54 protein-coding genes and 1 pseudogene (1 of these 55 only partly in view) are annotated in these 55,110 nt (G+C 70.2%); 31 read left to right on the top strand and 24 right to left on the bottom strand.

The genetic code is table 11. The features are described from left to right. Together KTR66_RS17390 and KTR66_RS17385 are read right to left on the bottom strand one after the other, a co-directional pair. Positions 1-303: the 5' portion of a glycosyltransferase gene (locus KTR66_RS17390; RefSeq protein WP_213614717.1), read on the bottom strand. It extends 1,368 nt beyond the left edge of the window; only the first 303 of its 1,671 coding nucleotides appear in the window; the start codon lies at positions 301-303; the stop codon falls past the left edge of the window. Continuing rightward, positions 300-1,916, bottom strand: a complete 1,617-nt coding sequence (locus tag KTR66_RS17385; RefSeq protein ID WP_213614715.1) for a hypothetical protein — start codon at positions 1,914-1,916, stop codon at positions 300-302. The genes KTR66_RS17390 and KTR66_RS17385 overlap by 4 nt, the downstream gene beginning before the upstream one ends. A gap of 203 nt (positions 1,917-2,119) precedes the next feature. Here KTR66_RS17385 and KTR66_RS17380 point away from each other — a divergent pair, with 203 nt between their 5' ends. Further along, the gene (locus tag KTR66_RS17380; RefSeq protein WP_213614713.1) at positions 2,120-2,770 is read left to right on the top strand and encodes an OmpW family protein; all 651 of its coding nucleotides are present in this window, start codon (positions 2,120-2,122) and stop codon (positions 2,768-2,770) included. On the opposite strand, the gene KTR66_RS17375 is transcribed toward KTR66_RS17380, so the two are convergent. Together KTR66_RS17375 and KTR66_RS17370 are read right to left on the bottom strand one after the other, a co-directional pair. Then, positions 2,758-3,291: an NAD(P)-dependent oxidoreductase gene (locus KTR66_RS17375; RefSeq protein ID WP_213614711.1), complete on the bottom strand. Its 534-nt coding sequence runs from the start codon at positions 3,289-3,291 to the stop codon at positions 2,758-2,760. The two genes, KTR66_RS17380 and KTR66_RS17375, sit on opposite strands and share 13 nt — an antisense overlap. Next, the gene (locus tag KTR66_RS17370) at positions 3,288-4,898 is read right to left on the bottom strand and encodes an NADPH-dependent assimilatory sulfite reductase hemoprotein subunit (RefSeq protein ID WP_249732224.1); all 1,611 of its coding nucleotides are present in this window, start codon (positions 4,896-4,898) and stop codon (positions 3,288-3,290) included. The genes KTR66_RS17375 and KTR66_RS17370 overlap by 4 nt, the downstream gene beginning before the upstream one ends. Between KTR66_RS17370 and cobA the strand changes: the two genes are divergently transcribed. The 4 genes from cobA to KTR66_RS17350 all read left to right on the top strand — a co-directional run bounded on the left by cobA (position 4,855) and on the right by KTR66_RS17350 (position 9,737). Continuing rightward, positions 4,855-5,850: a uroporphyrinogen-III C-methyltransferase gene (cobA, locus tag KTR66_RS17365; RefSeq protein ID WP_249732223.1), complete on the top strand. Its 996-nt coding sequence runs from the start codon at positions 4,855-4,857 to the stop codon at positions 5,848-5,850. The genes KTR66_RS17370 and cobA overlap by 44 nt on opposite strands. Beyond that, positions 5,837-6,010 (top strand): hypothetical protein, encoded by a 174-nt coding sequence (locus tag KTR66_RS17360; protein ID WP_213614706.1) that lies wholly within the window; start codon positions 5,837-5,839, stop codon positions 6,008-6,010. The genes cobA and KTR66_RS17360 overlap by 14 nt, the downstream gene beginning before the upstream one ends. Next, on the top strand, positions 6,010-6,660 hold the full coding sequence (locus tag KTR66_RS17355) for a peroxiredoxin (RefSeq protein ID WP_213614704.1): 651 nt from the start codon (positions 6,010-6,012) through the stop codon (positions 6,658-6,660). Before KTR66_RS17360 ends, KTR66_RS17355 begins: the two co-directional genes overlap by 1 nt. A gap of 155 nt (positions 6,661-6,815) precedes the next feature. Then, positions 6,816-9,737 carry an Ig-like domain-containing protein gene (locus KTR66_RS17350; RefSeq protein ID WP_213614702.1) on the top strand — a complete coding sequence of 974 codons (2,922 nt, stop codon included), beginning with the start codon at positions 6,816-6,818 and terminating at the stop codon, positions 9,735-9,737. A gap of 100 nt (positions 9,738-9,837) precedes the next feature. On the opposite strand, the gene KTR66_RS17345 is transcribed toward KTR66_RS17350, so the two are convergent. The 3 genes and pseudogenes from KTR66_RS17345 to KTR66_RS17335 all read right to left on the bottom strand — a co-directional run. Next, a complete protein-coding gene (locus KTR66_RS17345) occupies positions 9,838-10,782 on the bottom strand; it encodes an isopenicillin N synthase family oxygenase (protein ID WP_213614700.1) in 945 nt (314 codons plus the stop codon). Between the two features lie 28 nt (positions 10,783-10,810). After that, positions 10,811-12,358, bottom strand: a complete 1,548-nt coding sequence (locus KTR66_RS17340; RefSeq protein ID WP_213614698.1) for an acyl-CoA synthetase — start codon at positions 12,356-12,358, stop codon at positions 10,811-10,813. 97 nt (positions 12,359-12,455) lie between these two features. Next, positions 12,456-13,052 (bottom strand): annotated as a pseudogene (locus KTR66_RS17335) (SDR family NAD(P)-dependent oxidoreductase); the annotation flags it as partial. Between the two features lie 100 nt (positions 13,053-13,152). On the opposite strand from KTR66_RS17335, the gene dctP reads away from it, so the two are divergent. The 5 genes from dctP (at position 13,153) to KTR66_RS17310 (ending at position 19,102) form a co-directional block, all read left to right on the top strand. Further along, on the top strand, positions 13,153-14,193 hold the full coding sequence (dctP, locus tag KTR66_RS17330; protein WP_213614696.1) for a TRAP transporter substrate-binding protein DctP: 1,041 nt from the start codon (positions 13,153-13,155) through the stop codon (positions 14,191-14,193). Between the two features lie 10 nt (positions 14,194-14,203). Further along, positions 14,204-14,713 carry a TRAP transporter small permease gene (locus tag KTR66_RS17325; protein ID WP_213614694.1) on the top strand — a complete coding sequence of 170 codons (510 nt, stop codon included), beginning with the start codon at positions 14,204-14,206 and terminating at the stop codon, positions 14,711-14,713. Next, on the top strand, positions 14,710-15,996 hold the full coding sequence (locus KTR66_RS17320; protein ID WP_213614692.1) for a TRAP transporter large permease: 1,287 nt from the start codon (positions 14,710-14,712) through the stop codon (positions 15,994-15,996). The genes KTR66_RS17325 and KTR66_RS17320 overlap by 4 nt, the downstream gene beginning before the upstream one ends. Before the next feature lie 82 nt (positions 15,997-16,078). Further along, complete coding sequence (locus KTR66_RS17315) at positions 16,079-18,208, top strand: acetate--CoA ligase family protein (RefSeq protein WP_213614690.1); 2,130 nt, start codon at positions 16,079-16,081, stop codon at positions 18,206-18,208. A 60-nt stretch (positions 18,209-18,268) separates the two neighbouring features. Continuing rightward, the gene (locus tag KTR66_RS17310; protein WP_249732222.1) at positions 18,269-19,102 is read left to right on the top strand and encodes an EipB family protein; all 834 of its coding nucleotides are present in this window, start codon (positions 18,269-18,271) and stop codon (positions 19,100-19,102) included. Positions 19,103-19,130: 28 nt separating this feature from the next. Here KTR66_RS17310 and KTR66_RS17305 read toward each other — a convergent pair whose 3' ends face one another. Continuing rightward, the gene (locus KTR66_RS17305) at positions 19,131-19,949 is read right to left on the bottom strand and encodes an NAD(P)-dependent oxidoreductase (RefSeq protein WP_213614686.1); all 819 of its coding nucleotides are present in this window, start codon (positions 19,947-19,949) and stop codon (positions 19,131-19,133) included. A 54-nt stretch (positions 19,950-20,003) separates the two neighbouring features. On the opposite strand from KTR66_RS17305, the gene KTR66_RS17300 reads away from it, so the two are divergent. Continuing rightward, a complete protein-coding gene (locus KTR66_RS17300; protein WP_213614684.1) occupies positions 20,004-21,356 on the top strand; it encodes an amidase in 1,353 nt (450 codons plus the stop codon). Next, the gene (locus tag KTR66_RS17295) at positions 21,353-22,435 is read left to right on the top strand and encodes an LLM class flavin-dependent oxidoreductase (RefSeq protein ID WP_213614682.1); all 1,083 of its coding nucleotides are present in this window, start codon (positions 21,353-21,355) and stop codon (positions 22,433-22,435) included. Before KTR66_RS17300 ends, KTR66_RS17295 begins: the two co-directional genes overlap by 4 nt. On the opposite strand, the gene KTR66_RS17290 is transcribed toward KTR66_RS17295, so the two are convergent. Beyond that, positions 22,432-23,412: a tripartite tricarboxylate transporter substrate binding protein gene (locus KTR66_RS17290; RefSeq protein WP_213614680.1), complete on the bottom strand. Its 981-nt coding sequence runs from the start codon at positions 23,410-23,412 to the stop codon at positions 22,432-22,434. The genes KTR66_RS17295 and KTR66_RS17290 overlap by 4 nt on opposite strands. A gap of 116 nt (positions 23,413-23,528) precedes the next feature. Here KTR66_RS17290 and KTR66_RS17285 point away from each other — a divergent pair, with 116 nt between their 5' ends. Continuing rightward, a complete protein-coding gene (locus KTR66_RS17285; RefSeq protein ID WP_213614678.1) occupies positions 23,529-24,323 on the top strand; it encodes a hypothetical protein in 795 nt (264 codons plus the stop codon). A gap of 3 nt (positions 24,324-24,326) precedes the next feature. Here KTR66_RS17285 and KTR66_RS17280 read toward each other — a convergent pair whose 3' ends face one another. The 6 genes from KTR66_RS17280 to KTR66_RS17255 all read right to left on the bottom strand — a co-directional run bounded on the left by KTR66_RS17280 (position 24,327) and on the right by KTR66_RS17255 (position 29,078). Further along, entirely contained in the window at positions 24,327-25,094 is a 768-nt protein-coding gene (locus KTR66_RS17280; RefSeq protein WP_249732221.1) for an NAD kinase, read from the bottom strand. A gap of 81 nt (positions 25,095-25,175) precedes the next feature. Beyond that, a complete protein-coding gene (locus tag KTR66_RS17275; RefSeq protein WP_213614676.1) occupies positions 25,176-26,003 on the bottom strand; it encodes a carbon-nitrogen hydrolase family protein in 828 nt (275 codons plus the stop codon). Between the two features lie 9 nt (positions 26,004-26,012). Beyond that, positions 26,013-26,495, bottom strand: a complete 483-nt coding sequence (locus KTR66_RS17270) for a hypothetical protein (protein WP_213614674.1) — start codon at positions 26,493-26,495, stop codon at positions 26,013-26,015. Continuing rightward, positions 26,492-26,809 (bottom strand): hypothetical protein, encoded by a 318-nt coding sequence (locus KTR66_RS17265; protein WP_213614672.1) that lies wholly within the window; start codon positions 26,807-26,809, stop codon positions 26,492-26,494. The genes KTR66_RS17270 and KTR66_RS17265 overlap by 4 nt, the downstream gene beginning before the upstream one ends. After that, entirely contained in the window at positions 26,809-27,798 is a 990-nt protein-coding gene (gene moaA, locus KTR66_RS17260) for a GTP 3',8-cyclase MoaA (RefSeq protein ID WP_213614670.1), read from the bottom strand. Before moaA ends, KTR66_RS17265 begins: the two co-directional genes overlap by 1 nt. A 50-nt stretch (positions 27,799-27,848) precedes the next feature. Then, a complete protein-coding gene (locus tag KTR66_RS17255) occupies positions 27,849-29,078 on the bottom strand; it encodes an MFS transporter (RefSeq protein WP_213614668.1) in 1,230 nt (409 codons plus the stop codon). A gap of 178 nt (positions 29,079-29,256) precedes the next feature. Here KTR66_RS17255 and KTR66_RS17250 point away from each other — a divergent pair, with 178 nt between their 5' ends. Next, the gene (locus KTR66_RS17250; protein ID WP_213614666.1) at positions 29,257-29,670 is read left to right on the top strand and encodes a Rap1a/Tai family immunity protein; all 414 of its coding nucleotides are present in this window, start codon (positions 29,257-29,259) and stop codon (positions 29,668-29,670) included. Positions 29,671-29,681: 11 nt separating this feature from the next. Beyond that, positions 29,682-29,948, top strand: a complete 267-nt coding sequence (locus KTR66_RS17245) for a glycine zipper domain-containing protein (RefSeq protein ID WP_213614664.1) — start codon at positions 29,682-29,684, stop codon at positions 29,946-29,948. Positions 29,949-30,011: 63 nt separating this feature from the next. Here KTR66_RS17245 and KTR66_RS17240 read toward each other — a convergent pair whose 3' ends face one another. Beyond that, positions 30,012-30,353, bottom strand: a complete 342-nt coding sequence (locus KTR66_RS17240; RefSeq protein ID WP_213614663.1) for a DUF1127 domain-containing protein — start codon at positions 30,351-30,353, stop codon at positions 30,012-30,014. A 153-nt stretch (positions 30,354-30,506) separates the two neighbouring features. Between KTR66_RS17240 and KTR66_RS17235 the strand changes: the two genes are divergently transcribed. Further along, entirely contained in the window at positions 30,507-32,276 is a 1,770-nt protein-coding gene (locus KTR66_RS17235) for an aminopeptidase P family protein (RefSeq protein ID WP_213614661.1), read from the top strand. A gap of 7 nt (positions 32,277-32,283) precedes the next feature. Here KTR66_RS17235 and KTR66_RS17230 read toward each other — a convergent pair whose 3' ends face one another. The 6 genes from KTR66_RS17230 to lpxC all read right to left on the bottom strand — a co-directional run bounded on the left by KTR66_RS17230 (position 32,284) and on the right by lpxC (position 38,973). Continuing rightward, positions 32,284-32,721, bottom strand: coding sequence for an organic hydroperoxide resistance protein (locus KTR66_RS17230; protein ID WP_213614658.1), 438 nt, complete (start codon positions 32,719-32,721; stop codon positions 32,284-32,286). 57 nt (positions 32,722-32,778) lie between these two features. Next, positions 32,779-34,893, bottom strand: coding sequence for an NAD-dependent DNA ligase LigA (gene ligA, locus KTR66_RS17225; RefSeq protein ID WP_213614657.1), 2,115 nt, complete (start codon positions 34,891-34,893; stop codon positions 32,779-32,781). Next, positions 34,890-35,354: a GNAT family N-acetyltransferase gene (locus tag KTR66_RS17220; protein ID WP_213614655.1), complete on the bottom strand. Its 465-nt coding sequence runs from the start codon at positions 35,352-35,354 to the stop codon at positions 34,890-34,892. The genes ligA and KTR66_RS17220 overlap by 4 nt, the downstream gene beginning before the upstream one ends. Next, a complete protein-coding gene (gene recN, locus KTR66_RS17215) occupies positions 35,351-37,027 on the bottom strand; it encodes a DNA repair protein RecN (RefSeq protein WP_213614653.1) in 1,677 nt (558 codons plus the stop codon). The genes KTR66_RS17220 and recN overlap by 4 nt, the downstream gene beginning before the upstream one ends. A gap of 11 nt (positions 37,028-37,038) precedes the next feature. Then, on the bottom strand, positions 37,039-37,890 hold the full coding sequence (locus tag KTR66_RS17210) for an outer membrane protein assembly factor BamD (RefSeq protein WP_213614651.1): 852 nt from the start codon (positions 37,888-37,890) through the stop codon (positions 37,039-37,041). Between the two features lie 111 nt (positions 37,891-38,001). Then, positions 38,002-38,973 (bottom strand): UDP-3-O-acyl-N-acetylglucosamine deacetylase, encoded by a 972-nt coding sequence (gene lpxC / locus KTR66_RS17205; protein WP_213614649.1) that lies wholly within the window; start codon positions 38,971-38,973, stop codon positions 38,002-38,004. 319 nt (positions 38,974-39,292) lie between these two features. Here lpxC and KTR66_RS17200 point away from each other — a divergent pair, with 319 nt between their 5' ends. The 3 genes from KTR66_RS17200 to KTR66_RS17190 all read left to right on the top strand — a co-directional run bounded on the left by KTR66_RS17200 (position 39,293) and on the right by KTR66_RS17190 (position 41,917). Next, positions 39,293-39,937 carry an outer membrane lipoprotein carrier protein LolA gene (locus KTR66_RS17200; RefSeq protein ID WP_213614648.1) on the top strand — a complete coding sequence of 215 codons (645 nt, stop codon included), beginning with the start codon at positions 39,293-39,295 and terminating at the stop codon, positions 39,935-39,937. A 64-nt stretch (positions 39,938-40,001) separates the two neighbouring features. Then, a complete protein-coding gene (locus tag KTR66_RS17195) occupies positions 40,002-40,790 on the top strand; it encodes a gamma-glutamyl-gamma-aminobutyrate hydrolase family protein (RefSeq protein ID WP_213614831.1) in 789 nt (262 codons plus the stop codon). A gap of 440 nt (positions 40,791-41,230) precedes the next feature. Beyond that, positions 41,231-41,917, top strand: a complete 687-nt coding sequence (locus KTR66_RS17190; RefSeq protein WP_213614646.1) for a fumarylacetoacetate hydrolase family protein — start codon at positions 41,231-41,233, stop codon at positions 41,915-41,917. Between the two features lie 15 nt (positions 41,918-41,932). On the opposite strand, the gene KTR66_RS17185 is transcribed toward KTR66_RS17190, so the two are convergent. Continuing rightward, positions 41,933-42,871 (bottom strand): NAD(P)-binding domain-containing protein, encoded by a 939-nt coding sequence (locus KTR66_RS17185; RefSeq protein ID WP_213614644.1) that lies wholly within the window; start codon positions 42,869-42,871, stop codon positions 41,933-41,935. Positions 42,872-43,083: 212 nt separating this feature from the next. Here KTR66_RS17185 and KTR66_RS17180 point away from each other — a divergent pair, with 212 nt between their 5' ends. From KTR66_RS17180 to KTR66_RS17145, 8 genes are all read left to right on the top strand, one after another. Beyond that, positions 43,084-43,938: a 1-acyl-sn-glycerol-3-phosphate acyltransferase gene (locus tag KTR66_RS17180; RefSeq protein ID WP_213614642.1), complete on the top strand. Its 855-nt coding sequence runs from the start codon at positions 43,084-43,086 to the stop codon at positions 43,936-43,938. 167 nt (positions 43,939-44,105) lie between these two features. After that, positions 44,106-45,485, top strand: coding sequence for a tRNA (N6-isopentenyl adenosine(37)-C2)-methylthiotransferase MiaB (gene miaB / locus KTR66_RS17175; RefSeq protein WP_213614640.1), 1,380 nt, complete (start codon positions 44,106-44,108; stop codon positions 45,483-45,485). Next, complete coding sequence (locus KTR66_RS17170; protein WP_213614638.1) at positions 45,482-46,552, top strand: PhoH family protein; 1,071 nt, start codon at positions 45,482-45,484, stop codon at positions 46,550-46,552. The genes miaB and KTR66_RS17170 overlap by 4 nt, the downstream gene beginning before the upstream one ends. Beyond that, a complete protein-coding gene (gene ybeY, locus KTR66_RS17165; RefSeq protein WP_213614636.1) occupies positions 46,536-47,042 on the top strand; it encodes an rRNA maturation RNase YbeY in 507 nt (168 codons plus the stop codon). Before KTR66_RS17170 ends, ybeY begins: the two co-directional genes overlap by 17 nt. A 35-nt stretch (positions 47,043-47,077) precedes the next feature. Then, positions 47,078-47,926 (top strand): hemolysin family protein, encoded by an 849-nt coding sequence (locus KTR66_RS17160; RefSeq protein ID WP_213614634.1) that lies wholly within the window; start codon positions 47,078-47,080, stop codon positions 47,924-47,926. 44 nt (positions 47,927-47,970) lie between these two features. Continuing rightward, on the top strand, positions 47,971-49,491 hold the full coding sequence (gene lnt / locus KTR66_RS17155) for an apolipoprotein N-acyltransferase (protein ID WP_213614632.1): 1,521 nt from the start codon (positions 47,971-47,973) through the stop codon (positions 49,489-49,491). A 237-nt stretch (positions 49,492-49,728) separates the two neighbouring features. After that, a complete protein-coding gene (locus tag KTR66_RS17150) occupies positions 49,729-50,178 on the top strand; it encodes a helix-turn-helix transcriptional regulator (RefSeq protein ID WP_213614630.1) in 450 nt (149 codons plus the stop codon). A gap of 154 nt (positions 50,179-50,332) precedes the next feature. Beyond that, entirely contained in the window at positions 50,333-51,304 is a 972-nt protein-coding gene (locus KTR66_RS17145; RefSeq protein ID WP_213614628.1) for a tripartite tricarboxylate transporter substrate binding protein, read from the top strand. Between the two features lie 5 nt (positions 51,305-51,309). On the opposite strand, the gene KTR66_RS17140 is transcribed toward KTR66_RS17145, so the two are convergent. Further along, positions 51,310-51,831 (bottom strand): hypothetical protein, encoded by a 522-nt coding sequence (locus tag KTR66_RS17140; protein ID WP_213614626.1) that lies wholly within the window; start codon positions 51,829-51,831, stop codon positions 51,310-51,312. A gap of 143 nt (positions 51,832-51,974) precedes the next feature. Between KTR66_RS17140 and KTR66_RS17135 the strand changes: the two genes are divergently transcribed. From KTR66_RS17135 to KTR66_RS17120, 4 genes are all read left to right on the top strand, one after another. Continuing rightward, positions 51,975-53,300: a glutamate-5-semialdehyde dehydrogenase gene (locus KTR66_RS17135; protein ID WP_213614624.1), complete on the top strand. Its 1,326-nt coding sequence runs from the start codon at positions 51,975-51,977 to the stop codon at positions 53,298-53,300. A gap of 61 nt (positions 53,301-53,361) precedes the next feature. Then, the gene (locus KTR66_RS17130; protein ID WP_213614622.1) at positions 53,362-54,225 is read left to right on the top strand and encodes a 2-keto-4-pentenoate hydratase; all 864 of its coding nucleotides are present in this window, start codon (positions 53,362-53,364) and stop codon (positions 54,223-54,225) included. After that, positions 54,222-54,854, top strand: a complete 633-nt coding sequence (locus tag KTR66_RS17125; RefSeq protein WP_213614620.1) for a nicotinate-nucleotide adenylyltransferase — start codon at positions 54,222-54,224, stop codon at positions 54,852-54,854. The genes KTR66_RS17130 and KTR66_RS17125 overlap by 4 nt, the downstream gene beginning before the upstream one ends. Positions 54,855-54,866: 12 nt before the next feature. After that, the coding region (locus KTR66_RS17120; RefSeq protein WP_213614618.1) for a hypothetical protein at positions 54,867-55,110 on the top strand (244 nt) is incomplete at its 3' end.

Raw genomic sequence — 55,110 nt, 5'->3', positions numbered from 1 at the left:
GGTGACGACGACAAAGAGCGCGGGCGGCAGCGGCGCATTTGCGGCCGCAGCGCGCAGGCGTGGAAACACGCGGCGTCGGTAGATCATGGCGCGGACGTAGTGCATCGCCGCCCAGCCCCAGCGCCAGAGGCCGATGAGCCCCACCGTTACCAACGCCTGGGTGGTGCTCGTGATCTCCTCTTCCGGCAGCAGGGCCAGCAGCAGGAGCGTGATGGCGGCCAGCGCCATCCATCCCGCGACCGCCGCCGAGGTGGAGGAGCGCGCCTTGTGACCCGGCAGCAGCGCATCGCCGGGCAGGTTCATCCGCCGAGCCGCGCGATCCAGGCGAAGCCCGGCAGGTTGAGCAGGAGCATGCGCAGCGAGACCGGCGCCTGCAGCAGGGCTGGCGTGCCGATGGCGGTGCCTCCCTCCCTGGGCGGGGCGTCCAGCGCGACGGTGACGAGGCCGTAGATCCGCAGGCTTCGGAGGTTGTCGGGCAGGCCGATTCGGCCCGTATTCTCGGGATTGTGGTTGAGGGCGATGATACGGCCTGTCGTCACGTCCCGCGCGCCGGCAAGGCGCACGCTGACGCGCTGGCCGAGGGCGAGGAACGGCATGCGCGTGCTGGGCACCAGCGCATCGGCCTCCAGCGGGGCGGCGTTGCCTTCGGCCGCCAGGCCCAGCAGCACGTCGCCCGCCAGCACCGCGGTGCCGGAAGGCACGGCGACCTGGGCGATCCGGCAAAGGCAGGGCGAGAGGATCGGCACCGGAGCGGCGAGGCGTGCCAGGGTCTGGCGCATATCGTTCAGCGAGGCCGAAACGGCCGTGATCTCGCGCCGCACCTCCTCGGGCGAGCGCGCCGTCGGCCGGCCATCATGGCGGAAGCGGCCGGCCTGGGCCTCGGCCATCAGGAGGCGCGCCGCATTCTCCGCCGCCCTGGCCTCGGCCAGGCTTCGGCGGTGGTTCATCAGGTTGATCTCTTCCTGGTCGGCCCGCGCGCCGGCGACGATGCCCTGGCGCGTCAGCCCGGCGAGGCGGTTGAACAGGCGCTCCTGCGTCTCGACCTGGCGCTCCATCAGGCGTCGCGTCTCGGTGGCGGCGAGGAGATCGGACTCGGCCTGGGCGCGGAAGGCCTGGAACCCCGCCTCGCCATGCGCCAGCTCGCCCTGCAGCTGGCGCAGCCGCGCTTCGAGGGCGTTGATCTGGTGCGTCGTCTCGGCCAGCACCTGGGTCGGCAGCTCGGGGCGAAGCTCGCCCAGCACCTGGCCCGGCTCTGTCCGCAGGCCCGGGGCGCCGGCCTGGAGCACAAGGAGCCCCGGCTGCGGTGCACGCACCAGCGACATGGGAGCGGCGAGCGCACCGAACTCCGAATAGACGACGAGACGGCTTGAGGCGACGTAGCCTGCGGCAAGCAGCAAGGCGATCGCGGCCGCGCCGAAGGCCAGCAGGCTGCGGCGGTTGCGCCCGGCCGCCTCGGTGGGTTCCGGCGCCTCCAGCGAGGCGCGGGAGAGGGCGGCGGCCAGGCTGTCCGAGCCGCTGAGCCAGATGGCCACCAGGCGGTCCAGTGCCACCGCGCCATCGGGCGAGATCTCGATGATCTGGAAGGAGCGGGCCCGCCCAGCCACCACGCGGCGAACCTTCACCATCGCCTCGATCGCGAGCGAGAGATGTGGCTGGCCGATTCGGAAGACCACCCGGAACGGATCATCCTGCGCGGCCGGCGGGCCATCTTCATCCAGCGCGAAACCGCCCACGCTGAGATCCGCGAGCCGGTACGCAGCGCCGGCCATTTCCACCATGGCTGGCAGGGCGACGCGAGGATGTGCCCGCTTGCCCGAAGGGCTGCGGAAGGAGAGCGGCTGGCTTTCCGCGGCCTGGCCGGGCAGCCGCGCGCCCGGGGACGGCGCGCGGAGATCAGCTTCAGAACTGCCCTCCATGCGCGATCTGTCCCTCCATCCCGGCCAATCCGGCGCCGTTGCAAAGATATAGGCGTGCGCGGAGCGAAAAGCGAATGGCGCGAAGGTGCTTCCCGCCGGCCCCCGCAAACCTTCCCATTGGTGAGTTGAGCCAGCGCAATGCAGCATTCCCGCGCCTCGATAAATTCCGCTTCGGCAGCAGGGGCTGCGAAGAGGAAGAGGCAATGAAATCCTGGGGAAAATGGGCTGCGGCCGCGATGATGCTGGCGGGGGCCGGCGGCGCGATGGCGCAGGAGGCCGAACTGCGCGGCAAGCGCACGGGCGACTTCATGATCGGTTTCGGCGCGGTGGGCGTGCTGCCCACCAATGGCGGCAATGTCAGCCTGATCGGCGGCACGCCCAATGCCAGCAACGCGGCGAGCCCGCTGCTGGACGGCACGTATTTCTTCACGCCGAACATCGCGCTGAACCTGATCGCTGCCACGACGCGGCACAAGCTGACGGTGACGAACTCGGCGCTGGGCACCGTCAACCTCGGCACGGTCTGGGCGCTGCCGCCGACGCTGACGGTCCAGTACCACCTGATGCCGCAATCGCGCATCAGCCCCTATATCGGCGTGGGGCTCAACACGACCTTCTTCTACGGCTATGGCGGCAACCCGACGGCCGGGATCAACCGCGTGCGGGTCGATCCGAGCGTGGGTGTCGCACCGAACATCGGCGTGGACTACGAGATTGCGCCGAACTGGCTGGTGAACCTCGATGCGAAATGGATCCTGATGCAGCCTGATGTGAGTGTGAACAGCGGCTTCGTGCGCGCGCAGGCCAACATCAATCCCTTCGTGATCAGCGCCGCCGTCCGTTACCGCTTCTGAGCGGGCGCGACGCAGGGGCAGTCGAGCCAGGCTGCCTCCCGGATGCGCGCCGAGAGGGCGCGCATCACCTCGGGCGGCGTTGCACCCGCCATCCGCAGCCGCTGGCGCTCTTGTGCCAGCGAGCCCAGATGCGCTTCCCAATCCGGGCCAAATCGCTGCTCCAGCCAGGCGCGCAGCGCTGCGGCCATGGCAGGTGCGCCGCCGCCGGTCGCGACCGTGAGCAGCAGATTTCCGCGCCGGATGAGGGCAGGGACATGCACGTCGCAGAGATGCGGCACGTCCTCGATGTTGACGGGGATGCGACGCGCGCGCGCGGCGGCGGCCAGCGCCTCGCCTTCCGCCGCGTCGAGCCCGGCGCCAAAGACGAGGCGCGCGGTGTCGAGCGCGACGTCATCGGGCAGGGTCGCGTGCAGGGTGAGCGGCATCCCTGCGGCCTCCAGCAGAGCGCGGCGTTTCTCGAAGGCGGGGCCCCGGCCCACCAGCAGAACCGGCGTGGCCTTGGTGAAGACCAGCGGCATCATGCGGCGAGCGCCGCCCCCGTCAGTGCGCGGCAAGCCTCCGGCCCCTGGCGCGTGCAGAAGTCACCGAAGCCCTCGCCCGCCACGCGCCAGGCGGCCCAATGCGCGAGCAGCGGGGCGAGAGTGACGCCCACGGCCTCCATCGGCACCTTGTCGGCGACGGGGAAGCTGAGCCGCGTGCCCGCGAAATCCCCCCCGACGAAGAGGGTGTAGAGCCCGGGGGACCGACCCACCACGCCGATATCGCCCTGGTATGGCCTGGCGCAGCCATTGGGGCAGCCCGTCAGGCGCAGCGAGATGCGCTCGCCCAGCAGATCCAGGCGCTCCAGCTCCCGCTCCACCTGCGCGAGGATGGGCTGGCGTACGCGCTCGCCCTCGGCCAGCGACTGGCCGCAGGTGGGCAGCGCCACGCAGGCCATCATCGCGCGGGCGACGGGGGTGAAGGCCTCGGGCAGGGGCACGGCGTTGGCGCGCAGAAGGGCTTCGAGCGCGTCGCGGTCGGCCTCGAGCACGTCGGAGAGGAGCAGATCCTGCCCCGGCGTTGCGATCGGGTTCACGCCGAAGCGCTCCATCGCCTCGCGCAGGGCGGCGCGCAGCCGGCCGGCGACGCGGCCCGAGGGGATGTGCAGGCCAAGCCACCACCGGCCATCGCCCTGGGCGTGCCAGCCGAGATGATCCGGCACGGTGAGGCGGGGCAGAGGGGGCGCGGGGCGCAGGGGCCGGCCCAGATCTTCCGAGAGGCGTGCGCGGGCCCATTCCACGCCGCGCTCGGCCAGGACGTATTTCAGGCGGGCATGCTTGCGGTCGCTGCGGTCGCCATGGTCGCGCGAGAGGCGGACCGCAGCCTCGGCCACCTCCAGCACCTCGTCGGGCCCGATCAGCGCGACGGGGTCGGCCAGGCGCGGGAAGGTGGCGGGCTTGTTGTGCGTCATGCCCATGCCGCCGCCCAGGGTCACGATCCAGCCCTCGGGATGCATCACGAAGCCGAGGTCGTTGGCCAGCACATCGGCGCTGTTGTCGTCGGGGTGGATGAGGGCGATCTTGAATTTCCGGGGCAGGTAGGTGGGGCCGTAGAGTGGCTCCTCTTCGGGGCCGGTCGCTGCCTCCTCGCCCAGGAAGATCTCGTGATGGGCGCGGCTCTTCGGCAGCAGCGCCTCGGAGAGGCGCCGTGCCGCCGCCTCAAGCCTCGCATGGATCGCATCGCGCCGCGGCGCGGGCGAAGTGATGACGTTGCGCACCACGTCGCCGCAGGCGGCGAGGGTCGTGAGCAGGGTGGCGTCGATCGCGGCGATCGAGGCTCGGAGATTTTCACGTAGAATGCCGTGAAATTGGACGCCCTGCCGCGAGGTGAGGCGGAGCGTGCCATCGGCGAAATCGCCAGCCAGGCGATCCAGGGCCAGCCATTGCGGCGCGGTCAGTCGCCCGGCGGGTGAGCGGACGCGGACCATGAAAGACCAGTCCTTGTCCGTGCCGGCCTGCTTCCGGGCAGTCGCGGTATCGCGATCGAATTGCTCGTAGGTTCCGTGAAATTTCAGCAGTGTATACGCGGCCTCGGAGAGGCCGCCCATGGCGGCCGGCGCGCTCAGTTCCGCATCGAGCGGGCCGCGCAAGCCGAGGCTTGCGGCCTTGATGGTTTCCGCTCCGCTAGGTTTGCCCTGCAACATTTTGCACAATCCTGTCGTAAAAACCATGGACAGGAATTCCGCATTTATCTACGTTGACGTCAAGCAGAATTACCGGAAACAATCACGAATGATCGTGCAATCCATCTCGGCCTTGGCCGGTTCGCAATTCCCGCGGGGCGAGGTTTGGCTCTGCGGCGCCGGCCCGGGCGATCCGGAGCTGCTCACGCTGCGCGCCGTCCAGGCGTTGGGCCAGGCGGATCTGATCCTGCATGATTCGCTCCCTGGCCGCAGCGCGCTGCGCCACGCGCGCCGCTCGGCCGAGGTCGTCGCCGTGGGCAAGCGCAAGGGCGCGGCACCCGTGCCGCAGGTGAAGATCAACGCCCGTCTCATCGCCGGTGCCCGGGCCGGGCTTCGCGTGCTTCGCCTGAAGGGCGGCGACCCCTTCACCTTCGGCCGGGGCGGCGAGGAGGCCCTGGCTTGCACAGCCGCCGGAATCCCCTGGCGCGTCATCCCGGGCATCTCGGCCGGCATGGCCGCCCCTGCCGCGGCAGGCATTCCGATCACGCATCGTGGCATGGCTTCCGCGGTCACCTTCGTCACGGCGCATGACGAAACAGGCGCGCTTCCCGATCTGAACTGGGCCGCATTGGCGCAGACGGGCGGCACCATCGCCGCCTTCATGGCCGTCTCGCGGCTCGACGAACTGGCGCTGCGTCTCCTGGCAGGCGGCCTCGCACCCGCCACGCCCGTTGCATTCATCTCTCAGGCGAGCCTGCCCGGTCAGGCCGTGCTGCGTACGACCCTCGGCCAATGCACCCTGGAGGTGCGGCGAGCCGGCTTGCCCACGCCGGCCATGATCATCATCGGCGCCGTCGCAGATCTCGGGCGTTCGGCCCTGACCCGGACCTTGGAAGGATTGCGCCATGCGCATGGCTGACTGGAGCGAGGCCGAGGATATCGATTTCTTAACCCCTGAACCGCCGCCGCCGGTTCAGGATCTGCCCGAGGAGCCCTGGCTCCCTGCCTGGGATGTAACGCTCATGACTGTCGCGGCCTTCGCCTTCGTCGCGCTGGCCGTTCTCACGGAGATTGGATGATGACACTGCAATACGGTGCCCAGCTCTCGCTCGGCCAGCTCGCCCCCGACTTCGAGGCGGAGACGACCGATGGCCCGATCCGCTTCAGCGATTGGGCGAAGGACAGTTGGGTGGTCTTCTTCTCCCACCCGCGCGACTTCACGCCCGTCTGCACGACGGAGCTGGGCGAGGCGGCGCGCCTCAAGCCCGAATTCGACAAGCGCGGCGTGAAGGTGATCGGCCTCAGCGTGGACCCGCTCGACAAGCACGACGCCTGGGCGGAGGACATCCACCAGACCCAGGGCACGGCCCTGAACTTCCCGATGATCGCGGACCCGTCGAAGCATGTCTCGCAGCTCTACGGCATGATCCATCCGGAGGCGGATCCTTCCATCACCGTTCGCACCGTCTATGTGCTGGACCCGGCGCGGAAGGTGCGCCTCACGCTCACCTATCCGCCGAGCACGGGCCGCAACTTCCACGAGGTGCTGCGCGTGATCGACAGCCTGCAGCTGACCGACCGGCACAAGGTCGCGACCCCGGTGAACTGGCAGCCGGGTGGCCGCGCCATCATCGTGCCCTCGCTCTCGGATGAGGAGGCCGCGAAGCGCTTTCCGCAGGGGTGGCAGGCGGACCGGCCCTATCTGCGCTGGGTTGAACTGAAGGAATAGCGCTCCCCGCCGGAGCGCCCGCCGCGCGATCTTGCAACCGAGGGGTGGGTGTTCCGGCATGCATGCGCGGCAACGTTGTGCGGTTTCGCTTTTCCTCAGGCAGCTGGCGCGTTAATAAGTGAACGCGACATCAAAAAACCTTGAGAGGCTTCGCCATGACCCGCCTTGTCGTGCTTGGAAGCACGAAATCCGACCGACTGGGCGGCCCCGTCGACGACCCCTTCCGCCCGCTCGACATCTGGGGCTTCGGCGGCAATGACACGCTGATCGGTGGCCTCGCCGCCGATATCCTGCGCGGTGGCAGTGGCCATGATGAACTCTTCGGCGATGCCGGTGCGGATCTTCTGCTCGGTGAGGACGGCCAGGACACCCTGCGCGGCGGCGACGGCGACGATACCCTCGACGGTGGCGCGGGCCATGACGTCCTGGTCGGCGGGGCGGGCGATGACCTGCTGCTCGGCGCGGCTGGCCAGGACACACTGACCGGGGGCGAGGGCCATGACACGCTGGATGGCGGCGATGGGCATGACCAGCTCGCGGGTGGCGAGGGCCATGACCAGCTCTCAGGCGGCGTCGGCCAGGACACGCTGACCGGCGATGCCGGCGACGATACGCTGGATGGCGGGGATGGGCATGACCAGCTCACCGGTGGCGCCGGGCAGGACCAACTTTTCGGCGGTGCGGGTCAGGACACGCTGACCGCCGGCGCCGGCGATGACCTCCTGGATGGCGGCGAGGGCCACGACCAGCTCACGGGCGGCGAGGGCCATGATGTCCTGCGCGGCGGCGCGGGGAATGACAGCCTGGATGGCGGCGGTGGCCGCGACACGGCGCGGTTTGACGGAAACCTCGCCGATTATCGCATCACCGATCTCGGCCAGGGCCAGGTCGAGGTGCGCGGCCTGAACGGCGTTGAGGGCCGGGATGTCGTCACGCGCGTCGAACTCCTGAGCTTCGCCGATACCACCATCGAGGTGAGCGGCGTTCCGGCAGCCCCCAGCATCACCGGCTTCTCTGGGGATACCGGCCTCGTCGGTGACGGGCTGACGGCGGACCGTAGCATCACACTGACGGGCAGCGCTGCGGCCCATGCGCTGGTCGAGGTGTTCGGCAATGGCGTGCTGCTGGGCGCGGCCACGGCCGGCGGGGATGGCGCTTGGTCCTTCACCACCGCGCCGCTGGCCGATGGCGTGCAGGATTTTACCGCCCAGGCGACGCGGGGCGGGCTGACCAGCGGGGCCTCCGCGCCGCTCTCGCTGGTGATCGACGGGACAGCGCCCATCGTTTCGGCGCTGGACCTGCTGGCTTCCTCGGATAGCGGCGTGCGCGGGGATGACATCACCGCCTTCCGCTGGGTGGATCTGGTCGGCCAGGGCGAGGCGGGGGCGACGGTCACGCTGCTCGGCACCGACCTCACGACCACGGTCGGGGCCGATGGCCGGTTTCAGTTCGGCAATGTGGCGCTCGATCTCGGCCTGAACAGCTTCACCGTGGAGATCACCGACGCGGCGGGCAACAGCAGCCTCTCCGATTTCGGCATCACCCGCGTGGATGACGGTACGACCGACCCGACCTATGGGTGGAACTGGGTGATGCTGGAGGCCATCCGCGTCGGCGGTCTGGTCACGGCCAATGCCTCGCGTCTGCTGGCCTTGGAGAGCATTGCCACCCTCGACACGCTGGCGGCCATAGACGGAACCAACCCCTTCATGGTCGCGCTCGACGCACCGGAGGGGATTTCGGCGCCCATCGCCGCCGCGGCGGCCGCGCATCGCGTCCTGAGCTACTACTTCACCGGCAACGCGCAGTCGGCCGTGCTGCAGGCCAGCTTCGATGCGCGCCTTGCGCAGGACCTGGCCCAGCTGGCGCCGGGAGCGGATCGCGACGCAGCGGTGGCCTTCGGCCAGGCGGTCGCCGATGCTGTGATCGCAATCCGCGCCGGGGATGGCCACGACGCGGTGGTCAGCTACGTCCCGGGCAGCGATCCGGGCGAGTGGCGACCGACGCCGCGCGTCGGCCCCGGCGGCACTGAGTTGCCTGGCCGCCCGGCGCAGCTGCCGCAATGGGGCGAGATCACGCCCTTCCTGATGGATGATGGCGGGCAGTTCCGCCCCGATGGCCCGACGCCGCTCGACAGCGCGCAGTGGGCTGAGGAATTCAACGCGGTGAAGTCGCTCGGCGCCTTCGATTCCACGACCCGCACGGCCGAGCAGACCGAAATCGCCTTCTACTGGCGTGACCTGACGAACACCTACACGCCGGCCGGCCGCTGGGCGCAGATCGCCGGCGAGGTGCTGGAATCGCTTGGCCATTCCAGCGCCTCCGCGGCGCGCATCATGGCGGGCCTGAATCTGGTTGGTGCCGATGGCGCCATCGCCGCGTGGGATGCGAAGTACGCGTATAATTTCTGGCGCCCTATCACCGCGATCCGTGAGGCGGATACGGACGGCAATCCCGACACCATCGCCGACCCGACCTGGCGCCCGCTCTTCGAGACGCCGCCGCATCCCGACTACACCTCGGGCCATGCGACCTGCAGCCTCGCCGCTGCCTGGGCGCTGACTTATCTGGTGGGCGACAACATTGCCTTCACCAATGCCAGCGTCGGCCTGCCCGGCGTCTTCCGCAGCTTCGACAACTTCGTCCAGGCGGGGATCGAGGCGGGGGATAGCCGCATCTATGGCGGCATCCATTTCACCAGCGCCAACATCGAAGGGCAGCAGCTCGGCAAGGCGGTCGCGGATTGGGGCATCGCGGAGTTCCTGCGCAGCGAGGGCGAGGACATCTATGCGCCGATCATCCTGCTGAACACCGCGACGGGTGGCGCGATCTCGGCCCCGCCCGTGCTGAGCGGCCTGGCCATCGACAATCGTGATGGCCTTGATGTGATCCATGCGCGCCTGGATGGCGGCCCTGCGGCCGAGATCGCGCTGGATGAGCAGGGCCGGTTCACCTTCGACGTGGCCGACGTGTTCGGCCCCATCGCGGACGGCACCTACAGCATCACGCTGGAGGCGGAGGATATGGCCGGCCTGAATGCGGCCCCGGTGACCTTCGCCTTCACGCTGATCGCCTAGAGCCTTTTCCGCTCGCCCCGGCTCGCTGCAAAGACTCTGGACATTTGTTTTTGCGAGCATCCTCACCCGATCAGATGAGTCCATCTGATCGGGATCTGCTCTAGGCCCCCTTGCGGTAGGCGAAGGCCTTGGCGAAGCAGTCGAGGATATGCCCGCCGGCGGTGGTCGGCGGGTAGAGCGGCGCCGTGGCCCCCAAGGCGCGCGGATCAATCGGCGCGCTGAAGTTCGGGTCATGGAAGGTCGCGATGGACATGCGCTCATGGCCCGAGCGGTTCACCACGCGGTGCGGCGTGCTCGCGAAGCGGTCATTGCTCCAGCGGCCCAGCAAATCCCCCACATTGATCACCAGCGTTCCCGCCAGGGGGGGCGCCGGGATCCAGCTGCCGGATTGGCGTTCGCGCACCTCGAGCCCGCCGCTGTCATCCTGCCAGAGCAGCGTGATGCAGCCGAAATCCGTGTGCGGCGCCACGCCGAAGCCTTCCGTGTCGTCGGGCGGTTGCGGCGGGTAGAAGACGGCCTGGGTGCGCTGCAGCGGCAGGGTGTAGTGGGGGGCGAAGAAATCCTCCGGCAAATCGAGGCTCACGGCGATGGCGCGCATCAGCCCGGCGCCGCAGCGCATCATCTCGGCGTAGTAGGCCTCCATGGCGGTCTGAAGCTCGGGCACTTCCGCTGGCCATTGGTTGGGGCCGCGCAGCTTCTCGCCCGCCAGCACGACGGGATGATCGGCCGGCAGATCGAGGCCGAGCGAGAAGAACTCCTTCAGGTCCGGCTTTGTGGCGCCGGCCATCACGGCGCCGCCGGCCGCATGCCAGCCGCGGTGGGCCAGGTTGGCACGGGTGCGCGCCTTCACCTCGGGCGGCAGATGGAAGAAGCGGCGCGCGGCCGCGACGGCGGCAGCGATGGTCGCCTCCGGCACGCCATGGTTGCGGATGTAGAAGAAGCCGGGGCCGGTGCAGGCGGCGCGGATCTCGGCCGCGATCTCCTTCACGCGGCGGCCGCTTCCAAGTCCCGCGACGTCGATCACCGGCAAGCTGTGTGCAGACATCATCACGTCTCCTGATCGGGGCGGCGCTTCATCCGAAGCTCACGCCTTCTTCCTTGAGGCGCTGCGCGAGCAGCGTCTTCGGCACCTTGCCATAGGCGGATTTCGGCAACGCCTCCCACACCACGAAGCGGCGCGGATGCTTGTAGCGCGCGAGCTTGCCTTCGAGATGCGCGAGCAATTCCTCGGGCGCCGTGGGCGCGCGGAGCACGAGGCAGGCGACGCCCGACTCCCCCCAGCGCGGATCGGGCAGGCCGACCACGGCACATTCCACCACGGCCGGGTGCGTTAGCAGCGCCTCCTCCACCTCGCGCGGGTAGATGTTGGAGCCGCCCGAGATGAACATGTCCGAGGCGCGGCCGGTGATGTGCAGGAAGCCTTGGGCGTCCAGGAAGCCGAGATCGCCTGTGTGGAACCAGCCCTGGCGGAAGGCCTTCTCGTTCGCGGCATCGTTCTGGAAATAGCCGGCGAAGACGCCGGGGCCACGCACGCAGATCTCGCCGCGCTCGGCATGACGGCCCTCCTCGTCGAGGATCGCGATGTCCATGCCGGTGCGCGGCGCGCCGACGCTGAGCGCACCGGGGGAGGCGTCATCCGTGCTGTGCTGGTCGGGGCGCAGGACGGTGATGCAGCCGGTGACCTCGCCCAGGCCGAAATACTGCACGAGGCACGGGCCGAGCCGCTCCATCGCGCGGAGCTGGTCCGCCCGGTACATCGGCGCGCCGGCATAGATGACGTGGCGCAGCCGGTGCGGCGCGGCGGCCGGGTCGGCCACGAGCATGTTCAGGATGGTGGGCACGGTGAACATGTTCGTCACGCCATGCCGCGCGATCAGCTCCCAGGCGATGGCCGTGTCCAGCCGCTCGCCCGGCAGCAGGATGGAGCAGGCGCCGCGCGCCACCTGGCAGAGGGCGTGGATGCCGGCGCCATGGCTGAGCGGTGCCACCACCAGCGAGGCGTCGCGCTCGGTCAGGCCGGGCATCAGGTCGGCCAGGTGGTTGGTGATGATGAAGCCCATCTGGCCATGCGTCAGCACCGCGGCCTTGGGCCGGCCGGTGGTGCCGGAGGTGAAGAAGAACCAGCAGGGGTCGTCGCGGCCGACTTCGGCCTCGTGGTTCGCCGGCGGGACGGGCGCCTCGGTGATCAGGGTTTCGTAGTCCTCCTCGTCGGGGCGGGCGTCGTCCACCGCGATGACCATTTGGCAATCGGGTGCCGCCGCCCGCACCGCATCGGCATGGGCGGCGAAGCCGTGGTCGCGCAGCATGACGCGCGCGCCGCTGGCCTCCGCCAGATAGGCCACCTCGGGCGGGGTCAGCCGCACATTGGTCGGCACCCAGACGCCGCCGATCTTCCACGTCGCCCAGAGGCTCTCGAACATGGCGTTGCCGTTGCGCGCATGCACCAGCACCCGGTCGCCCTTGCCGATCCCATGCGCGCGCAGCACCGCGGCGAGGCGATCCACGCGGGCGTTCAGCTCGGCCCAGGACCATGTCTTCTCGCGCCAGATCAGGGCCGGCGCATCGGGCAGGCGGCGGGCCGTCTGGCTCAGCAGGCGCCCGAGATTTGTCGCGGGGATCATGCGCGCACCCCGGCCCCGGCATAGCCGCCATCCCCGGCAGCGCGTGGCCGGTGATGTAGGAGGAGCGCGCGGGATCGAGCAGGAAGAGGGCCGCTTCGGCCACCTCCTCCACGCGGCCATAGCGCGCGGCCGGAATGCGGCTGAGCCATTGCGCGCGCGTCTCGGCGTCATGCAGGGCGGTGACCATGGGCGTCTCGATCGGCGCGGGGCAGATGGCGTTCACGCGGATGCCATGCGGCGCGAGGTCCATCGCCATCACCTGCGCCATGTTGATGACGGCCGCCTTGGAGGCGCCATAGGCGATGCGCCCCTCCACGCCGCGCAGGCCGGAGACCGAGGCGATGAGCACGATGCTGCCACCCTTGCCAGAGGCCGCCATGGCCCGCGCCGATGCCTGTGCCGCCAGGAAGCAGCCCGTGACGTTCACGTCGAGGATGCGCCGGAAGGTCTCGGGCGCGGTGTCGAGCAGGGGCGTCGCCGCCGAGATTCCGGCCGAGCAGACCAGGCCCTGGAGGTCCGTCAGCCCCGCGATCCAGTCGGCCACGGCGGCGGCATCCGTCACGTCGAGCATGTCGCAACCCTCGGCCGGGTTGCGGTCGGCCAGGGCCGTCTCCCAGCCTGCCGCGCGGGCGGCGGCGCCGATGGCCGCCCCGATGCCCGAGGCCCCGCCCGTGATCGCCAATCGTTTCGCCATGCCTCTCCCTGGGCGGGGCGTCTTGCGCGCCCGCCTCCCTCGGCCGCATTGTGGCATCCGGAACGCGGCATGCAAAAGCCGCCTGGAGGAGATGACCCGCATGAGCCTGATGACCGATCGCCGCGCCCTCCTGGCGGGCGGCGCCGCCATCCTCGCCGCACCCCGCATCGGTGGCGCGCAGCCGGCCTACCGTCCCGAATACAAGCTCTCCGTCGTCGGCAACCGGCCCATCCCCTTCGCCGAGGGCGCCTTCCAATGGGCGGAGCTGGTGACCCAGCGCTCCAACGGCCGAATCAATGTGCGCGTCTATCCGGGCAGCCAGCTCGTCGGCGGCGACCAGACGCGTGAGCTGCTGGCCATGCGCCAGGGCATCATCGATTTCGCCGTCTTCAGCACCATCAACATCGCACCCCAGGTGCGCGAGGCCGGCATCTTCCAGCTGCCCTTCCTGATGCCTGACCACCGCGCCTTCGACGCGCTGATCAATGGCGAGGTGGGGCGCGACCTCGTCGGCATCATGGACCGGCGCGACGTGACGGCGGTGGCCTTCGGCGAGAACGGCTTCCGCGAGATCAGCAATTCCCGCCGCGCCATCAGCGCCCCGGCGGACCTGCGCGGCCTGAAGATCCGCTTCGCGGCCGGCGCCATCTTCAACGACATCTACAATGGCCTCGGCGCCAATCCGCTGCAGATGTCCTTCGCCGACCTGCAGCCGGCACTCAGCACGGGCGCGGTGGATGGGCAGGAGAACCCGGTCAACCTCTTCCTCGCCTTCCGGATGGACACGCTGGCGCAGCGCCACATGACCATCTGGAACTACGTGAATGACGCGCTGATCTTCGGCCTTTCCAAATCCGTCATGGCGAGCTTCACGCCAGCCGACCAGGAGCTGGTGCGCGAATGCGCCCGCGAAGCAGCACGCAACAACATCGCGCTCGCCCGTCGCGGCCTCGGTATCCCCGGCACGGATGACAGCGCGCTGGTGGAACTGCGCAACCGCAATGTGGAAGTGACGACGCTGACGGCGGCGCAGAAGCAGGCTTTCGCGACGGCGCTGCGCCCGGTCTATGATCGCTGGTCCGGCACCATCGGCAACGACCTCGTACGCAAGGCGGAAGCCGCCATCCGCGCCGCTTCGTGACGCCCGCCTGATGGCCGCCGATTTCGACCCGACGGCCACGCCGCCTGATCCCAAGACGCGCGTGCCCCTGACGCTGGAGCGCGTGCTGCTCGCCGCCGCGATGGGCGCCATGGCGCTGATCACGGCGGCGAATGTCGTGACACGCTACCTCTCCAACATCTCGCTCGCCTTCACCGAGGAATACTCGGTGGCGCTGATGGTGGTGGTGGCCCTCGTCGGCACGGCGCTCGCCACGGCCTGCGGGCGGCACATCCGCATCGGCTTCTTCGTGGACAAGATGAACCCGGGCCGCCGCCGCGTGGCGGAAATCATGGGCTTGGGCCTGCTCATCATCTGCTTCGGGCTGATCCTCTGGTATGGCGGCCGCATGGTCTGGGACGAGTATGATTTCGAGGTTCTCTCGCCCGGCCTCGGCCATCCGCAATGGCTCTACACCGTGTGGCTGCCGCTGCTCGCCATCCTGGTGATCGGCCGCGCGCTCGGCCGAATCATCCGCCTCGCCCGTGGAGAGGAAGGATGATCGGCACCATCCTCTTCCTCATGTTCATGATCCTGCTGCTGGGCGGCGTGCCGATTGCCGTGGCGCTGGGCCTCGCCGGCGCGCTGGCCATCGCACTCGCCGACCAGACGCTGATGGCGATGCCGACCAACGTCTATGCCGGCATCGCGAAATACCCGCTGATCGCCATCCCCATGTTCGTGCTGGTGGGCTGCGTCTTCGACCGGACGGGCGTGGCACTCCGCCTGGTGAAATTCGCGACCGCACTGGTCGGCGCCGGGCGCGGCGCACTCGCTTCCGTCGCCGTGCTGGTGGCGATGATCATCGGCGGCATCTCGGGCTCCGGCCCGGCCACCTCGGCGGCCGTGGGTCAGGTGGTCACGCGCGGCATGGTGAAGGATGGCTATCCGCGGCCCTTCATCGCCTCCACCGTGGGTGCCGCGGCCGCGACGGATATCCTGATCCCGCCCTCCATCGCCTTCATCGTCTATGCGGTGATGGTCCCCGGCGTCTCGGTGCCGGCCATCTTCATGGCGGGGATGTTCCCGGGGATTTTGGCCGGTGTGGCCATCATCGTGCCCATCCTCATCATCTCCTGGATCAAGGATTTCGGCGGCAAGAACCCCGACCGCGACGAGAACTCCCTCTGGCACAGCTTCAAGGAGGCGATCTGGGGGTTGATGGCGCCCGTCGTCATCCTGGGCGGCATGCGCATCGGTGCCTTCACGCCGACGGAAGCGGCGGTGATGGCGGTGTTCTACGGCCTCTTCGTCGGCTTCTTCGTCTATCGCAGCATGACGATGCGCGACCTTTACGAGATGCTGGTGGAGGCGGGCGAGATCTCGGCCGTCATCCTCATCATCATCGCGCTGGCCAGCGTCTTCGCCTGGTCCACCTCCACGCTGGGCATCGTGCAGCCCATCGCGGGCTGGATCGTGGGGCTCGGGCTGGGTGAATACGGCACCATCGCGCTGCTGATGGTGGCGCTGGTCTTCATCGGGATGTTCCTGGACGGTGTTTCCACCTTCCTCATCCTGCTGCCGGTGCTGATCCCCATCGCCCGCGCCTTCGAATGGGACCTGACCTGGTTCGGCGTGATCCTCACCATGAAGATCGCGATCGGCCAGTTCACGCCGCCCATGGCGGTGAACCTGATGGTGTCCTGCCGCATCGCGGGCGTCACGATGGAAAGCACCATCCCCTGGGTGGTCTGGATGATCCTGGCGATGTTCGTGGCCCTCGCGCTCGTCGTCGTCTTCCCCGGCATCGCCCTTTGGCTGCCGCGCGTGACCGGCATGATGTGAACGAAGCCGGGCCGGGGGCTTGCCGAAACGCCCGGCCTGCTTCCGAATGGCGCCCAACGAAATCAAAGGGAGCGAAGAACCGATGTCCAGCGTGGAAGCCCTGCGCGACCCCAAGAGCCTCACGCGTCTTCTGGCGCCGCGCAGCTTCGCCGTGGTGGGCGTATCGGCCGAGCCCACGGGCTTTGGCGCGCGCACCGTGCAGAACATGCGGGACTTTGACGGCCCGGTCTGGTGCGTGAATCCGAAATATGCGGGTCAGGAGCTGCATGGCCGCCCCTGCTTCGCCTCCGTCGCAGACCTGCCGGGCGCGCCGGATTCCACCGTCATCGCGCTGCCCCGCACGGGCGTGAGTGATGCGGTGCAGGCACTCGCCAAGAAGGGCGGCGGTGGCGCGGTGATCTACGCCTCCGGCTATGGCGAGACGGACCTGCCCGAGCGCGCCGTGGAGGAGGAGGAACTGCGCCAGATGGCGCGGCGCATGGGCTTCCCTTTGCTCGGCGCCAATTGCCTGGGCTTCGTGGACCATCGCCAGCGCGTCGGCGCCACCTTCATGCCGGACTATGTGAAGATGACGGCACCGGCTGGCGGTGTGGGCGTCGTCAGCCAGTCGGGCGCGCTGGGCTATGCGCTGATGCAGGCGGCCGAGCGCGGCTTCGCCATGTGCCACATGACCACAGCCGGCAATGCGACGGACCTCGACGTCTGTGACCTGGCCGCCTTCCAGCTCACCATCCCCGAATGCCGCAGCATCGCGCTGGCGGTCGAGGGCCTGCGCGATGCGCGGCGCCTTTTCCTGCTGGGCGAGATGGCGGCGAGCCTGGGCAAGACCATCGTGGTGCTGAAGCTTGGCCGTGGTGAAGTCGGCGCCAAGGCCGCCGCCTCGCACACCGGCTCGCTGGCCGGCAGCAGCGCGGCCTGGTCGGCCGGCTTCAAGCGCGCGGGCATGCTCGAGGTGGGTGATTTCGACGCGCTGCTGGAAACGGCGGGCTTCTTCGCCAAGGCCGGCCCGCCCAAGGGCCGCGGCGTGGGCATCGTCACCCCCTCGGGTGGCGCGGGCATCATGGCGGCGGATCACGCGGAATTCGCGGGCCTGCCGCTGCCGCAGCCCGCGCCGGAGACGGAGCGCGTGCTGCGCTCGGCGATCCCGGATTTCGGCAGCCCGCGCAACCCCTGCGACCTCACGGCGCAAGTGGCGACCAACCCGAAATCCTTCGAGGAATGCATGCTCGCGATGCTCAATGATGAGCAATACGCGACCGTGGTCTTCCCCGTGGTCTATCACAACCCCGCCCCCGCCGCGACGCCGGCCCGCATGAAGACGCTGGAGCCGATGGCGGCGGCCAGCGGCAAGCCGATATGCATCGCCTGGATTCCCGAGAGCCTGGAAGGGCCGGGGGCCGAGGCGGTGGATGTCAGCTCCAACCTCGTGCTGTTCCGCAGCATGCGGCGGATGATGAATGCGCTGCGGCTGTGGTTCCAGCGCTATGACCCGATGCCCGCGGCGGGCCAGGTCGATGCGCGCGCCCAGGCCGCCGCTGCCGCCATCCCTGCGGGCGCTGCCACGCTGATGGAGGCGGCGGCCAAATCCGCCTTCGCCTCGGCCGGCTTGCCCGTCGTCGCGGAACATCGCGCGAAGGATGCGGCCGCCGCCGTGGCGGCGGCCGAGACGCTCGGTTTCCCCGTCGTGCTCAAGCTCGACAGCCCCGATGTCGCGCACAAGACCGAGGTGGGCGGCGTGGAGCTGAACCTGGCGGATGCCGCCGCCGTCACCGCCGCCTTCGGGCGCATCATGGCGGGTGTGGCGAAGCATGCGCCGGCGGCCCGCGTGGATGGCGTGCTGGTGCAGCGGATGGAGGCGCGCGGCGTCGAGCTCATCCTCGGCGCGCGGCGCGATCCGCAATTCGGCGTGATGGTGCTGGTGGGCCTGGGCGGCGTGCAGGCCGAGCTCTGGAAGGATGTGGCGCTCGATGTCGCGCCCGTCTCCCAGGAAGGTGCGATGGCCATGCTGCGCAGCCTCAAGGCCTTCCCGCTGCTCGATGGCTTCCGCGGCAGCCCGAAGCTGCCGGTGGAGCAGATCGCCGCCGCCATCGCGCAATTCTCGGGCTTTGCCGCCGCCATGGGTGATCGGCTGGAGGAGGCGGAGATCAACCCGCTGGTCTGCCGGCCCGATGGCTGCGTGGCCGTGGATGGGCTGATGATCCTTTCGGCCTGACAGGAATCGTTACCAAGAGCGCGATTCCAGGCGGAATCATTCTGGTCTATGTTGCGACGCATGATCCTCCGCCGCCGCCTTGCCTGGCTTCCGCTCGCCGCCTTCCTGGCGGGGTTCCTCCCCGCCGCCCCGAGCCAGGCCGCCGAGCCGGGCTCGGAGAACATGCTGGCGCATCGCGCCGCCTATCGCCTCAAGCTCGACAGCGTGCGGGACAATGCGAGCATCGAGCAGGCGGAGGGCATCATGCTCTTCGAGGTGATCGACGCCTGTGACGCCTGGGCCTCGCGCCAGCGCTTCACCCTGCTGGTGGGCGACCGCGACGGCAACATCGTCGAGACCACCTCCGACTACGCGACGCTGGAGGCGAAGGACGGTTCCTCGCTGCGCTTCTCGTTGACGCAGATGACGGGTGGCGCCGTCACCTCCCGCGTGGCGGGGGATGCGACCATCACGCCCGAGGGAGGCCGCATCCGCTATCAGGAGCCGGCCGCGACAGAGGAGGAACTGCCGCCCGGCACCATCCTGCCGATGATCCACACCATCCGCAGCCTGGCGGCCGCGCGCGCGGGGCAGCGGATCTTCGTGGCGCCGCTCTTCGACGGCACCTCGGCCGACGGCGCGCAGGACACGACGACCATCATCTCGGGCGGCTGGCTCGCGCCGCAGCCCAATGCGAATTTCCCGCTGCTCGGCACCCTCTCCAGCGCGCGCATGCGCATCGCCTTCTTCGAGCGCAACACCACGGGCCAGGGCGGCGGCGCCGCCACGCCCGACTACGAGGTCAGCATGCGCTACTACGAGAATGGCGTGGCCGATGAGCTGAAGATGGATTTCGGCGAGTTCGTGGTGGATGGGCGGCTCGGTGAGCTGCAGCCCATCCCGTCGCCCTGCTGAGCCATCGGGGCTGACCCCTTGGGGCTGATCACTCCAGGCTGAAGGCGTCCTTCGGCGGCGGCGTGGGGCGCGTGTAGTCCATCACGCAGAAGGCGCCGCCCTGGTGGCGGCGGCCCACCTCATGGGGATGCAGCACGCCCTCGAGCTGCGTGCGATACGCCTCGGCGCTGTCCTGCGGCGCCCAGCCGATGCGGTCGCGATGATCCTTGGCCCACCAGCTCGCCGGATTGGCCGAGGCGCCCCAGATGACGGCATGCCCCACGCGCGCCGCCGCGACACTTGCCTGCACCAGCCGCGCGAGGTCGGGGTAGGAGAGCCAGGTGGAGAGCGCGCGCGCGTCGCGCGGCTCGGGCAGGCAGGTGCCGATGCGGAGATTCACGTTCTCCACGCCGTGCTTGTCCCAGTAGAGCCGGCCCATGAGCTCGCCATAGGCCTTGGAGAGGCCATAGAACCCATCCGGGCGGAATTGGCAGTCGAGATCGAGGCTCTGGCCCTGCTCGTGGAAGCCGATCGTGTGGTTGGAACTGGCGAAGACGACACGCGCGCCCTCGCGCCGCGCCGCCTCGTAGATGTGATAGAGGCCGCGCAGATTGGGGCCGAGGATCTCCTCGAAGGGCTGCTCGACGCTGATGCCGCCGAAATGGAGGATCACGCCGCAGCCCTCGGCGAGGCGTGAGATGGTGACGCCATCGTTAAGGTCTGCCCGCGTGAAGCTGGCGCCCGGTGGCACCGCATCCGCGAAGGGCGCGATATCGGTCAGGAGCAGCGTCATCCCGGCCGCGCTCAATTCGCGCGCCAGCATACGGCCGAGGGCGCCCGAGGCGCCGGTGAGGAGGATGGGTTTCATGATCGGCGTTGTCCTTCCATAGTCAGCCTGTCGCAAATCCATCAGGACGGCCAGATGCCTCGTCACGCCCATCCCATCATCGCCCATGCCGTGCTTGCCCTTGAAAGCGGCCGCACCAGCGCGACCGCGCTCATCGAGGAGGCGCTGGCGCGCGCGGCGGAAGGCGAGGGGCCGCGCGTCTTCACCGCGCTGCATGCCAAGGAGGCGCGCGAGCAGGCGCGCGCGATGGACGCTCTGCGCCAGGCAGGCCGCGCGCCGAGCCGCTTCGCCGGCATTCCCATCACCGTGAAGGACCTGTTCGATGAGGCGGGGCATGTGACCCGCGCGGGCTCGGTCGCTCGGGATGGCGCGAAGCCCGCGACCGCGCCCGCCCCCGTGATCGAGCGGCTGAACCGCCAGGGCTTCATCGTCATCGGCCGGACGAACATGACGGAATTCGCCTTCTCCGGCCTGGGCGTGAATCCGCATTACGGCACGCCCTCGAGCCCCTGGGACCGCGCGACGGGGCGGTTGCCGGGCGGCTCCTCTTCCGGCGCTGGCGTCGCCGCGGCCGATGGCATGGGCTTCGGCGGACTCGGCACCGATACCGGCGGCTCCTGCCGCATCCCGGCCGCGCTGAACGGCGTGGTGGGCTTCAAGCCGACGGCGCGGCGCGTGCCCATCTCGGGCGTGCTGCCGCTTTCGCCCTCGCTCGACTCCGTGGGACCGCTCGCGCGCTCCGTCGGCTGCTGCCAGGTGCTGGATGCGATCATCGCGGGGGCTGAGACGCCGCCTGCGCTGCCCGAAGTGAACCTCGCGGGGCTGCGCTTCGGCGTGCTGAACAACATCGTCGAGGAGGGCATGCAGGGCGAGGTGGCGCGGGCCTATGCGCGGACGCTCGCGCGGCTGGAGGCAGCCGGCGTGAAGCTCGAGGACGTGACCCTGCCTGAGCTGGACCGCATGCCCACGATCAACGCGAAGGGCGGGCTCACCGCGTCGGAGGCCTATGCCTGGCATCGCCATCTGATCGCCAGCGACGGCCCGCGCTACGATCCGCGCATCCTGAAGCGCATCGCGCGCGGCGAACACATGAGCGCGGCGGATTACCTGGGCGTGGTGCAGGCCCGCGCCGAGGTGATCGCGGCCACCGCCCCGCGCACCGCGCCCTATGACGCGGTGATCTGCCCGACCGTGCCGCTCATTCCTCCCGCCATCGCCGAGGTGGAGGAAGAGAGCGAATACAACCGCATCAACCTGCTGCTGCTGCGGAACACGACCATCGCGAATTTCCTCGACCGCTGCGCGATCAGCCTGCCCTGCCATATCCCGGGCGAGGCGCCGGTCGGCCTCATGCTGATGGGCGAGGCGATGGGCGATCAGCGCCTGCTTGCCATCAGCGCCGCCATCGAAGCGTTGCTCGAAGCATGAGCAAGCTGGAATTCGGCTGGTATCTGCCCAGCAGCGGCGACACGACCAGCTATGCGGCCGGCCCCCATGTGGTGCCCGCCGGCACCGAGATGTTCGACCGCGTCGTCCAGGCGGCCGAGGCGGCGGGTTTCGAATATCTGCTGGTCCCGGTCGCCATCCCCTGCTGGGAGGCCTGGGTGACGACCGCCTTCATGGCGGGGCGGTCAAGTTCCATCCGCATGCTGGTGGCCGCGCGCCCAGGCTACATCAACCCCGTGATGCTGGCGAAGATGGTGACGACCTTCGATCAGCTCACTGGCGGGCGCATCGCGGTGAACCTCATCGCCGGCCAGTCGGAGGCCGAAAACGCGGCGGATGGCATCCGCTACGGCAAGGAGGACCGCTACGCGCTGATGGCGGAGGAGGTCGCCATCATGAAGGCGCTCTGGACCGCCACGGCGCCGCTGGATTGGGAGGGGCGCTTCCACACCTTGCGCGGCGCGCGCGTGGTGCCCGCGCCGCTGCAACAGCCGCATCCGCGCTTCTATCTCGGCGGCGGCTCACGCCAGGCGTGGGAGATCTCGGCCGCGCATGCCGATGTGCACCTCTTCTGGGGCGACCGGCCCGAGACGGTGGCCGAGCAGATGACCGAGATCCGCGCAATGGCGGAAGGGCAGGGGCGGGGCGAGACGATCGGTTTCGGCATGCGGCTGCAGATCATCTGCCGCGAGACGGAGGAGGAAGCCTGGGCCGCCGCGCATGAACTGGTGCGGGATGTGAGCGAGGAGCGGAGTGCGGCCGTGCGCGCCAACATCGCCAATTCCGTTGCCAACCAGCGCGTGCAGGCGCTGCTGGCCGAGACGGGCGGGCTGATCGCCCCCAACCTCTGGGCGGGGCTCGCCAAGGCACGGCAGGGGGCGGGGGTCGCCATCGTCGGCAATCCGACGCAATGCGCCGATGTGATCCAGCGCTTCATCGAGATCGGCTGCCACAGCTTCTGCCTCTCGGGCTATCTGCATGACGAGGAGGCCGAGCGCTTCGGCCGGCTGGTGCGGCCGATCCTGGTGGAGCGGAATCCGGGGCGGATCAGTCCTCTCTAATCCAGCCGCACATTGTTCTCGCGGATGGCGTTGCCCCATTTCACGCCCTCGCTGCGGATGAAGGTCGCGAATTGCTCGGGCGTGCTGGTCAGCACCTGCGCGCCCAGGCCGCCCAGCCGCTCGCGCATTGCGGGCTCGGCCAGGATGCGGTGGATCTCCTGGTTGATGCGCAGGATGATCGGCGTGGGCGTGCCGGCCGGCGCCACCAGGCCAAGCCAGGCGGCGGCATCGAAGCCCGGCATGCCGCTCTGCCCCAGCGTCGGCAGATCGGGCTGGCGGTCGGAGCGGTTGGCGGTCGTCAGCGCGAGCGCGCGCACGCGGCCGGACTGGATATGCGGCAGCGAGAAGACCTCGGTCTCGAACATGAAGTCGAGGCGCCCGGCCAGCAGGTCCGTCAACACCTGCGGCCCGCCGCGATAGGGCACATGCGTCATGTCGAGCCCGCCGGCGGCGCGGGAGAACATCATGGTGATGAGATGCGCGGTGGTGCCGTTGCCCGGCGTGCCGAAGGTCACCTGCCCCGGCCGCGCGCGCGCCATGGCGACGAGTTCCGCCGGGGTGCGCGCGGGGGAACTGGCGTTCACCAGCAGCACGAAGGGCAGGTTGGCGACGAGCGTGATGGGCGCGAAGTCCCGCACCGGATCATAGCCGATATTGGCATAGAGATTGGGGTTGGTGGCCAGCGGCGCGGTGGCCGAGAGCAGCAGCGTATAGCCATCGGGGGCGGCCTGCGCGGCGGCGGCGGCGGCGAGGCTGCCGCCCTGTCCGGGCCGGTTCTCGATCACCATGGACCAGCCGGGATTTTCGCCGAGCTTCTCGGCCAGGAGGCGCGCGATGGTGTCGGTCGCCTGGCCGGGCGGGAAGCCCACCAGGATGCGGATGGGCCGCGCCGGCCAGGCCTGGGCGTGGGCCCGGCCGGCGAGCGCCAGCATGGGGGCGGCCAGCAGAGCGCGCCGGATTTGTCCGTAGCTATTCATGAATCCCCCCAGATGCGGCCCTTGCACTGGGCCATTTTCTCTCGGCAGAGTATGGGAGGGCTGGATTTGTCCTGGCAACCTCGAAGTGGCCAGCGACCGCCTGGGAGGACACTGCCATGATCTATGCCACCTCGGCCGAGGCCGCGGCGCCCACCCGCTTCTCGCGCGTGGCACCCGAGGGCGGTCTGCTCTGGCGCACGGATTATTTCGGCCCGCCGCCTTCGCCGAAAGGTTCGAGCTCGGTGGACCCAAAGGCGATGGGCGCGCTGGCCTATGTGCCGCCCGCGCCGGGCGAGACCCGCCCGCCCCAGGCCTTCCTGGTCGAGCAGGAGTTGAATGCGGTGGTGCATCCGCATTTCCACTTCGTGGACCAGTTCCAGGTGGTGGTGGAGGGCGGCGGCGCCATCGGGCGGCATGCGGTGCAACCCATCATGGCGCATTTCGCCGGGGCGAGCACGGGCTACGGCCCGATCACGCCGGGCGAGGGGGGGCTGAAATACTTCACGCTGCGCGCCAGCGCGGATGGCACCGGCGCGCAATTCCTCCCCGCCGCCAAGGCGCGCATGTCGCGCGGCCCGAAGCGCTACGTGCTGGCTGATCCGGTGCTGCCCAGCACGCAAGAGGCGCTGGCTGCCCGGCGCGAAGCGGTGACGGAGATGGTGCTGGGTGAGCCGGATGGCCTGGCCATCCTCATGTTGCGGATCCCACCGCGGGGGCGGCTCACCGCGCCCGATCCGGCGCGTGGGGCGGGGCAGAGCCTGCTGGTGACCACCGGCTCGATCAGGCATGGAGGCCAGGTGCTGGGCCGCCTCAGCGCGCTCTTCGTCACGCCGGACGAGGCGGCTTTCGTGGCCGAGGCAGGGCCGGAAGGCGCGGAAATCCTGCTGCTGCAATACCCGCGCGCGGCGTGATGCTCAGACCGTGAACTGCTCCGCGATGATCCGCTCCGAGAGGCTGCGGTCCGGGTCGAACAGCATGGTCATGGTGATGCTGCGATCCTCGCGCACCTCGACGCGGCGCACATCGCGCACCTCGGTGTAGTCGGCCGTCGCCGAGACGGGGCGCTTCTCGGGCTCCAGCACCTCGAAGACCACGCGCGCATTGGAGGGCAGCAGCGCGCCGCGCCAGCGCCGTGGCCGGAAGGCGGAGATCGGCGTCAGCGGCAGCAGCTTCGCATCCAGCGGCACGATCGGCCCATGCGCCGAGAGGTTGTAGGCCGTGCTGCCGGCGGGCGTGGAGATCAGGATGCCATCGCAGATCAGTTCCGGCAGACGCTCCTTGCCATCCACCAGGATGCGCAGCTTGGCCGCCTGGCGCTGTTCGCGCAGCAGGGAGACCTCGTTGATGGCCAGCGCCGCATGTGTGCCGCTGGCGGAGTGGGCGCGCATGCGCAAGGGGTGCAGATGGGCCGCCTGGGCGGCGCCGATGCGCGCGGGCAGGTCCTCCTCGCGATAAGAATTCATCAGGAAGCCGACGCTGCCGCGATTCATCCCGTAGATCGGCGGATTGCGGCCGAGGAAGCGGTGCTGCGTCTCCAGCATCAACCCATCGCCGCCGAGCGCCACGATCACGTCGGCCTCCTGCGGCGGGTGGTCGCCATAGAGGGCGACGAGGCGCGCGCGTGCTTCCTGTGCGGGCTCGGTCGTCGAGGCGAGAAACGACATCTTCATGAGGTGTGCCATCGCGTCACGCCGCCCGTTGGGGATGCGTGCTGCGCCACCGCTTCACGCTCCGCGCCTCCGGCGCTCCACGATCGGGCGCGCTCACGCGAGCCGCCGATGTTCGAGCACGGGCATGTCGCGCCGCACCTTCGCCGTCACCGCCGGATCGAGCCGCGCCGTGGTCCAGCCGATCCCGTCGCTCGCCTTGGCCACCACATGGCCCCAGGGGTCGGCGATCAGCGAGTGGCCATAAACCTGGCGCGTCGCGCCGCGCTCCTCATAGGCGCCCCAGGAGGCGGCGGCGATGATCCAGCACTGCGTCTCGATGGCCCGCGCCCGCAGCAGCACCTCCCAATGGTCCTTGCCGGTCATCAGCGTGAAGTTGGATGGCACGAAGATCGCCTCCGCGCCTGCGCGCCTCAGGGCCAGGTATTGCTCGGGGAAGCGCATGTCGTAGCAGATGGTGCAACCGAACTTCACGCCGCCCGCGTCGAAGGTGACCAGCGCGCCGCCCGCGCCATAGAGCGCGCTCTCGCGATAGCCGGTGCCATCGGGCCCCGTGATGTCGAAGAGGTGGATCTTGCGGTAGCGCGCGATCTCCCGGCCATCGGGGGCAAAGACCAGCGTCGTGTTGAAGAACTTCTCCGGTCCCTGCTCGATGATCGAGCCGCCATGGACGTGGATGCCCGCCCCCTTGGCGATGCCGCGCAGGAATTCATAGGCGGCGCCCCCCGTGCCGCCGGGCTCGGGCAGCACTTCCGCCGCTGCCGCCCGCGCCTCGCGCCCGCCGCCCAGGTTGGTCCAGGTCTCGGGGAGCGTGACCATGTCCGGCCGATCCGCCGCCAGCGCGCCCTCGATCAGGCGGCGCGCCTGGTCGAGATTGGCTTGCTTGTCGCTGGTCTGGTTCATCTGGATGGCGGAGATGCGCATGGGCAGGGCCTATCTTGCGGCGGGCGGGACGCGCCGTTCATCGAGCGGGACGCCGCGGCCAACGCCCCAGCGAATGAGTTGCGGTTCGAGCATCTCGCTCCGCTCGCCCATGGGGCGCTGGGAGACGAAACGCACGCGGCCGGCGGTGAGGATCGCGACCTCCATGATCCCATCACGCGGACGGATGGAGAGGAAGGCCTCCTGTTCGCCGACCGCCTCTTGCCGGGCGCCGCGCAGCACCAGGGCCGTCCCATCGAACGCGATGGGGGCGACGAGCTGGAGGTTGTTGTTGAGCAGCCGCACGCCGGGCTCGCCGAGCAGGGCGGAAAGCGTGCGGCGGACGGCCGGGTCGTTCACCACCTGCGGCGTGTTGGTGGTGCCGATCTGCACGGAGAGATGGCCGAGCACACCCTGCTTGTGATCCACCGCCTGGGCCAGGGCCGGAATCGGCAGCAGCAGCGCCAAGATGGCGGCGCGGCGGCCGAGCCTCAAGGCTGGCGCGGCCAGGAGATGCGCGGCTCGGCCCGGCCCTGCGGGGCGGGGGGCGCATAGGGCTCGGGGATATTGGGTGTCGCGTCCCGGCCATCGCGCCGGGGCTCGGATTGCCGCGCGATCATCACGCGCAGCTCGGCCCGCAGGTCATCGAGCTGCGCCTCGATGGAATCGAGCCGGCCCTTCAGCCCGAAGACCGAGAAGGGCATGACGAGCAGGCAGACCGCCAGCAGCAGCAGGATCAGCAGCGCCACCAGCCCGGTCCATTCCGGCAGGCCCGGCAGGGTCAGGCGGGTGACGAGGTCGTTCAGCATCAGCCGCCCGTGACACTCATGTGGCGCGCGACCGCGGGGGCCGAACGGCGGCGATCAATCACGAAGTCATGGCCCTTGGGCTTGCGCGCGATGGCATCCGCGATGGCCGCGCGCAGGCCTTCCTCGCCCAGCGCGGGGTCACGCAGCGGCGCGCGCAGATCGGCCGCATCCTCCTGGCCCAGGCACATGTAGAGCGTGCCGGTGCAGGTCAGCCGCACGCGGTTGCAGCTCTCGCAGAAGTTATGCGTCATCGGCGTGATGAAGCCGAGGCGCGTGCCGGTCTCGGCCACGTCGTAGTAGCGCGCGGGGCCGCCTGTCGTGTGGCTGCTCTCGTTCAGCGTCCAGTTCTGCTTGAGGCGGGCGCGGACGAGGCTGAGCGGCAGGAACTGATCCGTGCGGTCCTCGCTGATCTCGCCGAGCGGCATGGTCTCGATCAGGCAGAGATCGAAGCCGTGCTCGCCGCACCAGGCGAGCATGCGGTCGAACTCGTGCTCGTTCACGCCCTTCAGCGCCACGGCGTTGATCTTCACATGCAGGCCCGCGGCCTTGGCGGCGAAGACGCCGTCCAGAACCTTGTCCAGCTCGCCCCAGCGGGTCGCGGCCTTGAAGGCGGCGGCGTCCAGCGTGTCGATCGAGACGTTGATGCGGCGCACGCCGGCGGCCGCCAGGTCATCCGCGTACTTGGTCAACTGCGTGCCGTTGGTGGTGAGCGTCAGCTCCTCCAGTCCGGACCCGATGCGCGCGCCGAGGCCGCGCACCAGCGACATCACGTTCTTGCGCACCAGCGGCTCGCCGCCCGTCAGCCGCAGCTTGCGGACGCCGAGGTCGATGAAGGTGCCGCAGAGGCGTTCCAACTCCTCCAGCGTCAGCACCTCGGATTTCGGGAGGAAGGTCATGTCCTCCGCCATGCAATAGACGCAGCGCAGGTCGCAGCGATCCGTCACGGAAACGCGGAGGTAGCTGATATGTCGCCCAAAGGGGTCGATCATGACGGCGTGGAGTCCCGGGATGTTGGAGATTTCACCCCATTTGGGGCGGATCAACCCGCTGTTGCAAGGGTCCCGCGCGCGCCGGGCGCCTTGGCCATCCAGTTCAGCACGCTGGCGGTGAGGCCGACCAGGATCATGACCGGCCAGAAGGCGGCGTAGCTGCCGGTCCAGGCCATGAGCACCGCGCCGGAGCCAGCGCCCAGGAAGCCGCCGATCTGGTGGCTGAAGAAGCAGACACCATAGAGCGCGCCGAGGTCGCCCACGCCGAAGCGCCGCGCGATGGCGGCCGAGGTGAGCGGCACGGTGCCCAGCCAGACGAAGCCCATCACGGCGGCGAAGATGATCGTGCCCCATTCGCTGGGCGGGGCGACGGCGAAGCCCGCGATGGCGAGCGTGCGGACGAGGTAGATCCAGCCCAGCCCGTTCTCCGGCTTGATGCGGCTGGAGAGCCAGCCGCAGAACCAGGAACCCGGGATGTTGAACAGCCCGATCATCGTCATCGCCACCATGCCGAGGGCCGCCGGCTGGCCGCAAAGCGCGATGTGCGAGGGCAGGTGCGTGGTCAGGAAGGCGAGCTGGAAGCCGCAGGCGAAGAAGCCGCCGGTCAGCAGCGCGAAGTCGCGATCGGCCAGCGAGCGGCGCGCGAGCGCGGGCAGGCCCGCGAGGCCGGCGGCGGGCGGGCCGCTGCGCGCCGCCGGGCGCCACTCGATATTGCGCGCGAGCGGGATGATGAGCACGGCGGAGGCGGCCAGCATCATCAGCGCGCCCGCAGCGCCGAAGCCGCCGATGGCGGAGAAGGTGAGCGGCACCATCGCCGCCTGGCCGAGGCTGCCGCCGGCGCTCGCGATGCCGATGTATTCGCCGCGCTTTTCGGGCGGCGCCAGGCGGCCGATGGCGGCGAGCGCGAGGCCTGTGCCGGCGCAGGCGACGCCGAAGCCCGAGAAGACGCCGATGCCGATCATCACGGTCGCGTTGGAGGGAAACAACGCCGGCAGGCCGCAGCCGATCAGGTAGAAGACACCGCCCATCGCCATGACGCGGCCCGAGCCGTGCTTGTCCGCCATCGCGCCCGAGACGGGCTGGCCCAGACCCCAGGTGAGGTTATGAAGCGCCACGGCCAGGCCGAAGGCCCAGGGGGCCACGCCATTCTCGGCGGCGAGCGGCAGCAGCAGCAGGCCGAAGGTCTGGCGGATGCCCATGGCGAGGCTGGAAGTGGCCGCCGCCGCGATGATCGCGACCCAGAGGATGCGCTTGGCGGAATGAACGGCGTCTTGGGACATGTCCGGATGTGACCGAAGCGGCCGGCCCGCCGCAAGCGAAGTTGTCGCCGGGGCCGGCATGCGCGCGGCGCGGGGGTATTGCGCAAGCATGTTGCCGCCGTCAGGCCGCTGGCGCAGTCTTCAACCGTGAATCGAGACGAACCGGTGCCGCCGCGCCGGTCGGCGAGGGAGAGAGAGCATGATGACGCGATGGACCGGGGCCGCTCTGGCCGCGGCATTGGCCCTGGGCAGCGCGCCCGCGCTGGCGCAGGTGACGCCGGATAATTTCGTGGGGGGCAAGACCTCCGACCTCGCGGCGCTCTGCGCGGCGGGTCCGTCCGACCCCAACGTGGTGTCGGCGGTGAATTTCTGCCACGGCTTCCTGCTGGCGGTGGGCCAGTTCCACGGCGAGCTGACCCAGCGCGGCAGCCGCGTCGGGCCTTTCTTCTGCCTGCCCGATCCGCGGCCGACGGTCGCCAGCATCACCGGGGCCTTCGTCACCTGGGCGGGCGCCAATCCGCAATATGCCGGCACCTCGGCCGCCGAGGGCGTGGTGCGCTTCGCCACCGCCGCCTATCCCTGCCCGCGCCGCCCGGCGCGCCGCGCCTCGTGAGGAGGAAAGAGATGCGCAAGATCCTGCTGGTTCCCGTCCTGGCACTCGCGCTGGGCGGCTGCGAGAACATGTCGGACACCGGCCGCCTCACGGCCGGCGGTGCGGGCCTCGGTGCCGCGACGGGTGCCATCGTCGGCTCCTTCTCCGGCAATGCGGGCTGGGGCGCGCTGGCCGGCGCTGGCATCGGCGCGGCCGGCGGCTACCTGATGGGCCGCGCCCGCGAAGCGGAGCAGCAGTCCTGGCAGCGGGGCTACCAGGCGGGTCGCGCCTCGCAATAGCGCGCGAAAAAGGGCGGCGGAGCCAGGCTCCGCCGCCCTTTCCATCAGTTCGCGCGCTGCGGCTCAGGCGGCCGCGCGGGCATCCATCTGGTCGTTCGCCGCAACCGGCGTGGCGGCCACCGCGGCTGCGGTGATGTTGCCGCGGGTCAGGCCGATATCCGCCAGCTCGCGGTCGCTCATCGCGCGCAGCTGCTCGATCGTCTCGCGGCGGGTGCGCAGTGTCGTCAGCAGGCTGCGCAGGCTGTGGAAGAAGCCGCGGATGCGCTCGGCCATCGCGCGGTCGCGTGCCTGGCGCGCCTCGGCGATCATGGCGGCGACGCGCTCGGCTTCGGCGTTGCGGGGCGCCCCATGGAGGGAGCTCTGGGGCATCAGCAGCACGGCTTCGGCTGGGGTGATGCGGGTCATGGTCTGTGATCCTGTTGTGAAGGACGGCGGTGCCATCCGGATGACGGTGATGTAGGGGATTGCAGCGAGGACAGGTTGTGCGAAGCTCATGCCGCAGACATGCGCATGACGCATGTCATATTGTGGACACATGTCTTAACAACAGGGCTTCCGATGTTAACCAAAGCCGATCGCCTCGCCACCCTTCGCGCCGCGCTGGCCGCTCAGGGCGTGGATGGCTTCCTGGTCCCGCGCTCGGACGAACATCTGGGCGAGTATGTCCCCCCCTCCGGCGAGCGCCTCGCCTGGCTCACCGGTTTCACCGGCAGTGCGGGCATGGCCGTCGTTCTGCCTGAGCGCGCCGCCGTCTTCACCGATGGCCGCTACACCACCCAGGTCGCCGCCGAGACCGATGCCGCGCTGTGGGAACGCCGCCACCTGATTGAGGAGCCGCCCGAGGCCTGGCTGCGCGAGCATGCGGCCGATCTCAGGCTCGGCTACGATCCCTGGCTGCACAGCGAAGGGTTTCTCAAGCGCCTCTCCGGGCTGAACCTTGTTCCGCTCACGCCCAATCCGCTGGACGCCATCTGGCAGGACCGCCCCGCGCCGCCGGCCGCCGCCGTGCTGCCGCACGGCGCGGAGCTATCTGGCGAGAGCGCCGAGGCGAAGCGTGAGGCGCTGGCGGCGAGCCTGCGCCAGTCTGGCGAACAGGCGGCGCTGCTGGCCGATGCGCATTCCGTCGCCTGGCTGCTCAACCTGCGTGGAGCTGATCTCGCGCATACCCCCATGCCGCTCGCCTTCGCGCTGGTGCGGGACGATGCCTCCGTCCGGATGTTCCTGCATGCGCCCGAGCGCGTGCCGGAGGCGACGCGCGCGCATCTGGGCAACCGCGTCTCCATCGAGCCGCGCGCCAACCTGGCCCGCGCGCTGGGCGAACTCTCCGGCCGCGCGGTCCGGGTCGATGCGGATGCGACGCCCGCCTGGTTCGCCGCCACCCTGCGCGACGCCGGCGCCCGCGTGATCGCGGGCGAGGACCCGACGCGCCTGCCACGCGCGACCAAGAACGCGACCGAGCAGCAGGGTGCGCGCAACGCCCATCGGCGCGACGCGGTGGCGGTGGCGAATTTCCTCGCCTGGTTCGCGGCCGAGGCGCCGAAGGGCGGCCTGACGGAAATCTCCGCCGCGGCCCGCCTGCTGGATGAGCGCCGCCGCGTGCCCGGCTTCGTGGCCGAGAGCTTCCCCGCCATCTCCGGCGCGGGCGAGAACGGCGCCATCGTGCATTATCGCGTGAGCGAGGCGACCAACCGCCCGATCAACGCGGATGAGTGCTACCTGATCGACAGTGGCGGGCAGTATCCGGATGGCACCACGGACATCACCCGCACGCTCTGGAGCGGCCCGGGCCCCGCGCCGGCCTCGCTGCGCGCGCGCTACACCGCCGTCCTGCGCGGCCATATCGCGCTCGCGACCGTGCGCTTTCCGGTGGGGGTCGCGGGGCCGCATCTCGACGCCATCGCGCGGCGGCCACTCTGGGATTCAGGCCTCGACTACGACCACGGCACGGGCCATGGCGTGGGCAGCTTCCTCTCGGTGCATGAGGGGCCGGTGGCCTTCAGCCGGGCCGCGCGCGTCGTGCCCATCCGCCCGGGCATGATCCTCTCGGATGAGCCGGGCTACTACCTGCCCGGGCATTACGGCATCCGCATCGAGAACCTGCTGCTGGCGCGGGAAGCCGCGCGCCAGCCGGACCAGGCCAAGACCTTCCTGGAGTTCGAGACGCTGACGCTGGCGCCCTATTGCCGCGCGCTGATCGTGCCGAGCCAGCTCACGACCGCCGAGCGTGACTGGGTCAATGCCTATCACGCCCGCGTCCAGGCCGAGATCGGGCCGAGCCTGGAGCCGGCCGTGCGGGAGTGGCTGGCGCGCGAATGCGCGCCGCTGTGAGGGGCGCTCAGCCGCCCTTCACCTCGACCTTCACATCCACATTGCCGCGCGTGGCGTGGCTATAGGGGCAGATCTTCTCATGCGCCTCCATGGCCAGCGCCTCGAGCTCGGCCTGGGGCAGGGAGGGGTCCTCCACCGTGAGCACGACGGCGAGGCCGAAGCCGCCCTTCTCGCGCGGGCCGATGGAGACGGCCGCCGTCACCTTGGCACCGGCGGCATTCTTCTTGTGCTGCTTGCCGACGAAATCCAGCGCGCCGCCGAAGCAGGCGGCATAGCCCGCCGCGAACAGGTGCTCGGGCGTCGAGGTACCAGGCTTGCCCGGGCCGCCCATCGCCTTGGGTACGGAAAGGTCGGTTGCGACGCTGCCATCCTCGGCCGCGGTGTGGCCGTTGCGGCCGCCGGTGGCCGTGGCGGTCGCGGTGAAGAGCGGGTTGATCTGGTCCATGGGCACCTCCTGTCGGGGCGCCAGAATGCGCCCGCAGCCTTGCCAATGTAAGAGACTTCAGGCCAGGCCCGCCATCGCGCGGAATTCCGCCTCGCTCAGCACGCGCAAACCAAGCTCGGCCGCCTTGGTGGCCTTGGAGCCCGCATCGGCGCCGACCACGACGAAATCCGTCTTCTTCGAGACCGACTTCGTGACCTTGGCGCCCAGCGCCTCGGCCCGCGCCTCGGCTTCCTGGCGGGAGAGGGTCTCCAGCGTGCCGGTGAAGACCAGCGCCTTGCCGGCGAAGGGGTTATCGCCCGCCTCGGCGGCCCAGCTTTCCTGCGGCGTCACCTCGGCCAGCAGCGCATCCAGCGCCTCGAGGTTGTGCGGCTCAGCGAAGAACTCGACGAGTTCGGTCGCGATGGCGGGGCCGATGCCCTGGATGCTGCCCAGCTCCTCCCGCGCCTCGCTGCCGATGATGCGGGCCGCGATCATCCGCTCGCGCAGGGCGCCGATGGAGTGATAGTGGCGCGCCAGCAGCTTCGCGTTCTGCTCGCCGATGCGGCGGATGCCCAGCGCAAAGAGGAAGCGCTCCAAGGGCGGGTCGCGCCGCGCCTCGATCGCGTCGAAGAGCTTGCGGGTGGAAAGCTTGCCCCAGCCCTCCAGCGCCTCCAGCCGTTCGGCATGGGTGTGCAGCCGGAACAGATCGGCCGGTCCGCGCAGCAGGCCCATGGCGTGCAGCGTGTCGATGCGCTCCTCGCCCATGCCGTCAATGTCCATGCAGCGGCGGGAGACGAAGTGCTTCAGCCGTTCGACGGTCTGCGCGGGGCAAATCAGGCCGCCGGTGCAGCGGCGCACCACATCCTCGTTCTCGCGCACGGCATGGCTGCCGCAGGCGGGGCAGGTGGTGGGGAAGGCGTAGGGCGCCGCGCGGCCCGGGCGGTCCGGGTCCACCACGCCCAGCACCTGCGGGATGACATCGCCCGCGCGCTGCAGGGTGATGGTGTCGCCCTCGCGGATATCCTTCCGCGCGATCTCGTCCTCATTGTGCAGCGTGGCGTGGGTGACGGTGACGCCGCCGACGAAGACGGGTTCCATCACCGCGCGTGGGGTCAGCGCGCCGGTGCGGCCGACCTGGATCTCGATGCGGAGCAGCCGGGTCTGCGCCTGTTCGGCCGGGAATTTCCAGGCGATGGCCCAGCGCGGGGCGCGGCCGACGAAGCCGAGCCGCGCCTGCCAGTCGAGGCGATCCAGTTTGTAGACGACGCCATCGATCTCATAGGCGAGCCTCGCGCGCTCGCGGGTCATGCGGGCCTGGAAGGCGGTGGGCGTCTCGGTCAGCAGGTCCGCGGCGCCCTCTGCCACCGGCGAGGAGAGCGGGTTCACGCGGAAGCCCCAGCGTTCCAGCGTCATGAGCCAGCCCCGATGGGTGGTGGCCGGCGCCTCGCTCGCCTCGCCCATCGCATAGGCGAAGAGTTTCAGTGGCCGCTGCGCGGTGATGGAGGCATCCAGTTGGCGCAGCGAGCCGGCGGCGGCGTTGCGCGGATTGACCGGGATGGTGACGGCGGGGCCCAGCTTTTCACCGCGCGCCTTGCGCGCCTCGCGTTCGGCGAGCGCCGCTTCCTGGGTGGCGCGGAAGCTCTCGAAATCCGTCCGGTCCATGAAGACCTCGCCGCGGATTTCGATCAGCGCGGGAAAGGGGGCGGGGAGTTCGCGCGGCAGGTCGGAGAGGGTGAGGAGGTTGGCGGTGATGTCCTCGCCCTCCGCGCCGTCGCCGCGCGTGGCCCCCTTCACGAAGCGGCCATTCTCGTAGAGCAGGTTCACGCTGAGGCCGTCGATCTTGGGCTCTGCGACGAAGTCGAGGGCCGCATCCTCAGGCAGGCTCAGGAAGCGGCGGATGCGGGCGGCAAACTCGGTGAAATCCTCGGGCGCGAAGGCGTTGTCGAGGCTGAGCATGGGCGCCAGGTGGCGCGACTTGGCGAAGCCCTCGACGGCGCGGCCCGAGACCTTCTGCGTCGGGCTGTCAGGCTGCACCAGGGATGGGTGCTCGGCCTCCAGCGCCCGCAGGCGGCGCATCAGCGCGTCGTATTCGGCGTCACTGATGCTGGGGGCATCCTGTTCGTAGTAGCGCCGGTCATGCTCGGTGATCTCGGCGATCAGCCGCGCGATCTCGGCTTCGGCGCTCTCGCTCATGCGGCCTCCGTCAGGGCAGTGAAGGCCGCACCTTCGAGGATGAAGCTGTGGGTGCGTGCCTCGGTGGCGCCGATGGCGCGGTGGAAGGCGAGGGCGAGCTCATCGCCCTCATCGGCGTCCCACCAGAGGAATTCGCCGCCCTCCTCGGCGGTCGCCTCGGCCAGGGCGGCGACCAGGGCCCGGCCCAGCCCGGCGCGTCGCGCCTCGGGGGCCACATAGAGGTCGTTCATGATGGCGCCCCAGCGGCTGGCCCCGCTGTCGTAATAGGGGTGGCCGGAGGCGAAGCCGTGCAGCACGCCGTCTGCCTCCGCCACCAGAAGCGTCACCCGCGCATCCGCGATGAGGTCGCGCGCCACGCCGGCGGCGGTGATCCGCTCCGGGTGCAGGCCGGGCTCGGTATTCAATGCGCGCAACAGGGCGGCGAGCGGGGCGGCGTCCCGCCCCTCGACGCGTCGAATCACGCGACGCCATCCAGCAGGCTGGCGGCCGCCGCGCGTGCGGCTTCGGTCACCGTCTCGCCCGCCAGCATGCGGGCGATTTCCTCGCGCCGGGCCGGCACGTCGAGCGGCGTGACCCGTGTCTCGGCCTTGCTGCCGCGCACCGCCTTGGCCACCTGCAGGTGATGCGCGCCGCGCGCGGCCACCTGCGGCGAGTGGGTGACCACCAGCACCTGCAGCCGCTCGGCCACACGGGCCAGCCGCTCGCCCACCGCGGCTGCGGTCGCGCCGCCGATGCCGGCATCCACCTCGTCGAAGACCAGCGTCGGCACGGGCGAGCCGCGCGCCAGCACCACCTTCAGCGCCAGCATGAGGCGCGAGAGCTCGCCGCCCGAGGCGATCTTGATCAGGGCGCCCGGTGTCTGGCCGGGATTGGTCGAGACCAGCAGCGTGACGCGGTCCATGCCGTCGGCGCCCCAGGCGCTTTCCTCGCGGGGCGCGATCTCGATGACGACGCGCGCGCGGTCGAGCTTCAGCGGCGGCAATTCGGCGGCGAGCGCCTTTTCCAGCTTGGTCGCCGAGGCGCGGCGGGCGGCGGTCAGCGCCTCGGCGGCGGCGATGTAATCGGCGCGGGCCGTCTTGCGGGCGGCCTCCAGCGCGGAGACGCGGCCTGTGCCGGCATCCAGCGCGGCCAGCCGTTCGCGCAGGGCCTCCAGATGGCCGGTCAGTTCGACCACCGCCACGCCGTGCTTCCGCGCGGCGGAGCGCAAGCCATAGAGCCGGTCCTCCAGCGCCTCCAGCCGGCGCGGATCGGGCAGGGCGTCCATGGCGAGCCGCTCGAGCAGCCGCTCCGCCTCGGCCAGCGCGTCCTGCGCCTGGGTGAGAGCGGCGAGGGCGGGTTGCGCGGCCTCGTTGGGCGGTGGCAGGCGTTCCAGCGCGCGCACCGCGTTGCGCAGCGCGTGGCCGGGATGGGCGGAGCGGCGGTCGCGCGGCTGGATCTCGGCCAAGGCGCTCGCGATCGCCTCGTTGCGGCGCTCGGCCTGTTGCAGCCCTTGGCGTTCCTGCGCGAGGCGCTCCTCCTCGCCATCCTCGGGCGCGAGGGTGGAGAGTTCCTCCACCGCGTGCCGCAGCCATTCCTCGTCGCGCAGCGCCGCGGCGACGGCGGCCTCGGCCTCGGCCAAAGCCTGCTCGGCGGCGCGCCAGGACCGATAGGCGGCGGCGACGCGGCCGCGTGCCGCCTCATGCGCCCCGAAGGCGTCCAGCAGCGCGGCATGGGTGGCGGGGTCGGCCAGGCCCACCTGGTCATGCTGGCCCTGGACCTCGACCAGCGTCGCGGCGAGGCGCTTCAGCAATGCGACGCCCACCGGCTGGTCGTTCACGAAGGCGCGGGAGCGGCCATCGGCCTGCAGCACGCGGCGCAGCACCAGCGTCTCCTCCGCCTCCATCCCCTGCTCGGCGAGAAGCGCGAAGGCCGGATGCCCCTCGGGCGGCTGGAAGACGGCGGCGACGCTCGCCTGGGTCTGCCCCGCGCGCACCAGCCCCGCCTCGGCGCGCATGCCGAGCGCGAGCCCCAGCGAATCGAGCAGGATGGACTTGCCCGCGCCGGTCTCGCCGGTCAGCACCGAGAGGCCCGGCCCGAAATTCAGGTCGAGCCGCTCGATGAGCACGACGTCGCGGATGGAGAGGGAGGCGAGCATGCGCTCGCCCGCTAGAAGACGCTGTTCCAGGCCCGCCGGAAGAAGCCGGGACGGTCCTGCGCCGCCATCTGCGCGCCGGGCGTCAGCATGGCGTAGCTGTCCTGGTACCAGGCATTGCCCGGGAAGTTATGGCCGAGCACGGAAGCGGCGCGTGCCGCCTCGTCACGCAGTCCCAGCGCCAGATACATCTCGGTCAGCCGGTGCAGCGCCTCGGGCACGTGGTTGGTGGTCTGGTAATCCTCGACGACGCGACGGAACCGGCCGATGGCGGCGCTGTAGAGGCCCTGGCGCATGTAGAAGCGGCCGATGTTCATCTCGCGGCCCGCCAGGTGATCGCGCGCCAGGTCCATCTTGAGGCGGGCGTCGCGGGCATAGGCGGTGTTGGGGAAGCGGTTCGCCACGTCCTGCAGGGCGGTCAGGGCTGTCTCCGTCCCGCGCTGGTCGCGCTGGCTGTCGGCGATCTGCTCGTAATAGGCGAGGCTGCGCAGATAGTAGGCGTAGGCGATGTCGCGATGCGCCGGGTGCAGCTGGATGAAGCGGTCCAGCGTGCCGATGGCCTCGGTGTAGCGATTGCGCATGTAGTCGCCATAGGCCGACATGATCTTCGCGTTGGTGGCCCAGGTGGAATAGGGGTGCTCCCGCTCCAGCACCTCGAAGAGCTCCACCGCCTGCGGATAGCGCTGGGCCTGGAGGGCCTCGATGCCGGCCGCGTAGAGCGATTCGGGCGAGCGATCCACGAGACCGGTGCCAGCCGGCGGCGTGCGGAACAGGCCGGCGGCCGAGCCGTCCCATTGGGACACGCCGCAGCCGGAGAGCGGCAGCGCGAAGACGAGAAACAGGGCGGCACGAGAAAGTGGGCGCATGTGCGATGAAGGCTCCGATCGGCGGGCTCTATACCATGGGAGCCGCCGCAGCGCACAAGTGGGTCGCCGGCGCCGGGGCGCGGGCCGTCACGGTGTGAGCAGTCAGGGGGCTCAGGCGGCGACGAGCTTCTCGCGCTCCGCCTCGGCCATCGCCTGGCTCCCGGTGAAGCGCCAGTTGCGGGCATCCTGCATCAAGGCGAGCAGAAGCTGATTGTTCAGCGCATGGCCGGAGCGATGCCCGGTAAAACGGGCGAGCAGCGGCGCACCGGCCAGGGCGAGGTCGCCCACCACATCAAGCATCTTGTGACGGACGAACTCATCCGGGCGGCGCAGGCCGCCGGGGTTGAGGATCATCGGACCATCCACGACCACCGCATTGGCGAGGCTGCCGCCCTGGGCGAGGCCGGCGGCGCGCAGCCGGGCCACGTCCTCGGCCAGGGTGAAGGTGCGGGCTTCGGCCAGTTCACGCCGGAAGCTCTCGACCGAGATGCGCATGGAGAGGCTCTGGCGGCCGATCGCCGTCTCGCCGAAGTCGATGCTGAGCGTGGCATCGAAGGCAGGCTCGGGGTTGGGCGAGAGTTCGGCCCAGCCGCCGTGGCTGTCCTCGACGCGGACGCGGCGCAGCACCTCGATCGCGGGGCGGGGCGCGTAATGCTCCACCGTGCCGGCGCAATCGATCAGAAAGAGGAACGGGGCAGCCGAGCCGTCCAGGATGGGGACCTCGGGGCCGTCCAGCTCGACGCGGGCGTCATCGATGCCGGCCGCGGCCAGTGCTGCCATCACATGCTCGATGGTGCCGACGCGCGCCGTGCGATCGCCGGGCAGGCCGATCTGCGTGCAGAGGCGCGTCTCGACCACCAGGTCGTGCCGGGCGGGGATGTCCAGGCCGAGGTCGGTGCGATGAAAGACGATGCCGCTGCCGAGCGGCGCGGGCTTCAGCGTGAGCGAAATGGTACGGCCCGTGTGCAGGCCGATCCCGCGGCAGCCGATGCTGCTCGCCAGGCGACGCCGGGTGAGGCCGTGCGCGGCCGCGCCGAAACCTTGAGGGCCGTAGCCATGCGTCAATGGAGCGAAACCATCCATGTGTTGAAAGCCCCCGTTTGACCGGACCACGTCTGACCGCAGTGGTGCATCCCCCGCACCTCGTCTGGAGCCGGAATGTGACAGCAGCGATGACATGCCGCCAGTCAAGGGTTGTTTCTCAATATTTCGTCATAACCTATTGAAAAAAAGAAGTTTTGATATTGAATTTTGCGCCCGAATTTCGCCATTTTCGTGCGGGTCAGCATCATTTTGCCGCAAAGCAGCATGCTCGGGCAGCGCCGCGTCGGAGCGCCACCCTCCTCCATAAGCGCGGCAACAAGGCCTTTCTTTGGCCGGCATCAGGTCCCACAAGAGGCGCATGAACAGACGCCCGCTCCTGGCCCTCCCGGCCCTTTTCCTCGCCGCCCCCGCGATGGCCCAAGCGCCCGCCCGGCCCTTGCCCGCCCTGTCGGAAGCGGATCGCGCGGCGCTCGGCCGCATCGAGGCCTATTTCAACGGCATGACCACGCTGCGCGCGCGCTTCCTGCAGATTGCCCAGGGTGGCGCGGCCGCCGAGGGCACGGCCTGGATCTGGCGCCCGGGCCGCATGCGCTTCGAATACGACCCGCCGGAGCCGACGCTCCTGATCGCCGCCGACGGCCAGTTCTTCCATTACGACCGCCAGCTGCGCCAGCCGACCATCGTACCGCTCTCCTCCACGCCGCTCAGCCTCCTGCTGCGCAATCCGCTGCGGCTTTCGGGCGACCTCACGGTCTCGGGCTTCGAGCGCGCGGGCGGGCTGCTGCGCGTCACGGTGCACCGCACCAACCAGGCGGCGGAAGGCCAGATCCAGCTCATCCTGGAGGAGCAGCCCATGGCGCTGCGCCAATGGGTGGTGCTGGACCCGCAGGGCCGCAGCACGCGCGTCACGCTGACCCAGGTGCAGACGGGCGAGCGCTTCGATCCCTTCCTCTTTGCCTTCAACGATCCGCGTTTCCGCGAGGAGCTTGAGCAACAGCGATGAAATTTCGGCGCGTCTTGCGTCCAATTGCCTTGAATCCGCCGCATCCGCTTGGTTTGTTGCCATGATGCGACCGATCATTGGCATCTCCTGTTGCGTGAAGGCCTTCGGGATCTTCAACACGCCCAACCACGCCGCCTCCGACAGCTATGTCCGCGTGGTGCTCGGCCCGGCGAACGGGGTGCCGGTCCTGCTGCCGGCGGCGGGCGAGAGCCTCGCGCCGCAGATCCTGCCGCGGCTCGATGGCCTGATCCTCACCGGCAGCCGAAGCAACGTCTGGCCCGGCCATTATGACGGCCCGGACCATGCCGAAGGCACGCCCGAGGACCAGCAGCGCGACGCGACCACGTTGCCGCTCATCCGTGCCGCCATCGCCGAGGGCGTCCCCTTGCTGGCGATCTGCCGCGGCATGCAGGAGTTGAACGTGGCCCTTGGCGGCTCGCTCGATCAGCGTATCCAGGACCTGCCGGGCCGGATGGACCACTCCACCCCCTCCGACCAGCCGATCCCGCTGGTGCGCACCGGCAAGGCGCATGCGGTGCGCTTGGCACCCGATGGGCTGCTGCATGAGCTCGCCGGCCGCACCGAGGTGCCCGTGAACTCGCTTCACAATCAGGGTGTGCAGCGCCTCGCGCCGCGGCTCGAGGCGATGGGCTGGGCGCCGGACGGAACGGTGGAGGCGGTGCGCGTCCGGCAGGCGCCGGGCTTCGCCTGGGGTGTGCAATGGCACCCCGAATATGACTGGGAGAAGGACGCCTTCAGCCGCCGTATCTTCGAGGCTTTCGGGGAAGCCTGCGCCGCGCGGGCCGCACGGCCCCAACCCCGTGTCGCGGCCCTGCGCGAGGCCGCCGAATAGGGCAAGAATCCGCACGGATCATGGTTGATCCGAGTCGATTGGGCTTGGCTTCCAGCGCATGTCGCGGTATGACTCATGCACCGGCGGTGGTTCATCCGCCGGTGGACGTCCCGATTCCCCCAATCGGCTCGCCCGACCATTCCGATCGGAAGTATGAACAGTATGGGCGCCCGACCACCCCCCTGGTCGGGCGCTTTCTGTTTGCCCCAATGGATGGTCTCGGCAGGCTGATCCCGACGCAAACACCCTGGCATCTGCGCCGAAGTCGGGTCAAGCCGCCAAAAGCGCCCCGGCGGCAGGTTCCCCGCACATGGAAGCTGGTCTAGACCTGCGCCGCTGAGGTGGCATCACCGAAGCGGTGAACCACCCAATCCCGACCATGGCCTGGCCCATCTTCCCTGAGCGGCCCGGCCCGACCGGCCTGTCCGGAAGGAGCCTCCATGCCCGAATATGTCGTCCCACCCCCCGCCATCTCCGCCGTTCCCATCAAGGGCAGCAGCGCCATGTTTCCGGTGCGCCGCATCTTCTGCGTCGGCCGCAACTATGCCGAGCATGCGATCGAGATGGGCTCCGACCCGACGCGCGAGCCGCCCTTCTACTTCACCAAGCCGGCCGATGCCTTGGTGATCAACGGCGCCGACATGCCGTATCCGAGCGTGACCAAGTCCCTGCACCACGAGATGGAACTGGTCGTCGCCATCGGCACGGGCGGCAAGAACATCGCCGTGGCTGACGCTCTGAAGCATGTCTGGGGCTATTGCGCCGGCCTCGACATGACGCGACGCGACATCCAGAACGAGGCGAAGAAGACCGGCCGCCCCTGGGACATGGGGAAGGGTTTCGACCTTTCGGCGCCGATGGGCGCGCTGATCCCGGCCGCCGGCTTCGACCCCTCCAAGGGCAAGATCGAGCTGAAGGTGAACGGCAAGGTCACCCAGACCTCCGATCTCTCGAAGCTCATCTGGTCGGTGCCCGAGGTGATCGCGAACCTCTCCGAACTGGTCGAACTCGCCCCCGGTGACCTCATCATGACCGGCACGCCCGAGGGTGTCGCCGCCGTGGTGCGCGGTGACGTGCTGGAAGGCTTCGTCGAGGGCGTGGGCGAGATCAAGACGAAGATCGTCTGAATCACGCTGCGGGGCTCAGCCCGCGGCGCCCAGCAGCCGGGCCAGCGGGGCCGGCTCCAGTGCCGCCAGCACCGGGTGCGGGCTGAAGCTCTCGCCGGCCGCCGTTTCCAGCACCTGAAGGGCGGACGAGACGAGCGGAACCGGCGTCCGGCTGGCCCGCGCCATCGCTTCCAGGAAGGCGAGCCCGCCCCCCGTCTCGGCGAGGGGGCGGCGTTCGGCGGGCAATCCGCCCTGCTCGCTGACCAGCGCCGCGATGCCGGGCAGGTCATGGCGGCCCATGGCCTTCCCCACCGCATCGCGCTCCGCCGCCAGCCCCAGGAGGAGCCTGCCCACCGCATGGGCCACGCCGGGCGGTGCAAGGATGCGCGCCGCCTCGACCAACGCGCCTGGCTCGGCCAGCCCGGCCGCCAGAATGTCGCCGATTGGCACGGCCGGCAGACCGAAGAGCCGCTCGGTGAGGGTCACGAGATCATGGGTGGCTCCCGGCGGCAGCCCGCCGACCCAGAGGCGCGGGCGCAGCGCCATCACCTCCACCACGCCGTCCGCTCCGCGCGCGGCGAGCGCCGGCGGCACGGCCAGCGCACCCAGGCGAGGCACAAAGCCGCGCGCCGTGGCGAATTGATGCAGCAGGGCCGGGGCAAGCCCGCCCGCGGGCGCGAAGAGGATGTCCGGCGTGCCGACCAGGGCGCTGGCGAGGCGTTGCAGGATGGAGGGCTGCGCCGCCGGGGGCAGGGCGATGAGGATGGCCTCCGCCACTTCCGCCGCGCGCCAGAGGTCGGCCGCCACCCGGATGCGCCATGCGCCGGCCAGAACGCCGCGCGTCATGAGTTCGTGCCCGAGATGGCGCGTGCCGCCGCCGCGGGGCGACCAGAGCGTGACGTCGTGTCCGCGCCAGGCCATCAGCGCGGCCATGGCGCTGCCCGATGGTCCCGCGCCGAGAACGGCGACCCTCATGGCCTCCCATCATCCCCCATCCGAGGGCGGCACGTTGCGCCGCCGTGCGGCCGCGCCGCAACATCTGTCACGCAGGATTCGCCATCTCGTCATTGCCCTGTACGCCCACGCGCGATAGCGAGCGCGGCATGAGCACAGACGCGCAGATTCTGCCTACCCCCGGATCCGCCCCGGCCGCGGCGCTCGCGGAAGGGAAGCCCCAGGCGCGCCGCATGAAGCGCGGTCGCCCGCTGCGCTTCCAGCCGCGTCTGCCCGGCCCGCTCTGGAACGATGTCCTGGGCGAGCGGCCGGTGGGCGGGCGGTTTCGTGCCATCCGCCGGATCTCCACGGCGATCCTCTTCACGCTGCTCTGCATCCCCATCCAGGCGGTCCTGCTGCGGGTCCCCGGGAACGCCAAGAACCGCTTCCCGCGCTTCTACCATCGCAGCCTCTGCTGGATGATCGGCCTCAAGCTGCGCGTCATCGGCCAGCCCTGCCAGCAGCCGCGCACGCTCTACATCTCCAACCATTCCTCCTGGCTCGACATCCTGGTCCTGGGCGCGACGCTGGATGCGCGCTTCGTCTCCAAGGCGGAGGTGGCGGAATGGCCGCTGATCGGCTGGGTGTCCAAGCTCGGCCGCTCGGTCTTCGTCAGCCGCAACCGCGGCCGCACGGGCAGCGAGGCGCAGGAGCTGCGCGCGCGCCTCGAAGCCGGCGACAGCATCATCCTCTTCCCCGAGGGGACGACGAGCGATGGCGCCCGCGTGCTGCCCTTCCGCTCCTCCTTCTTCTCGGTGGCCGATGCGGCGGAGCGAATCCAGCCGCTGACCGTGGTCTATGACCGTTTGGGCGGGCTGCCGCTGGGCCGGAAGGACCGCCCGCTCTTCGCCTGGTATGGCGACATGGAGACGGGCAGCCACGCCTGGACCCTGCTGCGCCGGACCGGCGCGCGCGTGACGGTGGTGCTGGACGAGGCCTTCGCGCCCGATGCCGCGCCCGACCGCAAGGCGCTGGCCGCGCGGCTCGGCCGCTCCATCACCGAGACGGCGGCGGTGTTGCGGCAGAACCGGGACGTGGTCCGGGTTTGAAACCGCTTGACCAATACGGCGCCGATTTGACAGCTTCGAACCCATGAATGGTCTGCCCCCCTTGCCGGATCGGGGCCGCTCTTCTTGACCGCGCGGCTCAGGCTCCGCATCTGCTCCCGCTGGATCGCTCCAGGGTCTCACCTGTGGGCGGGCAGCGAGGACCCCGCATGACAGACACTCTCCCCCCGCCTTCGGGCAAGAAGCGCCTCTTCCTGCGCTCCTGGGGATGTCAGATGAACGTCTATGACAGCGCCCGGATGGCGGATGTGCTGGCGCCATTGGGCTATGCGCCGGTGGATGCGCCCGAGGGCGCGGACATGATCATCCTCAACACCTGCCATATCCGCGAGAAGGCGACGGAGAAGCTCTTCTCCGAACTCGGCCGCCTGCGCCAGCTCAAGCAGGCGCGTGAGGCGGAGGGGGGCGAGATGGTGCTGGCCGTCGCCGGCTGCGTCGCCCAGGCCGAGGGTGCGGAGATCACCGCGCGGGCGCCTTACGTGGACATCGTGCTGGGGCCGCAGAGCTACCACAAGCTGCCCGAGATGGTGGCCCGCGCCGCCCGCACCGGCCCGGCCGTGGTGGAGACCGACTTCCCCGTCGAGGAGAAGTTCGACTTCCTGCCCGAGGTGAGCGCGCCGCAGGGCATCACCGCCTTCCTGACCATCCAGGAGGGCTGCGACAAGTTCTGCTCCTTCTGCGTGGTGCCTTATACGCGCGGCGCCGAATACAGCCGCCCGGTCGCGGCCGTCCTGGCCGAGGCGCGCAAGCTCGCGGGGCAGGGCGCGCGCGAGATCACGCTGCTCGGCCAGAATGTGAATGCCTATCACGGCGCGGCGGAGGAGGGCGGCGAATGGGGCTTGGCCCAGCTGCTGCGCGCGCTGGCCGAGATCCCGGGGCTCGATCGCCTGCGCTACACCACCTCCCACCCGCGCGACATGGATGCGGCGCTGATTGCTGCGCACCGGGACATCCCGGCCGTGATGCCCTTCCTGCACCTGCCCGTGCAATCGGGCAGCGACCGCGTGCTGGCGGCGATGAACCGGGGCCACACGGCCGCGGAATACCTGGCCCTGGTGGAGCGGCTGCGCGAGGCCCGGCCGGATCTCGCGCTCAGCACCGACATCATCGTGGGCCATCCGGGGGAGACCGAGGCGGACCACGAGGCGACCATGGCGCTGATCCGGCGGGTGAAGTTCGCGCAGGCCTTCTCCTTCAAATATTCGCCCCGCCCCGGCACGCCCGCCGCCGGCGCGCCGCACCGGGTGGATGAGGCCACGAAGGACCGCCGCCTGCAGGAGGTCCAGGCCCTGCTGCGCGACCAGCAGGCCGAGTTCAACGCGAGCCTGACCGGCCAGACCGTGCCTGTGCTCTTCACCGGCCCCGGCCGCCAGCCGGGCCAATTGTCGGGCCGCACGCCCTGGCTGCAGCCGGTGCATGTGCCGGGACCTTTATCGCTCATCGGGGAGACGGCCCCGGTGTTCATTCGCGCCGGCAACCCCAATTCCCTCGCCGGGGAATTGGCCCAACAGGAGAAGACAGCCGCTTGAGCAACGCCCTCGCCCTCCGCAATCGCCCAGCCTCCCCGCCTTCGTCCGAGAGCCGCAGCGTCACGCTGCAATTCGAGGACAACGCCCTGCTCCCCCTGCTTTACGGCGAGCATGACCGGCACCTGGCGCGGATCGAGCAGCGATGCGGGGTCCGATTGGCGAGCCGCGGGAATAGGCTGACCATCACCGGCAATTCCGAGCGCACCGGCATGGCGGAGCAGGTGCTGCGCGGCCTCTGGCGGGGCATTGAGCGCGGCCAGGCGCCCGGCGCCTCCGAGGTGGAGGCCGCGATCCGCATGGCGGAGGGAGAATTGGAGCAGGACCCGCGCCTGCCGCTGCAGGACGTGCCGCAGATCCGCACCCGGCGCGGCGCCATCGCGCCCCGGACGCCGGCGCAATCGGCCTATATGGAGACGCTCGCCAAGCACGAGATGGTCTTCGGCATCGGCCCGGCCGGCACGGGCAAGACCTATCTCGCCGTGGCCCAGGGTGTCGCGCTGCTCCAGGCCGGCCGGGTGGACCGGATCGTCCTCAGCCGCCCCGCCGTCGAGGCCGGGGAGCGCCTGGGCTTCCTGCCCGGCGACATGAAGGAGAAGGTGGACCCCTATCTCCGCCCCCTCTACGACGCGCTGCATGACATGCTGCCGGCCGAGCAGGTGACGCGGCGGCTGGCCGCCGGCGAGATCGAGATCGCGCCGCTGGCCTTCATGCGCGGCCGCACCCTGGCGCATTGTTTCGCCATCCTGGACGAGGCGCAGAACACCACACCCGCCCAGATGAAGATGTTCCTGACCCGCATGGGCGAGGGGACGCGCATGGCCATCACGGGCGACCCCTCCCAGGTGGACCTGCCCTATGGGCAGAAATCCGGCCTGGTGGAGGCGCTTTCCATCTTGCGCGACGTGCCGGGAATTGGTTTCACCCACTTCGACGAGCGGGATGTGGTAAGGCATCCGCTCGTGGGCCGCATCGTGGCGGCCTATGGCAAGACGGAGGGCGCACGGCCCGCTTCATCCGAAGCGCGCGGCCGTGTCGCCGGGAAGGAGTTGAATGTCACCGGGAAGTAGTTCGCCCGGCGGGGAGAGTTCCACCGCCGGGCTTGCAGAGGTCGAGGTCATCTTCGCCGCGCCGGGATGGCGTGGCGCCGTGCCGTCGGTGGAGGCCCTGGCCCGCCGCGCCGTCGAAGCGACCCTGGCCGATCAGCGCGAAACCGGGCACCTGACGCTGCTGTTGACCGATGACGCGGAGATCCGCCGCCTCAATGGCGGGTTCCGCGGCAAGGAAAAGGCGACCAACGTCCTCTCCTTCCCCGCGCCCTTCGGCAGCCTGACGCTGGGCGACCTCGCCGTCTCGCTCGGCGTGCTGCGGCGTGAAGCGCTGGCCGAGGGGCGGACGCTTCCTGCCCATTTCGCCCATCTCGTCGTCCATGGCACGCTGCACCTGCTGGGTCATGACCACCTGGCCGCAGGCGAGGCGATGCTGATGGAGCGCGCCGAGGCGCGCATCCTGCACCGGCTGGGCTTTCCCAACCCCTGGCGCACGCGGTGGGCCGCCTGATGCCCTCGGACCACCAACCCCCGGCCCGCCCGGCCATGATCCGCCGCCTGCGCGGCCTTTTCGCCAAGCGCGAGGAGAGCCTGCGCGACCGCGTGGAGGAGCTGATCGAGGCGCCGGACGCGCTGACGCCCGATGGCCGCACCCTGGACCCGCATGAGCGCTCGCTGCTCTCCAACGTGCTGAAGCTGCGGGGTGCGACGGCCTATGACGTGATGCTGCCGCGCGCCGACATCATCGCGCTCCCGGCGGACCTCACGCTCGACCAGGCCGTTGCCGCCATCCAGCGCGAGGGCCATAGCCGCTATCCGGTCTATGAGAACCAGCTCGATGACGTGCTGGGCATGGTCCATATCAAGGACATCATCGCCGCCGTCGGCCGGCAGGCGCCCTTCAGCCTGCGCGCCATCCTGCGCAAGCCGCTGCTCGTGGTGCCGAGCGTGCCGGTGCTGGACCTGCTGCTGCGCATGCGCGAGGCGCGGATGCACATGGCGCTCGTGGTGGACGAATATGGCGGAATCGACGGCCTGATCACCATCGAGGACCTGGTCGAGACCATCGTGGGCGACATCGCCGACGAGCATGACGAGATCGACGCGCCGCAGATCACCGAGCGGGGAGAGGGCGTGCTGGAACTCGACGCGCGCACCGAGATCGAGACGTTCGAGGCGAAGATCGGGCCCGTCCTGACCGAGGAGGAGCGCCAGGCCGATATCGACACCGTGGGCGGGCTGGTCCTGACCATGGCGGGGCGCGTGCCGGCGCGGGGCGAGATCTTCTCGCACCCCTCTGGCCTGGAATTTCGCGTGCTGGATGCCGATGCGCGGCGCATCCGCCGCCTGCGCGTCCGCCGCCCGGTCGAGGGCGGGAAGGCGGCAGCTGAATAGCGGGGCTTGCCGCGCGGGGGCGGATGCCCCTCTTTGCGATCATCATGCCCGCTTTCCTCCTGAACCGTCCCTGGCTGCTGGCCTTCCTCCTCGGCGCCCTCTCGGTGCTGGCCATGCCGCCGGTGCATGCCGTCCCGGTGCTGCTCGCGACGATCCCCGGCTTCCTCTGGCTGCTGGGCCGGGCGCCGGGCTGGCGGCGCGCGGCCTGGTGGGGCTTCGGCTTCGGCTTCGGCTTTCATGTGGCCGGGCTCTACTGGATCACCCATTCGCTCTTCACCGATGTCGGGCGCTGGTGGTGGCTGGTGCCGGTGGCGGCCCCCGGCATCGCGCTGCCCATGGCGGCGTTCAGCGTGATCCCGGCGCTGGCTGCATGGTGGCTGCCGCCGGGTTGGCGCCGCTGGCTCGGCTTCGGGGCGGCGTGGGTGGCGGCGGAGATGCTGCGCGGCATCCTCTTCACCGGCTTTCCCTGGAACCTGCTGGGCACCGTCTGGGCCTTTCACGCGCTGCCCTTGCAGCCAGCCAGCGTGATCGGCGTGCATGGGCTTTCGCTGCTGACGGTGCTGCTGGCCGGGCTGCCGGTGCTGCGCAGCCGGGCGGCCTGGGCGGGCGGCATCGCGGTTCTGGCGCTCTGGATGGGCTTCGGCGCCTGGCGACTCGCCGAGCCGCTGCCCCCTGATCATGCGGTGCGCCTTGTCCTCGTGCAGGGCAATGTGGCGCAGGATACGAAATGGGATCCGGCGCGGCGCATGCCGATCTTCCAGCGCTACCTGGAGCTTTCGGCCGAAGGCGCGCGGGCGCAGGCGGCGGCGCATCCGGGCCAGCCGATCCTGGTCATCTGGCCCGAAACGGCGAGCCCCTTCCTGCTGGCGCAGGATGCGGAGGCGATGCGGCTCGCTGGCGCCGCCCTGCCGCCCGAGGCGCTGCTTCTGGCCGGCACGGTTCGCGCTGAATGGGGCAGCGATGGCAGGTTGCAGGCGCTGTTCAACAGCCTGGTCGCGCTCGACCCCACGGGGCGTGCGGTGGGTCTCTTCGACAAGGCGCATCTCGTGCCGTTCGGGGAGTACATGCCGCTCGGCGGCATCCTGCCGATCCGGATGGTGACGGGCGGCGTGGATTTCTCGGCCGGTCCGGGGCCCGAGGTTCTGCATCTGCCGGGCGGGCTGCCCTCGCCCGGGCCGCTCATCTGCTACGAGGTGATCTTCCCAGCCCGCGTGGTGGGCGAGGAGCGACCCGCTTGGCTGCTGAACGTGACCAATGACGCTTGGTTCGGCATCTCGGCCGGGCCCTACCAGCATCTGGCCGCCGCCCGGCTGCGGGCGGTGGAGGAGGGATTGCCCATGGTGCGTGCGGCCCAGACGGGTGTCAGCGCCATCTTTGATGCAACCGGGCGCGAGCGAGCCCGGCTTGGCCTGGGGGCATCCGGACTGCTGATGGCGGAGCTGCCGGCCGCCCTGGCGCCGACGCTTTTTGCACGCTGCGGTCTCTGGCTTCCGCTGGGATTTCTGGTTCTTTTTCTTGTCTTTTCAGTTCCTTGGCGGAGATCTCCATCGGGTGAGAGTGGGTGAGGTTTTCCTGCTTTGATTTTAATTATTGAGAATTCCCAAAAATATTGACGCTTTCTTGGCCGGGCGGTAAACACAACCGAGAGGCTAGGTTGACGAGGACGTCGCAATCGCGCGTCCCGATCGCTGCATGTGCAAGGATTGCGAAAAAGCTCGGGCCGCCGTGCCTAGAAAGCGACAAAAGTCAGGCGGTAATGCAACGGTAGCCGAGCAAGGGCGCGTTTTGAGATGAGAGAAGCGATGGCAAGCGGCGAGACGACCGACAAGGTCGAGAAGGAACACCGGCCCAGTCCCATTGACGTCCATGTGGGTTCGCGCGTGCGTCTGCGCCGCACGCTGCTCGGCATGAGCCAGGAGCGCCTGGGTGAAGCGCTGGGGCTGACCTTCCAGCAGGTGCAGAAATACGAGCGTGGCGTGAACCGAATCGGCGCCTCGCGCCTCTTCGACCTCTCGCGCGTGCTGGACGTGCCGATCAGCTTCTTCTTCGACGACCTGCCGGGCTCCGTCGGTGGCAGCCAGGGTTTCGCCAACCGCGTGGCCGGCTTCGCCGAAAGCCAGGAAGGCTTTGGCGATGACACGCTGCACCGGCGTGAGACGCTGGAGCTGGTCCGCGCCTATTACCGCATCTCGGACCCCTCGGTCCGCAAGCGGGTCTTTGACCTCATCAAGGCGATGACGCCGGTCGAGTGAGCGGCCAGGGCCCCGGCCCCATTGCCGCTTTGCTGGGCGATCGCGCGTCGCTTGCGCAGTCCCTGGCCCGCCGCTTCATCCTTGCGGGACTCAACCTGCTTGGATCGGGGCCGGGCGCGCCCTAGCCTGCGCTCGCCCCACGGAGCGCGCCACGATGATCACCCGCCGCCACCTCCTGCTCACGCCACCGGTCCTCGCGACCCCCGCGCTCGCGCAGGCGGACTGGCCCGCACGGCCCATCCGCGTGGTGCTTCCCTTTGCCGCCGGCGGCTCCTCCGACATCGCGGCGCGGCTGATCGCGCCCCGTCTCGGCGCTGCCCTGGGGCAGCAGATCCTGATCGAGAATCGCGGGGGAGGCGGGGGCAACATCGCCGCCGAGGCCGTGGCCCGCGCTGCGCCTGACGGCTACACGATCTTCCAGGGCAATATCGGCGTGCTGGCCGTGAACCCGACCCTTTATCGCAGCCTGCCCTTCGATGCCGAGCAGAGCTTCCAGCCCATCGCGCATCTGAACTCGGTGGCGAATATCCTTTGCTCCCCGGCGGACCGGCCCTGGCGGAGCGTGGCGGAGCTGCGCGCGGCGATGCTCGCCGCGCCCGAGCGGATCCGAGCGGGCAATTCGGGACCCGGCTCGATCGGGCATCTGGCCGTGGTGCAGTTCGATCACCTGGCCGGCACGCGCTCGGTCCATGTGCCCTATCGGGGCGGTGGGCCGATGTCGACGGACCTGATCGCGGGGCACCTCGACTACGCCTTTGCCACCGCCCCCACGGTGCTCTCCGCGCTGGAGGCGGGTCGCTTGCGCGCGCTGGCCATCGGCACGGCGACGCGCAGCGCCCTGCTGCCCGACTTGCCGACCGTGGCCGAGGCCGGCCTCACGGGCTTCGAGGTCTCGAACTGGGACGCCTGGCTGTTCCCGCGCGGGGTCTCGCCCGCCATCACCGAACGGATGGCGGCCGCGCTTCGCCTGCTGCTGGCCGATCCGGAGCTGCGGGCGGAATTCGCGCGGCGCGGCATGGAGACCATGCCGGCCAGCGGCCCGACGGAGCTCGCCGCCAGCATCCGCGCCGAAACGCTGCGCTGGGCACCCATGGTGCGCGCCAGCGGCGCCACGCCCGATGGCTGATCGCTTCAGTTCCGACTGAAGCCGATGAGCACCAGCCGATCCTCGCCCAGGTCGAGCCAGGCGGTATAGGTCCCGCCACTGGCCTGGCCCGGCCGATCCCCTGTCCGTGTCACGCTTCCCGTCGCGCGCAGGGGGCGGATTTCGAGCTGGTAGGTGGGGGCCAGGGCCTCGTCAGGGCCGAGCCGCGCCTGCGCCTCGCCCCGCCAGATGCGCGCGTCGAGATGCACCCAGTTCCGCAGCGGCTCCCGCCGCAGCCAGACCTCGTCCAGCGGCGTCACGCTGCCCGTGACGGGTGCCACCGGCAGGCGCAGCAGGAGGCCACGTGGTGTTGGCAATTGCTCGGGCCTCTGAGGCTCGCCATAGCCGGGCTCGGTCCAGGCGACGACTTCGCCGCGCTGCTTCACCACCATCATGCGGAAGCTCATGTCGCCCGAGCCGGCCCGTGGGGCCTGATAGACACGGCCCTGCAACTCCCAGCTCAGGCTGTTGGGCATGTCACCGCGACGAAGCACAGTGCAGCTGCGCATCGGTGTCGCATCCTGGACGCCGGGTGTGGGCGTGCAGCCGCCAGCTTGGGCCAGGGCGGGTGTCAGAAACGCAAAAATTAAGCTCGCGGCCAGGTAAATCACGAGGTGTATCGTCCGGCGAGACGCGGCGCGGCGCAAGATGTTTGACCGCCCTTTCGCGACAGACCGCAACCGCGCTATGCCCGAAGGCAGGAGAGCACCCCGTGAACGCCATCACCGACGCCACCGCCCAGCTTCTGGACACCGCCGCCCGCGCCGCACGTGCCGCGGCGGGCAAACTCGCCCGCGCCGGCACCGCGCCGAAGAACGCCGCGCTGCGCCATGCCGCCGCCGCCATCCGCGCGCAGGCGCCGGCCATCCAGGCCGCGAACGAGACGGACCTCGCCGCCGCGCCGAACCTCTCGGCGAGCTTCCGCGACCGCCTGACGCTGACGCCCCCCCGCATCGAGGCGATGGCCAAGGGGCTGGAGGAGGTGGCGGAACTGCCCGACCCGGTCGGCCGCGTGCTGGCCGAATGGGTCAGACCCAACGGTCTGCGCTTCCAGCGGGTGGCGCAGCCGCTCGGCGTCATCGGCATGATCTTTGAGAGCCGCCCCAATGTGACGGCCGATGCCGGCGCGCTTTGCCTCAAGGCAGGCTCGGCTGTGCTGCTGCGCGGCGGCAGCGAGAGCACGCATTCGGCCCGCGCCATCGCCGAGTGCCTGCGCCAGGGCCTCAGCGCCGCCGGCCTGCCCGAGGCCGCGATCCAGCTCGCCCCCACGCAGGACCGCGCTTTCGTGGGTGCGATGCTGCGCGCCGCGGGGCTGATCGACCTCATCATCCCGCGCGGCGGCAAGGGCCTCGTCACGCGCGTGATGGAGGAGGCGCGCGTGCCCGTCCTCGCCCATGCCGAGGGGCTCTGCCACACCTATGTGCATGCGGCGGCCGACCCGGCCATGGCGCGCGCCGTGCTGCTGGACGCCAAGCTGCGCCGTACCGGCGTCTGCGGTTCCACCGAGACGCTGCTGATCGACGCGGCCGTGGCGCCTTCGTTGCTGCCGCTGCTGGTGGCGGATCTCGCTGCCAAGGGTTGCCGCTTCCACGCGGATGACCGCGCGCGCGCCATCTGCCCCGGGTTGGATGCCGCGACCGACGAACATTTCGGCACCGAATGGCTGGATGCCGTGCTGAACATCGCCGTGGTGGACGGCGTGGAGACGGCGCTTGCGCATATCCGCCGCTTTGGCAGCGAACACACCGAGGCGATCATCACCGAGGATGCGGCGGCTGCCGAAGCTTTCCTCGCCGGCATCGATTCCGCGGTCGGCCTCTGGAACGCCTCCACGCAGTTCTGCGACGGCGGCGAGTTCGGCTTCGGCGCCGAGATCGGCATCGCGACGGGTCGGATGCATGCGCGCGGACCGGTCGGGCTCGAGCAGCTCTGCACCTTCCGCTACCGGGTAACGGGCACGGGGCAGGTGCGGGGGTAAGCTTCCGCTTCCCTCGTGCGCTGGAACGGCTAGTCTCCCGGGAAATCAGGGAGACACCAGGATGCGCCGTCTGCTGCTCGCCGCCGTTGCGGGCCTTGCCCTTGCCCAGCCCGGCTTCACCCCCGCTTGGGCCGCCTGCCCAAGCGACGAGGCGGTGGAGGCGCTCTCGCGCGCACTGCTCACCAACACGCCCGCGCAGCCGCTCACGGGGATGACCAGCCTCGCCGACGGCCAATGCGCGCAGGACAAGCTGGTCGCCATCATGGTGCGGCATTGGGGCCGCCCGGTCGGCTACAAGGTCGGCCTCACCAATCCCGCCGCGCAGCAGCGCTTCGGCGTGGCCCATCCGGTGACGGGCACGATCTATGAGAGCACGGTGCGCCTGCGCTCGGGCGCCGAGGTGCCGGCCCGCTTCGGCTCGGTGCCGACCGTCGAAGCAGACCTCATGGTCCGCGTGCGCGACGAGGCGATCAACCAGGCGCGCACGCACATGGACGTGCTGCGCGCGATCGACGTGATCATCCCCTTCATCGAGATGCCCGACCTCGTCCTCGCCTCGGGCATGGATGGGCCGAACCTCCTCGGCATCAATGTCGGCGCGCGGCTCGGCGTGGTGGGCGAGGCGATCCCTGTGCAGGTGAGCGAGGAATTCGCCGCGCGGCTGGCCAGCATGACGGTGGTCCTTGCCAGCGACCAGCGCGAACTGGCGCGCGCGCCCGGCACGGCGTTGCTGGGCCACCCGCTGAACGTCATTCCCTGGCTGGCGCAGGACCTCGCGTCGCGCGGGGAGCGGCTGCGCGTGGGTGAGATGATCTCGCTGGGCGGCTTCTCGCCCGCGCTGCCGACCGAGGCGGGGCGGACCTATACCGTCACCTATGACGGGCTGCTGGCCGCGCCCGTCTCGGTGAACGTGCGGACGCGTTGAAGGGGCCTCCAGGCCGCTTTGGCGATGGAAGGCGCCAGCGGATCGGCCTTCTGGGGGGGAGCTTCAACCCCGCCCATGCCGGCCACGCCCATGTGGCACTGGCGGCCCTTCGTGCGCTCAAGCTGGACCGGGTCTGGCTGATGGTCTCGCCGGGCAATCCGCTGAAGCCGATGCGCGGCATGGCCCCCTTCGCGGAACGGCTGGCGAGCGCGCGGGGCGTGGCCCGGGATGCGCGCATCCTCGCCACCGACATCGAGCAGCGCCTCGGCTCGCGCTATACCCATCGCACGCTGGCCCTGCTGCGCCGCCGCTTTCCGCGCGCTTGCTTCACTCTGATCCTGGGGGCGGACAACCTCACGCAATTGCCGCGCTGGCGCCGCTGGCGGGAGATCGCGCGCGACACGCCCCTGGCGGTGCTGCCCCGGCCGGGCTACAGCCGGGCGGCGCTGCGGGGCCGGGCGGCCTCCGTGCTTCGGCACCGGCGGCGGCGCGCGGCGGCCCTGCACGCTTCGCGCTGGACGGCGGGCGCCCCCTGGTGCTTTGTGCCGGCAGCCGAGCGGGCGATTTCTGCGACCGCCATCCGGGCGGCCTCGGCAAGGGCCGGGTCACCCAAAGAACCGACGAAGTGAGAGACCAAGCGCATGGCGCGGACACCTGACGAGACCAAGAAGCCGGCCCGCAAGCCCGCCGCCAAGGCGCCCGCGGCGAAGCCCAAGCCGGCCGAGGCCACCGCGCGCAAGCCTGCCGCCAAGGCGGCCCCGGCGAGTGCACCCGCCCGCAAGCCTGCCGCCGCGCGCAAGGCGAAGGCCGCACCCGCCGCGAAGCCCAAGCTCGCCGCCAAGCCGGCGGCCGCAACCAAGGCCAAGGCTGCGCCCGCGAGCCGGC

This window comes from Roseococcus sp. SDR, from assembly GCF_019083995.1.
GTDB lineage: Bacteria > Pseudomonadota > Alphaproteobacteria > Acetobacterales > Acetobacteraceae > Roseococcus.
The sequence above is the reverse complement of the archived record's forward strand: the minus strand, read 5'-3'. Positions and strand labels throughout refer to the sequence as shown.

Bases quoted from the DNA above. Each gene is read 5' to 3' on its own strand.
- KTR66_RS17145 (WP_213614628.1), top strand. From the start codon at position 50,333: ATGATCACCCGCCGCCACCTCCTGCTCACGCCACCGGTCCTCGCGACC.
- KTR66_RS17235 (WP_213614661.1), top strand. From the start codon at position 30,507: ATGTTAACCAAAGCCGATCGCCTCGCCACCCTTCGCGCCGCGCTGGCC.
- KTR66_RS17315 (WP_213614690.1), top strand. From the start codon at position 16,079: ATGTCCAGCGTGGAAGCCCTGCGCGACCCCAAGAGCCTCACGCGTCTT.
- KTR66_RS17275 (WP_213614676.1), bottom strand. From the start codon at position 26,003: ATGCGCATCTCCGCCATCCAGATGAACCAGACCAGCGACAAGCAAGCC.
- KTR66_RS17265 (WP_213614672.1), bottom strand. From the start codon at position 26,809: ATGCTGAACGACCTCGTCACCCGCCTGACCCTGCCGGGCCTGCCGGAA.
- KTR66_RS17300 (WP_213614684.1), top strand. From the start codon at position 20,004: ATGCCTCGTCACGCCCATCCCATCATCGCCCATGCCGTGCTTGCCCTT.
- lpxC (WP_213614649.1), bottom strand. From the start codon at position 38,973: ATGGATGGTTTCGCTCCATTGACGCATGGCTACGGCCCTCAAGGTTTC.
- KTR66_RS17140 (WP_213614626.1), bottom strand. From the start codon at position 51,831: ATGCGCAGCTGCACTGTGCTTCGTCGCGGTGACATGCCCAACAGCCTG.
- KTR66_RS17285 (WP_213614678.1), top strand. From the start codon at position 23,529: ATGATCTATGCCACCTCGGCCGAGGCCGCGGCGCCCACCCGCTTCTCG.
- KTR66_RS17200 (WP_213614648.1), top strand. From the start codon at position 39,293: ATGAACAGACGCCCGCTCCTGGCCCTCCCGGCCCTTTTCCTCGCCGCC.
- KTR66_RS17255 (WP_213614668.1), bottom strand. From the start codon at position 29,078: ATGTCCCAAGACGCCGTTCATTCCGCCAAGCGCATCCTCTGGGTCGCG.
- KTR66_RS17345 (WP_213614700.1), bottom strand. From the start codon at position 10,782: ATGTCTGCACACAGCTTGCCGGTGATCGACGTCGCGGGACTTGGAAGC.
- KTR66_RS17250 (WP_213614666.1), top strand. From the start codon at position 29,257: ATGATGACGCGATGGACCGGGGCCGCTCTGGCCGCGGCATTGGCCCTG.
- KTR66_RS17360 (WP_213614706.1), top strand. From the start codon at position 5,837: ATGCGCATGGCTGACTGGAGCGAGGCCGAGGATATCGATTTCTTAACC.
- KTR66_RS17305 (WP_213614686.1), bottom strand. From the start codon at position 19,949: ATGAAACCCATCCTCCTCACCGGCGCCTCGGGCGCCCTCGGCCGTATG.
- KTR66_RS17380 (WP_213614713.1), top strand. From the start codon at position 2,120: ATGAAATCCTGGGGAAAATGGGCTGCGGCCGCGATGATGCTGGCGGGG.
- ligA (WP_213614657.1), bottom strand. From the start codon at position 34,893: ATGAGCGAGAGCGCCGAAGCCGAGATCGCGCGGCTGATCGCCGAGATC.
- KTR66_RS17355 (WP_213614704.1), top strand. From the start codon at position 6,010: ATGACACTGCAATACGGTGCCCAGCTCTCGCTCGGCCAGCTCGCCCCC.
- KTR66_RS17340 (WP_213614698.1), bottom strand. From the start codon at position 12,358: ATGATCCCCGCGACAAATCTCGGGCGCCTGCTGAGCCAGACGGCCCGC.
- KTR66_RS17310 (WP_249732222.1), top strand. From the start codon at position 18,269: ATGATCCTCCGCCGCCGCCTTGCCTGGCTTCCGCTCGCCGCCTTCCTG.
- KTR66_RS17280 (WP_249732221.1), bottom strand. From the start codon at position 25,094: ATGGCACACCTCATGAAGATGTCGTTTCTCGCCTCGACGACCGAGCCC.
- KTR66_RS17245 (WP_213614664.1), top strand. From the start codon at position 29,682: ATGCGCAAGATCCTGCTGGTTCCCGTCCTGGCACTCGCGCTGGGCGGC.
- KTR66_RS17385 (WP_213614715.1), bottom strand. From the start codon at position 1,916: ATGGAGGGCAGTTCTGAAGCTGATCTCCGCGCGCCGTCCCCGGGCGCG.
- KTR66_RS17240 (WP_213614663.1), bottom strand. From the start codon at position 30,353: ATGACCCGCATCACCCCAGCCGAAGCCGTGCTGCTGATGCCCCAGAGC.
- KTR66_RS17375 (WP_213614711.1), bottom strand. From the start codon at position 3,291: ATGATGCCGCTGGTCTTCACCAAGGCCACGCCGGTTCTGCTGGTGGGC.
- ybeY (WP_213614636.1), top strand. From the start codon at position 46,536: ATGTCACCGGGAAGTAGTTCGCCCGGCGGGGAGAGTTCCACCGCCGGG.
- KTR66_RS17180 (WP_213614642.1), top strand. From the start codon at position 43,084: ATGAAGCGCGGTCGCCCGCTGCGCTTCCAGCCGCGTCTGCCCGGCCCG.
- KTR66_RS17185 (WP_213614644.1), bottom strand. From the start codon at position 42,871: ATGAGGGTCGCCGTTCTCGGCGCGGGACCATCGGGCAGCGCCATGGCC.
- KTR66_RS17130 (WP_213614622.1), top strand. From the start codon at position 53,362: ATGCGCCGTCTGCTGCTCGCCGCCGTTGCGGGCCTTGCCCTTGCCCAG.
- dctP (WP_213614696.1), top strand. From the start codon at position 13,153: ATGAGCCTGATGACCGATCGCCGCGCCCTCCTGGCGGGCGGCGCCGCC.
- KTR66_RS17320 (WP_213614692.1), top strand. From the start codon at position 14,710: ATGATCGGCACCATCCTCTTCCTCATGTTCATGATCCTGCTGCTGGGC.
- KTR66_RS17190 (WP_213614646.1), top strand. From the start codon at position 41,231: ATGCCCGAATATGTCGTCCCACCCCCCGCCATCTCCGCCGTTCCCATC.
- KTR66_RS17195 (WP_213614831.1), top strand. From the start codon at position 40,002: ATGCGACCGATCATTGGCATCTCCTGTTGCGTGAAGGCCTTCGGGATC.
- KTR66_RS17290 (WP_213614680.1), bottom strand. From the start codon at position 23,412: ATGAATAGCTACGGACAAATCCGGCGCGCTCTGCTGGCCGCCCCCATG.
- KTR66_RS17230 (WP_213614658.1), bottom strand. From the start codon at position 32,721: ATGGACCAGATCAACCCGCTCTTCACCGCGACCGCCACGGCCACCGGC.
- KTR66_RS17160 (WP_213614634.1), top strand. From the start codon at position 47,078: ATGATCCGCCGCCTGCGCGGCCTTTTCGCCAAGCGCGAGGAGAGCCTG.
- KTR66_RS17150 (WP_213614630.1), top strand. From the start codon at position 49,729: ATGGCAAGCGGCGAGACGACCGACAAGGTCGAGAAGGAACACCGGCCC.
- KTR66_RS17350 (WP_213614702.1), top strand. From the start codon at position 6,816: ATGACCCGCCTTGTCGTGCTTGGAAGCACGAAATCCGACCGACTGGGC.
- KTR66_RS17295 (WP_213614682.1), top strand. From the start codon at position 21,353: ATGAGCAAGCTGGAATTCGGCTGGTATCTGCCCAGCAGCGGCGACACG.
- moaA (WP_213614670.1), bottom strand. From the start codon at position 27,798: ATGATCGACCCCTTTGGGCGACATATCAGCTACCTCCGCGTTTCCGTG.
- cobA (WP_249732223.1), top strand. From the start codon at position 4,855: ATGGCGGCCGGCGCGCTCAGTTCCGCATCGAGCGGGCCGCGCAAGCCG.
- KTR66_RS17325 (WP_213614694.1), top strand. From the start codon at position 14,204: ATGGCCGCCGATTTCGACCCGACGGCCACGCCGCCTGATCCCAAGACG.
- miaB (WP_213614640.1), top strand. From the start codon at position 44,106: ATGACAGACACTCTCCCCCCGCCTTCGGGCAAGAAGCGCCTCTTCCTG.
- recN (WP_213614653.1), bottom strand. From the start codon at position 37,027: ATGCTCGCCTCCCTCTCCATCCGCGACGTCGTGCTCATCGAGCGGCTC.
- lnt (WP_213614632.1), top strand. From the start codon at position 47,971: ATGCCCGCTTTCCTCCTGAACCGTCCCTGGCTGCTGGCCTTCCTCCTC.
- KTR66_RS17210 (WP_213614651.1), bottom strand. From the start codon at position 37,890: ATGCGCCCACTTTCTCGTGCCGCCCTGTTTCTCGTCTTCGCGCTGCCG.